The sequence below is a fragment of the Streptomyces sp. NPDC042336 genome (assembly GCF_055581985.1).
Map to the genome: position 1 here is coordinate 177,846 of NZ_JBVJEA010000009.1, position 55,385 is coordinate 233,230.

Annotated in this window: 54 protein-coding genes and 1 tRNA gene (2 of these 55 cut by a window edge); 22 read left to right on the top strand and 33 right to left on the bottom strand. The window is 72.9% G+C overall.

Going from position 1 to position 55,385, the window contains the following annotated elements; translation table 11 throughout:
• Positions 1–594: the 5' portion of a PadR family transcriptional regulator gene (locus tag ACZ6IM_RS21040; RefSeq protein ID WP_469558129.1), read on the bottom strand. The gene continues 474 nt to the left of window position 1, outside the view; 594 of the gene's 1,068 nt are visible here — the first part of the coding sequence; the start codon lies at positions 592–594; its stop codon lies beyond the left edge, outside the window.
• Between the two features lies 1 nt (position 595).
• The gene (locus ACZ6IM_RS21045) at positions 596–1,546 is read right to left on the bottom strand and encodes a DUF4097 family beta strand repeat-containing protein (RefSeq protein WP_469558132.1); all 951 of its coding nucleotides are present in this window, start codon (positions 1,544–1,546) and stop codon (positions 596–598) included.
• 137 nt (positions 1,547–1,683) lie between these two features.
• Between ACZ6IM_RS21045 and ACZ6IM_RS21050 the strand changes: the two genes are divergently transcribed.
• The gene (locus ACZ6IM_RS21050; RefSeq protein ID WP_469558135.1) at positions 1,684–2,496 is read left to right on the top strand and encodes a hypothetical protein; all 813 of its coding nucleotides are present in this window, start codon (positions 1,684–1,686) and stop codon (positions 2,494–2,496) included.
• Positions 2,497–2,542: 46 nt separating this feature from the next.
• A complete protein-coding gene (locus ACZ6IM_RS21055; protein ID WP_030190019.1) occupies positions 2,543–2,728 on the top strand; it encodes a DUF6104 family protein in 186 nt (61 codons plus the stop codon).
• A gap of 119 nt (positions 2,729–2,847) precedes the next feature.
• Here the strand turns inward: ACZ6IM_RS21055 and ACZ6IM_RS21060 are convergent, their stop codons facing one another.
• From ACZ6IM_RS21060 to ACZ6IM_RS21075, 4 genes are all read right to left on the bottom strand, one after another.
• A complete protein-coding gene (locus ACZ6IM_RS21060; RefSeq protein ID WP_052840734.1) occupies positions 2,848–6,660 on the bottom strand; it encodes a multifunctional oxoglutarate decarboxylase/oxoglutarate dehydrogenase thiamine pyrophosphate-binding subunit/dihydrolipoyllysine-residue succinyltransferase subunit in 3,813 nt (1,270 codons plus the stop codon).
• A gap of 280 nt (positions 6,661–6,940) precedes the next feature.
• Entirely contained in the window at positions 6,941–8,065 is a 1,125-nt protein-coding gene (locus ACZ6IM_RS21065) for a sensor histidine kinase (RefSeq protein ID WP_052840733.1), read from the bottom strand.
• Positions 8,062–8,796, bottom strand: a complete 735-nt coding sequence (locus tag ACZ6IM_RS21070) for a response regulator transcription factor (RefSeq protein WP_003973686.1) — start codon at positions 8,794–8,796, stop codon at positions 8,062–8,064. The genes ACZ6IM_RS21065 and ACZ6IM_RS21070 overlap by 4 nt, the downstream gene beginning before the upstream one ends.
• A 113-nt stretch (positions 8,797–8,909) precedes the next feature.
• Positions 8,910–9,617 carry a spermidine synthase family protein gene (locus ACZ6IM_RS21075; RefSeq protein WP_052840732.1) on the bottom strand — a complete coding sequence of 236 codons (708 nt, stop codon included), beginning with the start codon at positions 9,615–9,617 and terminating at the stop codon, positions 8,910–8,912.
• A gap of 178 nt (positions 9,618–9,795) precedes the next feature.
• Here ACZ6IM_RS21075 and lon point away from each other — a divergent pair, with 178 nt between their 5' ends.
• Entirely contained in the window at positions 9,796–12,219 is a 2,424-nt protein-coding gene (lon, locus tag ACZ6IM_RS21080) for an endopeptidase La (protein WP_052840731.1), read from the top strand.
• Positions 12,220–12,299: 80 nt separating this feature from the next.
• Here the strand turns inward: lon and ACZ6IM_RS21085 are convergent, their stop codons facing one another.
• Positions 12,300–13,127, bottom strand: coding sequence for a lysozyme (locus ACZ6IM_RS21085; protein ID WP_052840730.1), 828 nt, complete (start codon positions 13,125–13,127; stop codon positions 12,300–12,302).
• Positions 13,128–13,374: 247 nt separating this feature from the next.
• On the opposite strand from ACZ6IM_RS21085, the gene ACZ6IM_RS21090 reads away from it, so the two are divergent.
• Positions 13,375–13,869, top strand: a complete 495-nt coding sequence (locus ACZ6IM_RS21090) for a MarR family winged helix-turn-helix transcriptional regulator (RefSeq protein ID WP_469558140.1) — start codon at positions 13,375–13,377, stop codon at positions 13,867–13,869.
• A gap of 21 nt (positions 13,870–13,890) precedes the next feature.
• Here ACZ6IM_RS21090 and ACZ6IM_RS21095 read toward each other — a convergent pair whose 3' ends face one another.
• Positions 13,891–14,682, bottom strand: a complete 792-nt coding sequence (locus ACZ6IM_RS21095) for a protein phosphatase 2C domain-containing protein (RefSeq protein ID WP_052840930.1) — start codon at positions 14,680–14,682, stop codon at positions 13,891–13,893.
• A 453-nt stretch (positions 14,683–15,135) separates the two neighbouring features.
• On the opposite strand from ACZ6IM_RS21095, the gene ACZ6IM_RS21100 reads away from it, so the two are divergent.
• From ACZ6IM_RS21100 to ACZ6IM_RS21120, 5 genes are read left to right on the top strand one after another with little or no spacing between them, the layout of a single operon-like run.
• Positions 15,136–18,768, top strand: a complete 3,633-nt coding sequence (locus ACZ6IM_RS21100) for a sensor histidine kinase (protein ID WP_469558143.1) — start codon at positions 15,136–15,138, stop codon at positions 18,766–18,768.
• Positions 18,765–19,268 carry a roadblock/LC7 domain-containing protein gene (locus ACZ6IM_RS21105; protein WP_052840727.1) on the top strand — a complete coding sequence of 168 codons (504 nt, stop codon included), beginning with the start codon at positions 18,765–18,767 and terminating at the stop codon, positions 19,266–19,268. Before ACZ6IM_RS21100 ends, ACZ6IM_RS21105 begins: the two co-directional genes overlap by 4 nt.
• Positions 19,265–19,717: a DUF742 domain-containing protein gene (locus tag ACZ6IM_RS21110; protein WP_052840726.1), complete on the top strand. Its 453-nt coding sequence runs from the start codon at positions 19,265–19,267 to the stop codon at positions 19,715–19,717. Before ACZ6IM_RS21105 ends, ACZ6IM_RS21110 begins: the two co-directional genes overlap by 4 nt.
• Entirely contained in the window at positions 19,698–20,339 is a 642-nt protein-coding gene (locus ACZ6IM_RS21115; RefSeq protein WP_003973677.1) for a GTP-binding protein, read from the top strand. The genes ACZ6IM_RS21110 and ACZ6IM_RS21115 overlap by 20 nt, the downstream gene beginning before the upstream one ends.
• Positions 20,340–20,354: 15 nt before the next feature.
• Positions 20,355–21,617: a styrene monooxygenase/indole monooxygenase family protein gene (locus ACZ6IM_RS21120; protein WP_052840725.1), complete on the top strand. Its 1,263-nt coding sequence runs from the start codon at positions 20,355–20,357 to the stop codon at positions 21,615–21,617.
• A gap of 127 nt (positions 21,618–21,744) precedes the next feature.
• Here the strand turns inward: ACZ6IM_RS21120 and ACZ6IM_RS21125 are convergent, their stop codons facing one another.
• The 4 genes from ACZ6IM_RS21125 to ACZ6IM_RS21140 form a co-directional block, all read right to left on the bottom strand.
• Complete coding sequence (locus ACZ6IM_RS21125; RefSeq protein ID WP_052840724.1) at positions 21,745–22,893, bottom strand: C40 family peptidase; 1,149 nt, start codon at positions 22,891–22,893, stop codon at positions 21,745–21,747.
• A gap of 103 nt (positions 22,894–22,996) precedes the next feature.
• On the bottom strand, positions 22,997–23,320 hold the full coding sequence (locus ACZ6IM_RS21130) for a hypothetical protein (protein WP_052840723.1): 324 nt from the start codon (positions 23,318–23,320) through the stop codon (positions 22,997–22,999).
• A 55-nt stretch (positions 23,321–23,375) separates the two neighbouring features.
• The gene (locus ACZ6IM_RS21135) at positions 23,376–24,029 is read right to left on the bottom strand and encodes a TetR/AcrR family transcriptional regulator (protein WP_052840722.1); all 654 of its coding nucleotides are present in this window, start codon (positions 24,027–24,029) and stop codon (positions 23,376–23,378) included.
• Between the two features lie 62 nt (positions 24,030–24,091).
• On the bottom strand, positions 24,092–25,030 hold the full coding sequence (locus tag ACZ6IM_RS21140) for an AurF N-oxygenase family protein (protein WP_052840721.1): 939 nt from the start codon (positions 25,028–25,030) through the stop codon (positions 24,092–24,094).
• Between the two features lie 235 nt (positions 25,031–25,265).
• Here ACZ6IM_RS21140 and ACZ6IM_RS21145 point away from each other — a divergent pair, with 235 nt between their 5' ends.
• Positions 25,266–25,865 carry a Uma2 family endonuclease gene (locus tag ACZ6IM_RS21145; protein ID WP_052840720.1) on the top strand — a complete coding sequence of 200 codons (600 nt, stop codon included), beginning with the start codon at positions 25,266–25,268 and terminating at the stop codon, positions 25,863–25,865.
• 9 nt (positions 25,866–25,874) lie between these two features.
• On the opposite strand, the gene ACZ6IM_RS21150 is transcribed toward ACZ6IM_RS21145, so the two are convergent.
• The 6 genes from ACZ6IM_RS21150 to ACZ6IM_RS21175 all read right to left on the bottom strand — a co-directional run bounded on the left by ACZ6IM_RS21150 (position 25,875) and on the right by ACZ6IM_RS21175 (position 32,006).
• Positions 25,875–27,332 carry a penicillin-binding transpeptidase domain-containing protein gene (locus ACZ6IM_RS21150; protein WP_052840719.1) on the bottom strand — a complete coding sequence of 486 codons (1,458 nt, stop codon included), beginning with the start codon at positions 27,330–27,332 and terminating at the stop codon, positions 25,875–25,877.
• On the bottom strand, positions 27,329–28,720 hold the full coding sequence (locus ACZ6IM_RS21155) for an FtsW/RodA/SpoVE family cell cycle protein (protein ID WP_469558152.1): 1,392 nt from the start codon (positions 28,718–28,720) through the stop codon (positions 27,329–27,331). The genes ACZ6IM_RS21150 and ACZ6IM_RS21155 overlap by 4 nt, the downstream gene beginning before the upstream one ends.
• Positions 28,721–28,763: 43 nt before the next feature.
• A complete protein-coding gene (locus tag ACZ6IM_RS21160) occupies positions 28,764–29,219 on the bottom strand; it encodes an SH3 domain-containing protein (RefSeq protein WP_052840717.1) in 456 nt (151 codons plus the stop codon).
• A gap of 107 nt (positions 29,220–29,326) precedes the next feature.
• A complete protein-coding gene (locus ACZ6IM_RS21165; RefSeq protein ID WP_469558155.1) occupies positions 29,327–30,571 on the bottom strand; it encodes an ATP-binding protein in 1,245 nt (414 codons plus the stop codon).
• Positions 30,568–31,374, bottom strand: coding sequence for a hypothetical protein (locus ACZ6IM_RS21170; RefSeq protein ID WP_052840715.1), 807 nt, complete (start codon positions 31,372–31,374; stop codon positions 30,568–30,570). The genes ACZ6IM_RS21165 and ACZ6IM_RS21170 overlap by 4 nt, the downstream gene beginning before the upstream one ends.
• Before the next feature lie 125 nt (positions 31,375–31,499).
• Positions 31,500–32,006 carry a protein-tyrosine phosphatase family protein gene (locus ACZ6IM_RS21175; protein ID WP_469558159.1) on the bottom strand — a complete coding sequence of 169 codons (507 nt, stop codon included), beginning with the start codon at positions 32,004–32,006 and terminating at the stop codon, positions 31,500–31,502.
• 108 nt (positions 32,007–32,114) lie between these two features.
• Between ACZ6IM_RS21175 and ACZ6IM_RS21180 the strand changes: the two genes are divergently transcribed.
• Positions 32,115–32,918 carry a nuclease-related domain-containing protein gene (locus ACZ6IM_RS21180; RefSeq protein ID WP_052840713.1) on the top strand — a complete coding sequence of 268 codons (804 nt, stop codon included), beginning with the start codon at positions 32,115–32,117 and terminating at the stop codon, positions 32,916–32,918.
• Between the two features lie 70 nt (positions 32,919–32,988).
• Here the strand turns inward: ACZ6IM_RS21180 and ligD are convergent, their stop codons facing one another.
• Positions 32,989–33,870: a non-homologous end-joining DNA ligase gene (gene ligD / locus ACZ6IM_RS21185; protein ID WP_052840712.1), complete on the bottom strand. Its 882-nt coding sequence runs from the start codon at positions 33,868–33,870 to the stop codon at positions 32,989–32,991.
• 77 nt (positions 33,871–33,947) lie between these two features.
• On the opposite strand from ligD, the gene ku reads away from it, so the two are divergent.
• Positions 33,948–35,033: a non-homologous end joining protein Ku gene (gene ku / locus ACZ6IM_RS21190; RefSeq protein ID WP_052840929.1), complete on the top strand. Its 1,086-nt coding sequence runs from the start codon at positions 33,948–33,950 to the stop codon at positions 35,031–35,033.
• Between the two features lie 56 nt (positions 35,034–35,089).
• Here ku and ACZ6IM_RS21195 read toward each other — a convergent pair whose 3' ends face one another.
• From ACZ6IM_RS21195 to ACZ6IM_RS21245, 11 genes are all read right to left on the bottom strand, one after another.
• Positions 35,090–35,668 (bottom strand): hypothetical protein, encoded by a 579-nt coding sequence (locus ACZ6IM_RS21195; RefSeq protein ID WP_469558163.1) that lies wholly within the window; start codon positions 35,666–35,668, stop codon positions 35,090–35,092.
• Between the two features lie 206 nt (positions 35,669–35,874).
• Positions 35,875–36,621, bottom strand: coding sequence for a DUF4142 domain-containing protein (locus ACZ6IM_RS21200; protein ID WP_052840710.1), 747 nt, complete (start codon positions 36,619–36,621; stop codon positions 35,875–35,877).
• 147 nt (positions 36,622–36,768) lie between these two features.
• Complete coding sequence (locus ACZ6IM_RS21205) at positions 36,769–37,203, bottom strand: PPOX class F420-dependent oxidoreductase (protein ID WP_052840709.1); 435 nt, start codon at positions 37,201–37,203, stop codon at positions 36,769–36,771.
• Positions 37,204–37,275: 72 nt separating this feature from the next.
• Entirely contained in the window at positions 37,276–38,181 is a 906-nt protein-coding gene (locus tag ACZ6IM_RS21210; protein ID WP_469558167.1) for a DUF3152 domain-containing protein, read from the bottom strand.
• A 247-nt stretch (positions 38,182–38,428) separates the two neighbouring features.
• Positions 38,429–38,764 (bottom strand): TcmI family type II polyketide cyclase, encoded by a 336-nt coding sequence (locus tag ACZ6IM_RS21215; RefSeq protein WP_011030169.1) that lies wholly within the window; start codon positions 38,762–38,764, stop codon positions 38,429–38,431.
• 38 nt (positions 38,765–38,802) lie between these two features.
• Complete coding sequence (locus ACZ6IM_RS21220) at positions 38,803–39,282, bottom strand: SRPBCC family protein (RefSeq protein ID WP_052840707.1); 480 nt, start codon at positions 39,280–39,282, stop codon at positions 38,803–38,805.
• Position 39,283: 1 nt separating this feature from the next.
• The gene (locus ACZ6IM_RS21225; RefSeq protein ID WP_052840706.1) at positions 39,284–39,553 is read right to left on the bottom strand and encodes an acyl carrier protein; all 270 of its coding nucleotides are present in this window, start codon (positions 39,551–39,553) and stop codon (positions 39,284–39,286) included.
• An 83-nt stretch (positions 39,554–39,636) separates the two neighbouring features.
• Positions 39,637–40,911 carry a ketosynthase chain-length factor gene (locus tag ACZ6IM_RS21230; protein WP_469558171.1) on the bottom strand — a complete coding sequence of 425 codons (1,275 nt, stop codon included), beginning with the start codon at positions 40,909–40,911 and terminating at the stop codon, positions 39,637–39,639.
• Positions 40,908–42,179 carry a beta-ketoacyl-[acyl-carrier-protein] synthase family protein gene (locus tag ACZ6IM_RS21235; protein WP_469558174.1) on the bottom strand — a complete coding sequence of 424 codons (1,272 nt, stop codon included), beginning with the start codon at positions 42,177–42,179 and terminating at the stop codon, positions 40,908–40,910. Before ACZ6IM_RS21235 ends, ACZ6IM_RS21230 begins: the two co-directional genes overlap by 4 nt.
• Entirely contained in the window at positions 42,176–42,652 is a 477-nt protein-coding gene (locus ACZ6IM_RS21240) for a cupin domain-containing protein (RefSeq protein WP_052840703.1), read from the bottom strand. Before ACZ6IM_RS21240 ends, ACZ6IM_RS21235 begins: the two co-directional genes overlap by 4 nt.
• A 169-nt stretch (positions 42,653–42,821) precedes the next feature.
• The gene (locus tag ACZ6IM_RS21245) at positions 42,822–44,024 is read right to left on the bottom strand and encodes a SchA/CurD-like domain-containing protein (RefSeq protein WP_469558177.1); all 1,203 of its coding nucleotides are present in this window, start codon (positions 44,022–44,024) and stop codon (positions 42,822–42,824) included.
• A gap of 277 nt (positions 44,025–44,301) precedes the next feature.
• Here ACZ6IM_RS21245 and ACZ6IM_RS21250 point away from each other — a divergent pair, with 277 nt between their 5' ends.
• Positions 44,302–46,263 carry an FAD-dependent oxidoreductase gene (locus ACZ6IM_RS21250; RefSeq protein ID WP_469558180.1) on the top strand — a complete coding sequence of 654 codons (1,962 nt, stop codon included), beginning with the start codon at positions 44,302–44,304 and terminating at the stop codon, positions 46,261–46,263.
• Between the two features lie 100 nt (positions 46,264–46,363).
• Positions 46,364–47,203: a patatin-like phospholipase family protein gene (locus ACZ6IM_RS21255; RefSeq protein WP_469558183.1), complete on the top strand. Its 840-nt coding sequence runs from the start codon at positions 46,364–46,366 to the stop codon at positions 47,201–47,203.
• An 8-nt stretch (positions 47,204–47,211) separates the two neighbouring features.
• Here the strand turns inward: ACZ6IM_RS21255 and ACZ6IM_RS21260 are convergent, their stop codons facing one another.
• On the bottom strand, positions 47,212–47,703 hold the full coding sequence (locus ACZ6IM_RS21260; protein ID WP_052840700.1) for an Lrp/AsnC family transcriptional regulator: 492 nt from the start codon (positions 47,701–47,703) through the stop codon (positions 47,212–47,214).
• Positions 47,704–47,855: 152 nt separating this feature from the next.
• Between ACZ6IM_RS21260 and ACZ6IM_RS21265 the strand changes: the two genes are divergently transcribed.
• Positions 47,856–48,536, top strand: a complete 681-nt coding sequence (locus ACZ6IM_RS21265; RefSeq protein WP_469558186.1) for a nitroreductase family protein — start codon at positions 47,856–47,858, stop codon at positions 48,534–48,536.
• Between the two features lie 347 nt (positions 48,537–48,883).
• Positions 48,884–49,036 (top strand): hypothetical protein, encoded by a 153-nt coding sequence (locus ACZ6IM_RS21270; protein WP_469558188.1) that lies wholly within the window; start codon positions 48,884–48,886, stop codon positions 49,034–49,036.
• A 16-nt stretch (positions 49,037–49,052) separates the two neighbouring features.
• Here ACZ6IM_RS21270 and ACZ6IM_RS21275 read toward each other — a convergent pair whose 3' ends face one another.
• Entirely contained in the window at positions 49,053–49,559 is a 507-nt protein-coding gene (locus ACZ6IM_RS21275) for a 2-thiouracil desulfurase family protein (RefSeq protein WP_469558190.1), read from the bottom strand.
• A gap of 112 nt (positions 49,560–49,671) precedes the next feature.
• Here ACZ6IM_RS21275 and ACZ6IM_RS21280 point away from each other — a divergent pair, with 112 nt between their 5' ends.
• Complete coding sequence (locus tag ACZ6IM_RS21280) at positions 49,672–49,989, top strand: DUF6083 domain-containing protein (protein ID WP_469558193.1); 318 nt, start codon at positions 49,672–49,674, stop codon at positions 49,987–49,989.
• Between the two features lie 92 nt (positions 49,990–50,081).
• On the opposite strand, the gene ACZ6IM_RS21285 is transcribed toward ACZ6IM_RS21280, so the two are convergent.
• Positions 50,082–50,153: transfer RNA gene (locus ACZ6IM_RS21285), tRNA-Arg, on the bottom strand.
• 179 nt (positions 50,154–50,332) lie between these two features.
• Here ACZ6IM_RS21285 and ACZ6IM_RS21290 point away from each other — a divergent pair.
• The 5 genes from ACZ6IM_RS21290 to thrC form a co-directional block, all read left to right on the top strand.
• On the top strand, positions 50,333–50,818 hold the full coding sequence (locus ACZ6IM_RS21290) for a response regulator (protein WP_469558195.1): 486 nt from the start codon (positions 50,333–50,335) through the stop codon (positions 50,816–50,818).
• Between the two features lie 103 nt (positions 50,819–50,921).
• The gene (nrtL, locus tag ACZ6IM_RS21295; protein ID WP_469558199.1) at positions 50,922–51,968 is read left to right on the top strand and encodes an ArgS-related anticodon-binding protein NrtL; all 1,047 of its coding nucleotides are present in this window, start codon (positions 50,922–50,924) and stop codon (positions 51,966–51,968) included.
• An 18-nt stretch (positions 51,969–51,986) separates the two neighbouring features.
• Positions 51,987–53,378 carry a diaminopimelate decarboxylase gene (lysA, locus tag ACZ6IM_RS21300; protein ID WP_469558201.1) on the top strand — a complete coding sequence of 464 codons (1,392 nt, stop codon included), beginning with the start codon at positions 51,987–51,989 and terminating at the stop codon, positions 53,376–53,378.
• 180 nt (positions 53,379–53,558) lie between these two features.
• Positions 53,559–54,851, top strand: coding sequence for a homoserine dehydrogenase (locus ACZ6IM_RS21305; protein ID WP_052840680.1), 1,293 nt, complete (start codon positions 53,559–53,561; stop codon positions 54,849–54,851).
• A 6-nt stretch (positions 54,852–54,857) separates the two neighbouring features.
• Positions 54,858–55,385, top strand: the 5' portion of a protein-coding gene (thrC, locus tag ACZ6IM_RS21310; protein WP_052840679.1) for a threonine synthase. It continues 531 nt past the right edge of the window; 528 of the gene's 1,059 nt are visible here — the first part of the coding sequence; the start codon lies at positions 54,858–54,860; its stop codon lies off the right edge, out of view.

The window sequence follows — 55,385 nt, forward strand, 5'->3', positions numbered from 1 at the left end:
GGCCTCCTTGGCCTGGCGCCGGGCCCGCTGGGCCTCGTCACGGGCGCGGCGGCTCTCGTCCTTGGCGCGGCGGGCCTGCTCCTTCCACTCCTGCTTGACCCGCCGCATCTCCTCCTTGGCGGCCTGCCAGGCCTCCTTCTCGTCGGTGTCGTCCCCGGCACCGGCGGCGGAGCCGCTCCCCTCGTCCTGAGCCCCGGAGGTGCCCCGACGGGCCGCGGTGGCCGCGGCCCGCATCTCACGCCGCAGATCACCGGCCGCGCCCCGCACGTCGGCCCGGATCTCGGCGGCCAGCTCGGCGACCGACTCGCGGATCTCCAGCTCCAGGTCGGCCAGCTCACCGCTGCGGTCGGCCAGCTCGGCGCGCCCGGCGTCCGTGATGGCGTACACCTTGCGGCCGCCCTCGGTGGTGTGGGTGACCAGACCCTCCGCCTCCAGCTTGGCCAGACGCGGGTACACCGTGCCCGCGGACGGGGCGTACAGGCCCTGGAAGCGTTCTTCGAGGAGCCGGATCACCTCGTAACCGTGGCGCGGGGCCTCGTCCAGGAGCTTGAGGAGGTAGAGGCGGAGGCGGCCGTGGGCGAAGACGGGGGGCATGTCAGAGCACCTTCTTGTCGGTCGTGCCGTCGGAAGGGGCGTCGGTGGCGCCCTGGTCCCGGACGGAAGCGGAATTGTCCCCCGGGGCGCCCTGCGCCCGGCCCGCCGGGTCGGAGTCCTCCGGCTCCCGCTCCCACACCGTGTCCTCCGCCGTCGGACGGCGGAGCAGGGCGATGGAGCCGGAGACCGTGGTGGCCTTCAGCCGGCCGTTGCCCGCGCCGAGGCGGCCGGTGATGCGCTTGGCCCCCCACTGGCCGCCCACCCGGAGGTCCTCGAAGGCGCTGCTGACCACGCCGCTGGCCGTGTTCGCCTCGACGCGGGCGTCGGCCGGCTGGGGCAGCCGGATGGCGATCTCGCCCGAGACGCTGTTCAGGCCGATGTCGGTGGGGCCACCGGCCGGGTCCAGGTCGACGATCATCGACCCGCTCACCGAGTCGGCCCGCACGGAGGAGCCCGCCTCCACCACCGTCAGGTCGCCGGAGACGGAGTTGAAACGCAGGTCGCCGGTGAGGGCCTGGGCCTCCACGTTCCCCGAGACGGTGTCCGCGCGGACGGGGCCCGCGAGGCTCACCAGGGTGGTGTCCCCGGAGACGCCCTTGACCTCGGCGGGTCCGTCGAGGCCGGAGACCACGGCCGTGGCGCTGACCGCGCCCACCTCCACCCGGGTGCCGGTCGGCACCGCGAGGGAGACCACCGCACTGCGGCGCCATCCCTTGCGGTCCAGCCACTTGAGGAAGCCCTTCCAGGGCAGGTCCTCATAGGCCACCGTGAGCACGCCGTCCCGGTGGGTCACGATCAGAGGTGGCCCCTCGATCTCGGAGACCTCCAGGCGGGCGGAACCTTCGTCCGTGCCCACCACGTTCACCGTTCCACCGACAATGCGTACGTGGAGCCGGCTCACGGACTCGTCGAAGGTGAGCTTCCTGGGCTCCGCGACGGACCACTCGGACATGGTGCAGACCTCCTCGACCGAACGCGCCATATCGCGTCCCTCTCGATTCACGATATATCGCGGACACGGAAAGTCAAGGCACCCGTTCTGGTGATCAAGGATCGGCCGCTCGGGTCGATATGCCCTAACTTGTCACTATGTCAACGGAAGAGTCCGTGCCCGCGCCAGGTCCCGGTGCTCTGCTGCTCTGCCGCGCCGAGCCGGACTCCGTCGCCGTCGTGGCTCCCCTGCTGGGCGAACGGATGCCGCTGGTCCGGGCCGGTGCCCAGTGGAGCGTGCTCGTGCCGGAGGGCGGGCCCTGGCGGGACGGGGGCGAGCCGGTCGACCGTGTCGTCACCGGCTGGGCCGCGGCGCTCGCCGTCGGAGCCCCCTGGCCCGTACTCGCCCTGTGGTGGGACGCCGACCGGGCCGGATACACCCTCGCGTCCGGATTCCGCCGCCCGGTGGGATACGTGTGGCTCGCGAACGGCACGCCGGCCGGCGAGGACGAGGCGATGCGCACCTTCGCCGCCCGCCTGGGCCTGGACCCGGTCCTGGACGTGCAGTCGCTGGACCGGCTGACGAGGCCCGACCCGGAGGCCGACGCCCGTGCGAGGATGCGGGGCCTGCTCGCGGTCCTCACGCGCGCGGGAGTGGTGCTTGCGGAGGGACTCGACCCGGGCACACCCGCCGACCGCCTCCGCGAGCGCGCCCGCTCCCTGCCCGACGTCCGATGGACCGCCGGGGCGGCGCGAGGACGCGACGCCGCCCGCCTCGCGGTCCGGCAGCCCGGCGCGTACGGACCGGCCGGACGGGCCTTCGGACTGGCCGAGGCGGTGGCCGGGGCGGCACTCCTGGTCCGGGGCGCGCGGCACCGCAGCGCCGGCCGGATCACGGTGGGCGCCCTGCTGGCCGCCCACGGCACGTCACTCCTCGCCCGCCCCGGCACCCGCGCGGCGCCGTTTGCATAGTCTTGGGGGCGGATTCGGAACACGGACGCACGCAGGAGAACATCACATGTACTTCACCGACCGCGGCATCGAGGAACTGGAGAAGCGGCGCGGCGAGGAAGAGGTCACCTTCGAGTGGCTCGCCGAACAGCTGCGTACGTTCGTCGACCTCAACCCGGACTTCGAGGTGCCCGTCGAGCGCCTCGCCACCTGGCTCGCCCGGCTGGACGACGAGGACGAGGACGAGGAGTAGGACCACGCGCGGCTTCCAGCCCTGCCTCGGCCGGGCGGCGCCGGGCGAACGCCAAGAGGCCGGCCCCGGGGAACGGGGCCGGCCTCTTCGGTCGCGCGGCGGGGCCGAAGCCCCGGGTATCAGGCCTCGAAGACCTCACGCACCAGCTGCTCCTGCTCCGCCTGGTGCCGCTTGGCCGAGCCGACGGCCGGGGACGAGCTGTGCGGCCGCGAGATGCGGCGCAGGCGCTCGCCGTGCGGGACGTCGGCGCCGACCGCCAGGTCCAGGTGGTCGATCAGGTTGAGCGCGATGAACGGCCAGGCACCCTGGTTCGCCGGCTCCTCCTGGGCCCACAGGTACTTCTCGGCGTTCGGGTACTTGGCGATCTCCGCCTGGAGCTCGGCACCCGGCAGCGGGTACAGGCGCTCGATGCGGATGATCGCCGTGTCCGTCAGGCCGCGCTTCTTCCGCTCGGCGTCGAGGTCGTAGTAGACCTTGCCGGCGGTGAAGACGACCTTCCTGACGGCGGCCGGGTCGACCGAGTCGTCGCCGATGACGGGGCGGAACTGGCCCGTCGTGAACTCCTCCGCCTTCGAGGCCGCGGCCTTCAGGCGCAGCATCGACTTCGGGGTGAAGACCACCAGCGGCTTGTGGTGCGGGTTGTGCACCTGCCACCGCAGAAGGTGGAAGTAGTTCGACGGCAGGGTCGGCATGGCGACCGTCATGTTGTTCTGCGCGCACAGCTGCAGGAAGCGCTCCGGGCGGGCCGAGGAGTGGTCCGGGCCCTGGCCCTCGTAGCCGTGGGGGAGCAGGAGGGTGACGCCGGAGGTCTGGTTCCACTTCTGCTCGGCCGAGGAGATGAACTCGTCCACGACCGTCTGCGCGCCGTTGACGAAGTCGCCGAACTGCGCCTCCCACATCACCAGCGCGTCCGGGCGGGCCAGCGAGTAGCCGTACTCGAAGCCCATCACCGCGTACTCGGAGAGCAGGGAGTTGTAGACGTTGTACCGGGCCTGGTCCTCGGACAGGTACAGCAGCGGGGTGAACTCGTCGCCCGTCTCCCGGTCGATGACGACCGCGTGGCGCTGGCCGAAGGTGCCGCGCTGCGAGTCCTGGCCCGTCAGCCGGACCGGAACGCCCTCCAGGAGGAGGGAGCCGACGGCGAGGGTCTCGCCCATGCCCCAGTCGATCGTGCCGTCCTCGACCATCGCCGCGCGGCGCTGCAGCTGCGGCAGCAGCCGCGGGTGGATGGTGACGTGGTCGGGGATGTTGACCTGGGACTCGGCGATCCGCTTGACGGTCTCGGCGCTGACCGCGGTGTTCACGGCGACCGGGAACTCGGCCTGCGGGTCCGAGGGCTCCGCGGCGGTCGGCTGCGAGACGGCCTCGCGGACCTCGGTGAAGACCTTCTCCAGCTGCCCCTGGTAGTCCTGCAGCGCCTGCTCGGCCTCTTCCAGGGTGATGTCGCCGCGACCGATGAGGGACTCGGTGTAGAGCTTGCGCACCGAGCGCTTCTTGTCGATCAGGTCGTACATCAGCGGCTGGGTGAAGGCCGGGTTGTCCGACTCGTTGTGACCCCGGCGGCGGTAGCAGATGAGGTCGATCACCACGTCCTTGTTGAACGCCTGGCGGAACTCGAAGGCGAGCCGCGCGACGCGGACCACGGCCTCCGGGTCGTCGCCGTTCACGTGGAAGATCGGGGCCTCGATCATGCGGGCCACGTCCGTCGCGTACATGGACGAACGCGAGGACTCGGGGGCCGCGGTGAAGCCGACCTGGTTGTTGATGACGACGTGGACCGTGCCGCCGGTGCGGTAGCCGCGCAGCTGCGACATGTTCAGGGTCTCGGCCACGACGCCCTGGCCCGCGAAGGCGGCGTCGCCGTGGATCGCCACCGGCAGGACGGTGAAGTCCGTGCCGCCCTTGTTGATGATGTCCTGCTTGGCGCGCGAGACGCCCTCCAGGACCGGGTCCACCGCCTCCAGGTGCGAGGGGTTGGCGACCAGCGAGACCTTGATCTGCTCGCCGTCCAGGCCGGTGAAGGTGCCCTCGGCGCCCAGGTGGTACTTCACGTCGCCGGAGCCGTGCATCGACTTCGGGTCGAGGTTGCCCTCGAACTCGCGGAAGATCTGCGCGTAGGACTTGCCGACCACGTTGGCCAGCACGTTCAGCCGGCCGCGGTGGGCCATGCCGATGACGACCTCGTCCAGGCGGGACTCGGCCGCCGAGTCGATGACCGCGTCCAGCAGCGGGATGACGGACTCGCCGCCCTCCAGGGAGAACCGCTTCTGGCCGACGTACTTGGTCTGCAGGAAGGTCTCGAAGGCCTCCGCCGCGTTCAGCCGGCGCAGGATGCGCAGCTGCTCCTCGCGCTCCGGCTTGGTGTGCGAGCGCTCGATGCGGTCCTGGATCCACTTGCGCTGCTTCGGGTCCTGGATGTGCATGAACTCGACGCCCGTGGTGCGGCAGTACGAGTCGCGCAGCACGCCGAGGATGTCGCGCAGCTTCATCAGGGACTTGCCGGCGAAGCCGCCGACCGCGAACTCGCGCTCCAGGTCCCACAGGGTGAGCCCGTGCTCGGTGATGTCCAGGTCGGGGTGCTTGCGCTGCTGGTACTCCAGCGGGTCGGTGTCGGCCATGACGTGGCCGCGGACCCGGTAGGAGTGGATCAGCTCGAAGACGCGGGCGGCCTTGGTGACGTCGTCGTCGTGCGAGGCGTCGATGTCCTTGAGCCAGCGGACCGGCTCGTAGGGGATGCGCAGCGCCTTGAAGATCTCGTCGTAGAAGCCGTTCTCGCCGAGCAGCAGGTTGGCGACCTGGCGCAGGAACTCGCCGGAGGCGGCGCCCTGGATGACCCGGTGGTCGTAGGTCGACGTGAGCGTCATGACCTTCGAGATGCCGAGCTTGTTCAGGGTGTCCTGGCTGGTGCCCTGGAACTCCGCCGGGTAGTCCATCGAGCCGACGCCCAGGATGACCGACTGGCCGGGCATCAGACGCGGCACGGAGTGCACGGTGCCGAGGCCGCCGGGGTTGGTCAGGGAGACGGTGACGCCGGTGAAGTCGTCCATCGTCAGCTTGTTGTCGCGGGCGCGACGGACGATGTCCTCGTAGGCCTGCCAGAACTCGAAGAAGTTCAGCGTCTCGGCCTTCTTGATCGCCGCGACGACCAGCTGGCGGTCGCCGTTGGGCTTGACCAGGTCGATGGCGAGGCCCAGGTTGATGTGGGCCGGCTTGACCAGGGTCGGCTTGCCGTCCTTCTCACCGAAGGAGTGGTTCATCGACGGCATGGCCTTGATGGCCTGCACCATCGCGTAGCCGATCAGGTGCGTGAAGGAGATCTTCCCGCCCCGGGCGCGCTTGAGGTGGTTGTTGATGACGATGCGGTTGTCGAACAGCAGCTTCACCGGGACCGCGCGCACGGACGTGGCCGTGGGCAGCTCCAGCGAGGCGTTCATGTTCTTCGCGACCGCGGCGGCCGGGCCGCGCAGGGTCACCAGCTCGGGCCCCTCCGGGGCGGCGCCGGCGTCCTTGGCGGGCGCGGCGGCCTTCGCCTGCGGCTTGGCGGCGGGCTTGGCCGGCGCGGGCGCGGCGGCGGGCTTCGCGGCCGGAGCGGCGGGGGCGGGCGCGGCGGGCTGCGCGGGAGCGGGCGCCGCCGCCTTCGGCTGGGCCGGGGCGGGAGCCTGCGCCTGCGGGGCGGGGGCGGCCGGTGGCGTGCTGCCGGTGTCCGTGGTCACCGCGGCGGACGCCGGCTGCGCCGCCGCTCCGGGCTTGTAGTCGGCGAAGAAGTCCCACCAGGCTCGGTCCACGGAGTTCGGGTCCTGGAGGTACTGCTGATAGATCTCGTCGACGAGCCACTCATTGGCACCGAACGCGGCCGCGGGGTTCTTTCCCGCGTTGTTCGCTTGGTCGGTGTCGGTCGAGATGCTCGAGTTACTGGGGGACTGTGGCGACACGGCGAGAACCGCCCTCTTCCGCTTCACAAGATGGTGGACAGCGGGAATCAAGGCTACGCCTACCGGCCCCCGAAGGTCAGACTGGGCCGGTCCATCGTCGCGTAAGTCACATCGCGGACCGCGTTTCGGCGCTGGAAATGGCGGGAAACAAGCGAGGTTCTGTTGCGTGAGGGATCGGGAGAGCGGGACCCGGCGCCTGGAGAACGCGGGTCCGTGCCTGATCACACGTGTCCGCCAGCGCGGACACAGTGGATCTTGATGTTCCGCTTCGAACCCTACGTCAACCGGACGTCGACGGCAGGCCCGGAAGAGTGATGAGAATCCGGCAGCCCCGCTCGGATTCGGCCACCCCGATCCGGCCGCCGTGCAGATCCACCGCCCAGCGCGCGATCGCGAGGCCCAGACCGGTGCCGCCGTCGCTGCCCGGACCGTGCGGCCGCGACACCGAACCCCGGTTGAACCGCTCGAACACCCGGCGCCACTCCGAGCGCGGAATGCCGGGTCCCTCGTCGAGAACCTCCAGTTCCAGGGACTCGGGCAGCTCCCCGCGCCGCGCCCTGACCGTCACCCGGCCGTGCGGCGGGCTGTGCTTGACGGCGTTGTCGATGAGGTTGGCGACGACCTGGTGGATGCGCTCGGGGTCGGCGTGGGCGGTCAGCTCCGGCGGGAAGACGTCCAGCGCCAGGTGCACGTCGGTGCGGGTGTGGCTGCCGGAACCGGAGGCGATGCCCGCGCGCGCGGAGGCGACCATGTTGGCCTCCTTCAGCACGCCCGACAGGTAGGGCCACACCTCGAAGCGCCGCTTGCGCAGCGGTATGACGCCGTTGTCCAGGCGGGAGAGGTCCAGCAGCGTCTCCACCAGCCGGCCGAGCCGCTCGGTCTGGCCGAGCGCCGTACGCATCGTCTCCGGGTCGGCCTCGGTGACGCCGTCGACGATGTTCTCCAGCACCGCGCGCAGGCCCGCGATCGGGGTGCGCAGCTCGTGCGAGACGTTCGCCACCAGCTCCTTGCGCTGGAGGTCCTGGGCCTCCAGGTCGTCGGCCATGCGATTGATGGTGACGGCCAGGTCGCCCAGCTCGTCGCGGCGGTTCTCGCGCACCCGGCGGGTGTAGTCGCCGTGCGAGATGGACCGGGCCACCGCGTTCATCTCGTCCAGCGGCGCGGTCAGCGAGTGCGCCACGAACTGCGTGATCAGCAGCGTGGCGATCATCGAGAACACCGTGATGAAGCGCAGCTCCGTCTTGGTGTGCACCGCGATCACCGACAGGCCGGTGGTGATCAGTACCGATGTGACGACGAGCGCGCCCAGCTTGGTCTTGATCGAGAACGGGCGTACGCCGCCCCAGGGCTCCCCGGAGATTCGAGGGCCGGGGCTCCTCCGTGCGGCTTCCCGTCCTCGGCTCATGGCGTCGGCGTCTCCAGGGCGTAGCCCACGCCGTGGACGGTGCGGATGCGCTCGGCGCCGATCTTCCGGCGGAGCGCCTTGATGTGGCTGTCCACGGTGCGGGTGCCGGAGGCGTCCGCCCAGTCCCACACCTCGGCGAGCAGCTGCTCGCGGGAGAGCACCGCGCGCGGGGTGTTCGCCAGGCAGACCAGCAGGTCGAACTCGGTGGGCGTGAGGTGGACGTCCTCGCTGCGCACCCGCACCCGGCGCTGCGCGTGGTCGATCTCCAGCTCGCCCAGGCGCAGGATGCCGCTGCGCGGCGTCGAGGCGGCCACCACGGCCCGCTCGACCCGCCGCAGCAGCACGTGCACGCGGGCGGCCAGCTCGCGCATCGAGAACGGCTTGGTCATGTAGTCGTCGGCGCCCACGCCGAGGCCGACCAGCATGTCCGTCTCGTCGTCGCGCGCGGTGAGCATCAGCACCGGCACCGGCCGCTGGGCCTGCACGCGCCGGCAGACCTCCAGGCCGTCGAAGCCGGGCAGCATGATGTCGAGGATCAGCAGGTCGGGCTGCCATGCCTCGGCCGTGTCGACGGCGGACGGTCCGTCGCCCGCCGTTTGCACCAGGAACCCCTCGGCGCGCAGCCGGGTCGCGATGGCGTCCACGATCGTCTGATCGTCCTCGACCACCAGCACCCGACGCTGTGCGCCCTGGGTGGCCGTGCCGTTGTGGGAGGTCTGTGTCTGCTCCATCGCCCGCCCCTGAGGTGTGCTTTCCGGAATCCGTGGGGTGATCCCATGACTGCGCTTGACGCTTGAATGATCCGCGTCAGGGCAGCAGCGTACGGGGAGTCACCACGCCTTTGCTATCCAGGCCCGACGCCGATGTGCACGACGTCCGGAACGCCCCGGGCAACGGGGATCTCTTCGGTACGCACCTGTTGGAAACCGGCATTACGCAAGGTTTCTTCGAATTCCGGAGAGGGCTGCGCGGACCATACGGCGAGCACCCCGCCGGGCCTCAACAGCCGTGCGCAGCCCGCCAGTCCGGACGGCGTGTACAGCCCGTCGTTGCCCTCCGTGACGGTCCAGCCGGGGCCGTTGTCGATGTCCAGGCACAGGGCGTCGTACGTGTCGGATGTCTCATTGACGTACTCGACCAGGTCCGCCTCGACGATCCGTGCGCGGGGGTCGGCCAGCGCCCCGGCGGAGAGCGCGGCCAGCGGTCCGGCGCGGTGCCAGTCGATGATGGCGCCCTCGCGCTCGACGACCGCGATCCGGCCCCAGCGGGGGTCGGCGGCCGCGTGTGCGAGGGAGAAGCCGACGCCGAGTCCGCCGATCAGCAGGTGCGGCGCGGTCCGCCCGCCGGAGGCGGCCAGCGCGTCGGCCGCCGCGTCGACCAGGCGCCGCTCCGAGCGCCCGTCCGAGGTGTCCATCAGGAAGCAGCCGTTCGCGATGATCTGGAGCAACGTCCCGTGCCGGCGCAGGACCACTTCGCCGTACGGGCCCTCGCGACGGTCCAGCACCTCGGGGGTCTCGAAGGCCTCGGGGGAGTCGTGGGTAGTGAGGGGCATCGGCCCATCCTGGCACCCGTCCCGGCGGAGGAATGCCGACCGGTGCGGCGGTGCTGTCCCAGAGGCGGGAAATGCCCCGTGGGGCTTGATCGCTCACAGCGAACAAGCCTTGGGGAACAATCGGGGACTCCCTTTCATTGAGTCGATGTAACTCAACTTGACTGCCGAAGGGGAGATCATGGCTGCTGAGTCCGCCGCCTTCACACCGCTCACCCTGCCCGTGCTGCCGCTCGACGACGAAGTGGTCCTGCCCGGCATGGTCGTCCCCCTGGACCTGAGCGACGCCGAGGTACGGGCCGCGGTGGAGGCCGCCCAGGCCGCCGCCAGGTCCGAGCCCGGCAAGCCCCGCGTCCTCCTCGTCCCACGTATCGACGGCACCCACGCCGCCACCGGCGTGCTCGGCACGGTCGAGCAGGTCGGCCGCCTGGCCGACGGCGACCCCGGCGCCCTGATCCGCGGCCGGGGCCGGGTGCGCATCGGCGCCGGCACCACCGGTCCCGGCGCCGCGCTCTGGGTCGAGGGCACCCGGGTCGACGAGACCGTGCCCGATCCGCTGCCCGGCCAGGTGGCCGAGCTGGTGAAGGAGTACAAGGCCCTCGCCACCGCGTGGCTGCGCAAGCGCGGCGCCTGGCAGGTGGTCGACCGGGTGCAGGCCATCGACGACGTGTCCGCGCTCGCCGACAACTCCGGATACTCGCCCTTCCTCTCCACCGAGCAGAAGGTCGAGCTGCTGGAGACCACCGACCCGGTCGCCCGTCTGAAGCTCGCCACGCAGCAGCTGCGCGACCACCTCGCCGAGCAGGACGTCGCCGAGACCATCGCCAAGGACGTCCAGGAGGGCGTCGACAAGCAGCAGCGCGAGTTCCTGCTGCGGCGCCAGCTCGAAGCGGTCCGCAAGGAGCTGCGCGAGATCAACGGCGAGCAGGAGGGCGAGGAGTCCGACGACTACCGCGCCCGGGTGGAGGCCGCCGACCTGCCCGAGAAGGTCCGCGAGGCCGCGCTCAAGGAGGTCGACAAGCTGGAGCGGTCCTCCGACCAGTCGCCCGAGGGTTCCTGGATCCGCACCTGGCTCGACACGGTCCTGGAGATGCCGTGGAACGAGCGCACCGAGGACGCCTACGACATCCGGGGCGCCCAGGCCGTGCTCGACGCCGAGCACGCGGGCCTGGAGGACGTGAAGGAGCGCATCACCGAGTACCTGGCCGTGCGCAAACGGCGCGGCGACCGTGGTCTCGGCGTGGTCGGCGGCCGGCGCGGCGGTGCCGTACTGGCCCTGGTGGGTCCGCCCGGCGTCGGCAAGACCAGCCTCGGCGAGTCCGTCGCCCACGCGATGGGCCGCAAGTTCGTCCGCGTCGCCCTCGGCGGCGTGCGCGACGAGGCCGAGATCCGCGGCCACCGGCGTACGTACGTCGGCGCGCTGCCCGGCCGGATCGTGCGGGCGATCAAGGAGGCGGGGTCGATGAACCCGGTCGTCCTGCTCGACGAGATCGACAAGGTGGGCTCCGACTTCCGGGGCGACCCGGCCGCCGCCCTCCTCGAAGTCCTGGACCCGGCCCAGAACCACACCTTCCGGGACCACTACCTGGAGGTCGAGCTGGACCTGTCCGACGTGGTCTTCCTCGCCACCGCCAACGTCCTGGAGGCCATCCCCGAGGCCCTGCTGGACCGCATGGAGCTGGTCCGGCTCGACGGCTACACCGAGGACGAGAAGGTCGTCATCGCCCGTGACCACCTGCTCCCGCGCCAGCTGGAGCGGGCCGGACTGGACGCGGACGAGGTCACCGTCGACGAGGGCGCGCTGCGCAAGCTGGCCGGCGAGTACACCCGCGAGGCGGGCGTGCGCACCCTGGAGCGGTCCATCGCACGGCTGCTGCGCAAGGTGGCGGCCCAGCACGAACTGGGCGAGCGGGAGCTGCCGTTCACCGTCACCGACGCCGACCTGCGCGACCTGATCGGACGGCCGCACCACGTGCCCGAGTCCGCCCAGGACCCGGCCGAGCGGCGCACCGCGGTGCCCGGCGTGGCCACCGGCCTCGCGGTCACCGGAGCGGGCGGCGACGTCCTGTACGTCGAGGCGTCGCTGGCCGACCCGGAGACGGGCGCGGCGGGGCTGACCCTGACCGGCCAGCTGGGCGACGTGATGAAGGAGTCGGCGCAGATCGCGCTGAGCTTCCTGCGCAGCCACGGCGCGGAGCTGGAGCTGCCGGTGGGTGACCTGAAGGACCGGGGAGCGCACATCCACTTCCCGGCGGGCGCGGTCCCCAAGGACGGCCCGAGCGCCGGCGTCACCATGACCACGGCCCTCGCCTCGCTGCTCTCGGGCCGGCTGGTCCGTACCGACGTGGCGATGACCGGCGAGGTCTCGCTGACCGGGCGGGTGCTGCCGATCGGCGGGGTCAAGCAGAAGCTGCTCGCCGCGCACCGGGCGGGGATCACCACGGTGATCATCCCCAAGCGCAACGAGCCCGACCTGGACGACGTCCCGGCCCAGGTGCTGGACAAGCTCGACGTCCACGCCGTCACCGACGTCCGTCAGGTCCTGGAACTGGCGCTCGCACCGGCGACCAACGGTGCGCAGCGCGAGGTTCCGGTCGCGGCGTGAGCGACGCGTACCGCAAGAGGCGGAGGCCCGGGTCCCGTGAGGGGGTCCGGGCCTCCGCTCCGTACGCGGGGGAGGGGCCGTCAGCCGTTGGCCAGCGCGACCACGCGGTCCAGCGCGCCGTTGAACTTGTTGTGGTCGCCGACCGTCGGACCGGACGACGTGTACTGCCACATCGTGTAGTAGCCCCAGCCGGCCGGGAGCGTGCCCACCGTCGAGGCGTACCGGGCGATCCACAGCGGGTTGTACGCGGCGAAGCCGCCGTAGTTGCCGGTGCACTGGGTCCACCAGCTGGTGGCGGTGTAGATCACGGCGTCCCGGCCGGTGCGGGCCTTGTACGTGTTCAGGAAGTCGCTGATCCAGGAGACCATCGCGCTCTGCGACTTGCCGTAGCAGGCGGCGCCGTACGGGTTCCACTCGATGTCGAGCGCGCCCGGCAGCGTCTTGCCGTCCCTGGACCAGCCGCCGCCGTGGTCGACGAAGTAGTTGGCCTGGGCGGCGCCGCTCGTCGTGTCCGGGGTGGCGAAGTGGTACGCGCCCCGGACCATGCCGACGTTGTAGGAGCCGTTGTACTGCTGGGCGAAGTAGGGGTTGGTGTAGTACGTCCCCTCGGTGGCCTTGGCGTAGGCCCACCTGACGCCGCTGTTCCACAGGGTCGACCAGGCGACGTTGCCCTGGTGGCTGGAGACGTCGACGCCCTCCGTCTGAGCCGCGCGGCCGGGGACGGGGGTGCCGTGTTCGCCGTCGTGGGCCGCGACGCCCATGCCCATGTGGGCGGAGCCGCGCGGCGGGACGTCCGCGGACGAGGCGGCGTCCGCGGGAAGGGTGAACACGAGGGAGAACGCGGCGAGCAGGATCCCGGTGACGGCGAACCGCCGCCCGCGGGCCGATCCGGATCTGTGCACGAGCATGACGTGCCTCCGCTGGCTCGGTGGTGCTCGGTGGGGGATGCGCTGGTGGGGAGGACCCCTGTATGGCGTGCGCATGCCATCGGAAGGTCCGGTGAAGACTCTACGCACGTAGAAACGGCGGGTGGAAGAGGACTGGGAGCCGCCGTTGGTCTACGCCTGCGAAATACTTGGCGAGCTGCGGCGATGGCAGCCCGTGGCGGAAACTTTCAGGACCGTGAAAACCGGAAAAAGCGAGGCAGGGGCTGACGTGCACGAAGACGGGAACGGCGGCGGTCGGGCAGGCGAATCCCGCCTGTCCGGCGGTGGCGTGAACCAACCCGAGTTCCTCGCCCTGGAACGGGAGTTGACCTTCCTGCTGCGACGGGCCCGGGCCAACCAGGGGGAGATGGCCCGGGAGGTCCACCCCGACCTGGAGTCGTCCGCGTACGGCCTTCTCGTCCGGCTCGGCGAGTGCGGCGGCCAGCGCGCCACCGACCTCGCCGCCTACATCGGCGTCGGCAAGGCGACGATGTCACGCCAGCTGCGCGCCCTGGAGGAACTGGGACTCGTCGCCCGCGAGCCGGACCCCGCGGACGGCCGGGCCTGGCTGGTCACCCTGACCCCGGAGGGCCAGGAGCGCGTCGGCCGGGTCCGGGAGGCCCGCCGTGCCCGGTACGCCCGCCGGCTCGCCGACTGGGACCCGCGCGAGGTGACGGAACTGGCCCGGCTGCTGCACGAACTCAACCGCGGGATGGAGAAGTAGGACCGGCCCCGCCCGTCCGGCTCACAACTCGGCGTAGACCACCGTCGCGTCGTCGTGCGTCTTGCTGCGGCCGAGGAACGCCCGGTCACCGGCCGCGTCCGCGCTCTCCAGCTCCCGCACCCGGTCCACCAGTGCCCGCGCGCCCTGCTTGCGCACCAGCGCCAGGCAGTCCGCCCAGTCGCCCTCCCGGAACTTCTCCACCCACCGCGCGGCCCCGTCGGTCAGCGCCGCCAGCGTCCGCACCCCGGCGCGCGGCAGCACCCCCGTGACGGCACGCGCCGCCACCCCGGGGTCGGCGGCGGCTGTGAAGAAGCCGCCCTCCTTGTTGCGCAGCTCGGCGTCGATCACCGCGTCGCTCACGAGGGCCGAGCGGGGCAGCCGGGACAGCCGGTCGTCCAGGACGGGGGTCAGGGCACCGTCGGGGGCCTCCAGCAGCAGGGCCGAGTCGGACAGGACCAGGTACTCGAACGCGGCCGGGGACCAGCGGGCGAGAACCACGGTTGCCTGCGGCGTGCGCGGGTGAGAAAGGTCACAGGTTTCCGCGTGTGCCGCCGCGGTACGAGCGATTGCGCGGGACAGGGCCTCGGCGAGGGGAAGATCCGGGAGTGAAACGGTCAGTTCGGTCAGCGCCCCACCGAGGCGCGCCGTGAACCAGGGCACGGAATGCAGACAGCCCGTCGCCGTCCGTGGCGGTGTCACGCCGTCCAGGAGGACGAGTGAGCCCCCCTGTCCCGAGGCCGGTAGTCCGACGCTCGCGAAGTCCTCGTTGGGCCGGTCGGCGAGGCCTGGTTCCGAGACGAGTTCCGTACGCATCCAGCCAGTCTGCACGAGGCCTTCACAGCGTTCGCAAAAGGCTGGCACCTTCCTCCGGTTCTCCCGGAACCGGGGCAGTCGCGCAGGTCAGACGCCGGATTTGGGGTGGAATTCCGTCCTCCGGCGGCGCGTGGCGGCACATAGTGCCACCGCCCGTCGCAGACGTCCAACCGGCTCGCCGGGCAACCGTGCGGCACGAGCCAGGGGAACTTGCTCCTCAACTCCCCTCCGGGGTTCACTCCTTCGGGTGGCGGGTCGGATGATGCGCGCTCACCGCCCACCGGCACTGGGAGGGTCGGGGACCAGTGGGGGGACTGCCCCGCTCACGCGGTGTCCCCGCCCGACGTGCTGTCGGCGGCCGGGGAACAGCCCAGCGCCCGGCGGAGGGTGCACGCGCCCCCGGCCGGCCAGTTGACGGAGCGCCACCCGGGCCCACGGGTACACGAGTCAGGAATGCGAGCACCGGTGCAGAAGACGCGGCCTCGTCGCACAGGCAAGCAGACGGCCCCCGCGGGGAGCGCGGAGCGCACCCCCGGCACCTCCACCCCTCCGCAGCCGCCGGAGGCCCCCGTCGGCAAGGGCCGTCCCACCCATGTACGCAACCGCCTCATCGTCGCGGTGGCGGTCGTGGCAGCCGCCGTCGCCGGGGCCGGCGCCCCGTCGGTCGTGGCCGCCTCCGGGCAACTGCACGACTCCCAGGAACTGGTGACGCTCGCCGAGCAGACCCAGGGCGCGCTGACCCTCGCCCACTCCCTCGCCGACGAGCGCGACGAGGTCACCCCGTACATCGCGGCCGGACGCCCGAAGTCCAAGGCGCCCTCCGAGCAGCGCAGCGCCCGCGTCGACCGGCAGGTGGAGGAGCTGCGCGCCGATCCCGACACGCCCGCCTCCCTGCGCGAGGACCTCGACGCCGTCGCGGCGCTGCGCCGCGCCGCCCTCACCGGCAAGAGCGCCGCGCTGGAAGCGCACGAGGCGTACTCGCAGGCCATCACCGAACTCCACGCCCTGGCCGAGAAGCTGGGCGAGGAGATGCCGCCCCGCGCGGGCTCCGGCGCGTACGCCCTCGCGGAGCTGGACACCGCCGTCCAGCAGGCCGCCGCCACCCGCGGTCTGCTGCTCGCCGCCCTGAACGTGCCGAGCAGCACCGAGACCGTCATCGACCCGGTCACCGGCCTGCCGACCGAGACGTCCACCACCTCGGACGCCGACGCGGAGCAGCGCGACGCCCTCGCCGCCGCCGCCCAGCAGGCCCGGGTGCGCTCCGACGCGGCCCTCGCCGACTTCCGCGAGGGCGCCCCCAAGGAGGCGCGGAGCAGCTTCGACGCCACCGTCGCCGGGCCCGAGGTCAACTCGGCCGAGAAGTACCTCGCCGGCCTCACCGACGAGCCGACCCTCTCCGACGGCGACCTGCGCACCAGCACCAAGCGGCTGGACGCCGCGCTCTCCGCCCGCGTCGACGCGATGCGCGGTGCCGAGTCCGCCCTGTACGAGAAGCGTGTCCAGGCCCTGGAGCAGCTGCGCGACGACGACGTCACCGCGCTGGAGATCCGGATCGCCGTCCTCGGCGCCCTGATCCTGCTCGCCGTCGGCATCGCCACCGCCCTGGCCCGCACCCTCACCCGCCCGCTGTCGGTGCTGCGCCGCGGCTCGGCCCGGCTGGCCGGGGCGGAGGACCCGACGGCGGAGGAGCCGGTCGCCTTCACCGGGCGCAACGACGAGTTCGCGCAGGTCGTCCGCTCCGTCAACGCCCTGCACACGCACGCCGCGACCCTCGCCGGGCGGGTCGCCACGCTGGAGTCCGACCGCAAGCACCTGGTCGGCCAGCGGCAGAAGATGGCCGACGCCCGCGAGGAACTGCGCGCCGAACTCGCCGAGTCCGCCGCGCAGCTGGAGGTGGTGCGCAAGAGCATCGGCTCCACCTTCGTCAACCTGGCGCTGCGCACCCTCGGCCTGGTCGAGCGGCAACTCGCAGTCATCGAGAGCCTGGAGGAGCGCGAGCAGGACCCGGACCGGCTCGCCACCCTGTTCAAGCTCGACCACTTCGCCACGGTCATGCGCCGGCACAGCGAGAACCTCCTCGTCCTCGCCGGCACCGACCACGTCCAGCACAGCGCCTCACCGGTGCCGCTGGTCGACGTGGTCCGGGCCGCGGTCAGCGAGATCGAGCGGTACGAGCGGGTGCGCATCGCCGCGCTGCCGCCGCACGCGCACGTGGCCGGGTTCGCCGCCGACGACCTCTCCCATCTGCTGGCCGAACTGATGGAGAACGCCACCTCCTTCTCGCCGCCGGACCTGCCCGTCGAGGTCTCCGGCTGGCTCCTGGAGAACGGCGAGGTGATGCTCTCCGTCCAGGACGAGGGCATCGGCATGGCCACCGAACGCCTCCAGCGGCTCAACGCCCGCCTCACCGACTTCGACCCGGACGCTCCGTACGACCAGGAGGGCGAGGACGGTCTCGGGCTCGGCCTCTACGTCGTCGCCCGGCTCGCCCACCGGCACGGTGCGCGGGTACGGCTGCGGGAGCAGAAGCAGGGCGGTGTCGCGGCCGTCGTCGTCCTCCCGAGCCCGCTGCTGGCCGCCGCACCGCCCGCCGCGCTGGCCCCGACCGTGCCGGTGTCCGACGGCACGGGTTCCTTCTCCCTGCCCGGCGCCGACGCGGAGGCCAACTCCAACGTCCTGCACGGCCGCGCGGAGAAGGGCACCCAGGAGCACGGGGACCCGCTGGTCGCCTCGGCGGAACGGGCGGTACGCCGGGCCGAGTCCGAGGCGGTCGCCGAGCCCCGGGCCGGCTCCGGGACCGAGCCGGCCACCGAACCCGAGAAGGGCTCCGAAGCCGGCCCGGGCCTCACGGCCGAGCCCGGCTCCGGGCTCGGAGAGGGCTCCCGGTCTGATTCGGGTCGTGGGTCCGAGGGGCTTGCCGGTCCTGGGGTCTTGGGCTCTGGGTCTGATTCGGGTCGTGGGTCCGAGGTGGGTTCCGGGTCCGAGGGGCTTGCCGGTCCTGGGGTCTTGGGTTCCGGGTCTGATTCGGGTCGTGGGTCCGAGGTGGGCCCCGGGCCCGAGGGGCTTGCCGGTCCTGGGGCCGTGGGCTCCGGATCCGAGGCGGCCTCCGGGTCCGATGGGCTCGTCGGATCCGAGGCGGCCTCCGGGTCCGATGGGCTCGTCGAGTCCGACCCGGGCTCCGGACCCGGGGTGGGCTCCGGGGCCGACGCGAGCGCCGGGCTTGACGCGGGCTCCGGGGCAGAGACGGTCGCCGAGCCGGACGCGGGCCCAGCGGCCGAGGCGGGCTCCGCTTCCGCCCCGAGCGGCGGGGTGGAGCGCCCGGAGCAGGCCGCTGTCCCGACCTCCACGACGCCCCTGGCACCGGAGCCCGTCGCGGACCCGGCACCCGGGGCCCCGCAGGGCACCTCCCGGGACGCTGACTCGGACTCCGTCCCGGAGCGGTGGTCGCGACCGGACGCCGACCAGGCACCGGAAACCGGCACGCACCCGGACACCCGCACGGACCCGCGCCCCGGCACGAGCACGGCGGCGGATCAGGAGCCCGCGGAGGAGACGCCGGCCCCCGAGGCCGCGAAGGCCCCCGGCCACGACCTCCCCGACGACGCCACGATGGCGCTCCTGCTGCCCCCGCGCCCCCCGGACCCGTCCGAGGCCCCGGCGCCCCCACCGGCACCGGAACAGTCCTCGCCGGAGACCGGCGCCGCCCGGATCCCCGGTCCCCGCGCCGCCGGGCCCTACGACATCGGTCCCGACGCCCACGACCGAACTCCGGACGAGGGTGCCGGACGGGCCGGGGACACCGACACCGAGGGCTCCGAGCCCGCCGAGCCCGTCACCGAGAAGGGGCTGCCCAAGCGGACCCCGAAGCTCACCACGCCCGCGGCGGCCCCACGGCCGCGCCCGGCGGGTTCCGTCGACGCCGACGCGCTCCGCCGCCGCCTGGGCGGATTCCGCCGGGGGGCGGAGGCGGGCCGCCGCGACGTCGAGGCGGAGATCGCGGACCGCACCGGACCGCACCACGCGCCGGTCGACGCGGACACAACCGAAGAAGCCACGGGGGGCACTGTCGAGGAGGCAAGCAGTTGACCGCGCCCAGTACCTTCGGACTGAGCAGTGAAGCCCGCAATCTCCACTGGCTGCTGACCAACCTCGTCGAGGAGGTTCCCGGCATCCAGTCGGTCGCCGTGGTCTCCTCCGACGGGCTCCTGCTCCTGTCCTCCGATCCCGGCCGCAACGAGGAGGCCCGGCAGGTCCGCGAGTCGCCCCGGGCGGGCCCGCGCGGCTCCGCCGCCGACCTCGCCACCGTCGTCTCCGGCGTCGGCAGCCTCACCATCGGCGCCGCCCGGCTGATGGACTTCGGCACCGTGAAGCACACGATGGTCGCCATGGACGAGGGCAGCCTGTTCGTGATGTCGATCAGCGACGGCTCGCTGCTCGGCGTGCACGGCTCCGCGGACTGCGACATGAGCGTCGTGGCGTACCACATGGCGCTCTTCGTCGGCCGCGCCGGCCACGTCCTGACCCCCGAACTCCGCAGCGAGCTGCGGAAGTCCCTGGAGTCCGAGCCGACGGGGAGCGCCCGATGAGCAGCAGTCCCAGAAAACCCGGAAAGAACGGCCAGGGGCACCTCCCCGTGCGCGGCGCCGACCGCAAACCCGCCCGCGTACGCCCGTACTCGCTCACCGGCGGCCGCACCCGCTTCGGTCACGTGCTGCTCGTCGAGACGTTCGTCGGCGCCACGGCCGGCACCGCTGCGCTCGAAGCCGCCGAGGAGCGCAAGGAACTGACGAACGGCGGCCTCACCTCCCGCGTGATGCCGGAGATGCGGGCCATCGTCGAACTGTGCCGCCGCATGCGTACGGTGGCCGAGATCGCCGCGCTGCTGAAGATGCCGCTCGGCGTGGTCCGCGTGCTCCTCAGCGACCTGGCGGACCAGGGAAAGATCCGTGTGTACGGCACCGGGACCGGCCACGGCACGGGCCGCCCGGACCGCGCTCTGCTCGAAAGGGTGCTCAGTGGACTCCGTCGTCTCTGACGCCGCCGCGTTCGGCGTCCCCCCGCTCGTCGACACCGACGGGCCCGTGCAGCCCTGGCAGACGGATCCCACCCGGGCGCCGGTCGCCACGAAGATCGTCGTCGCCGGAGGGTTCGGCGTCGGCAAGACCACACTGGTCACCGCCGTCTCGGAGATCACGCCGCTGCAGACCGAGGCGCTGATGACCGAGGCGAGCGAGGAGACCGACGACCTCACCGCCACCCCGGGCAAGCTCACCACCACCGTGGCCATGGACTTCGGCCGCATCACGCTCGACGACGACCTGGTGCTCTACCTGTTCGGCACCCCGGGCCAGCAGCGGTTCTGGTTCATGTGGGACGACCTGGTGCGCGGCGCGATCGGTGCCGTCGTGCTGGCCGACACCCGGCGCCTGAAGGACTGCTGGCCGGCGCTGGACTACTTCGAGAGCTGCGGACTGCCGTACGTCGTGGCGGTCAACCACTTCGACGGCAGTGAGCTGTTCGAGGCGGAGGACGTGCGGGAGGCGTTGACGATCCCGGCGCACATACCTGTAATGATCATGGATGCGCGCCGTCGGATCTCGGCCATCGAGACCCTCTTGTCCCTCGTGGGCCACGCGCTCGACGAAACACCCGAGTAGGAGACAGAAAACCGCATGCGGAAGATACTCGTCGTCGGAGCCGGCCAGTCCGGTCTCCAGCTCGCCCTCGGCCTCCAGTCGCACGGCTACGAGGTCACCCTGATGTCCAACCGGACCGCGGACGAGATCCGCACCGGCCGGGTCATGTCGACGCAGTGCATGTTCCACACGGCACTCCAGCACGAGCGCGATCTCCAGCTGAACTTCTGGGAGTCCCAGGCCCCGAAGATCGAGGGACTCGGCGTCTCGGTGGCGGCCCCCGGCTCCTTCGACCCGGGCCCCTCGCAGCGCGCGATCGACTGGCTGGGGCACCTGGACGGCTACGCGCAGTCGGTCGACCAGCGGGTGAAGATGGCGGGCTGGATGGAGACCTTCGCCCAGCGCGGCGGCCAGCTGGTCATCCACGGCGCGGCCGTCGGCGACCTGGACTACTTCTCCCGCGCCTACGACCTCGTCCTGGTCTCGGCGGGCAAGGGCGAGCTGGTCCAGATGTTCGGCCGCGACGCCTCCCGCTCCCCGTACGGCGAGCCGCAGCGCGCCCTCGCCGTCGCCTACGTCCACGGGATGGGCCCGCGCCCCGAGCACCCGGACACGGAGGCCGTGCGCTGCAACCTGGTGCCGGGCGTCGGCGAGATGTTCATCATGCCGACGTTCACCACCTCGGGCCGCGCCGACATCCTCTTCTGGGAGGGCATACCCGGCGGCCCGCTCGACGCCTTCAAGGACGTCAAGGACCCCTCGGAGCACCTCTCCCTGACCCTGGAACTCATGGAGAAGTTCCTCCCCTGGGAGTACGCGCGGGCCACCAAGGTCGAACTGACCGACGCCGGCGGCACCCTGGCCGGCCGCTACGCCCCGACCGTCCGCAACCCGATCGGCCGCCTTCCCGGCGGCGGTCTCGTCCTCGGCGTGGCCGACGTGGTCGTCGCCAACGACCCGATCACCGGACAGGGCTCCAACTCCGCGTCCAAGTGCGCCGCCTCCTACCTCGCCTCCATCCTGGAGCAGGGGGAGAAGGAGTTCGACGAGGCCTGGATGCAGCAGACCTTCGACCGCTACTGGCAGACGGCCCAGCACGTCACCAAGTGGACCAACGCCATGCTGGCCCCGCCGCCGGAGCACGTCCTGAACCTGATCGGCGCCGCCGGTCAGCTCCAGCCGGTCGCCGACCGCTTCGCCAACGGCTTCAACGACCCGGCCGACTTCGAGAACTTCTTCTACGACCCGGCGAAGACCGAGGGCTACCTGGCCGAGGTCTCCGGCGCCGCGGGCGCGTAGGGCCTCCGGCGGTCAGGGCGGAAAATCCACCCGGCGGACACGCACCTCGGCCGTCGGGGCCCCCGCTCTCCCGGCGGTCGGGGCGGACGCCGCGTGGCACGGCCGTCCGGTACGTGGCGTCCGGAACTCAGCGGGCGGGCCCCGCGGCCGCGTACCCCTCGTCCGACCCGTCCGTCGACCCCGCGGGGAGCCGTGGCGGCGTGTAGTGCGGTACGGGCTCCCCGCCGGGGTCGGGGCGTACGGCGCCCAGGACCGGGTTGGCGGCGATCGGCGAGACCTTGACGTCGGCGCCGGGGCGGGGCGCCTGGATGACCACGCCGTCACCGAGGTACATCGCCACATGGGTGGCCTCGGGGAAGTAGACGACCAGGTCACCGGGGCGCAGTTCGTCCAGCGGCACGTGGTCCAGGCGCGCCCACTGCTCCTGGCTGGTCCGCGGGATCGGCGTCCCGGCCCGCTCCCAGGCCACGGAGGTCAGCCCCGAGCAGTCGTACGACGCCGGGCCCTCGGCACCCCACTCGTACGGCTTGCCCAGCTGCTCCACCGCGAAGCGCACAGCGCTCTCGCCCCCGGCGGACGGCTTGGCGTCGTCGCCGAGCGCGCCGGACGCCAGCAACCGCTCCTGCTCCTCGTCGACCCCGCTCTTCTCCAGCTCCGCCAGCGCGGCCAGCTGCTCCGGGGTGAGCGAGGCGAGCAGTTCCTCGACGGCGCGCAGGCGTTGGCGCACCCCGTCCCGTTCCTTCTCCTGGCGCTCGGCGAGGGCGGCCTGCCGGGCCAGCGCCGCCCGGGCCCGCCCGGCCAGCTCGTCGGCCCTCTTCGTGTCGCCGGTCAGCCGCCCCACCGTCTCGGCCCGCTCCTTGGACAGCCGGCCGATCACATGCCCCTGGTCGAGGGCGTGCTGCGGATCGCGGGCCAGCAGCAGCCGTAGGTAGGGGGAGAGGTTGCTGCTGCTCTGGTACTGCTGCCGGGCCAGCCGCCCGGCCGCGCCCCGGCTGTCCCGCAGCGACAGCCGGGTCCGGGTCAGCTCGGCGTTCAGCCGCAGCACCCGGGCACGCTGCTCCTTCAGCCGCTCCTCGGTGCCGTTGTAGGTCTCGGTGGCCCGCTCCGCCTCCCGGTACAGCCGCTGAAGGTCCGTCAGCAGTTCGGCCACGGTGCGCCCTTCGGCCGGCCCCTCGGCCGGGCCGGGGCCGGGTTCGGCCGCGGCGGGCACGGGCGCGAGGACGATCCCGGCCGCGAGCGCCGCCGTACACACCAGACGCAGAAGCCTTTCTGACACGCCATCACCTCCGGTGCGGGGCGGCGGGTCCGCTCCGCACGGTGAGCATGTGGCGCCCGGTGGGACTTCGCGCGCCGAGTGTGCGCGGTTCGGCGCAACGGGGTCACCCGTCCGCGTCGTCCGGCTTGCCGCGCGGCGTGGCGTCTGGATCGGCGGCGGCCGGGCGGCCCGGTCTCGACCAGGGCCACTTCCGGCCGGAGCCCTGCTCCCCCTCGGGGGCGTACGCGTACTTCCACCGGGCGAACCGCAGCCCGCCCCGGGCGTCCCGGGGCACGCGCCGGTACACGAGCACGGTGGGCGGGCCGCCGTCCGGGTCCGGGACAGGGATGCGGTACGTCTTCGGCGGGTGCCCGGTCATGCCGACCAGGACGGGCAGCACGCGTCCGTCCATGGGGCCGCCCTCGAAGGGGGTGTCTTCGCTCTTCACGGCACCAGTGTCGGTGATCGGCGCACCGCTGCCCGAGCCCGGCGCACGGGCCCGGTCAGAGGTCCGCCGCCAGCGCCTCGACCAGCGTGGCGGTCTGCGGGTCGCGGCGGGCGGTGACCGTCAGCACCGCGAGGAACTGCTCCACCAGCCAGTCCCGCAGCTCATCGAGGGGCGGCTGCTTGTCCTCGTCCAGCCAGATCAGCGAGGCCGCCTCCACCGCCGTGATCCACATCCGGACGGTCATCCGCAGCCGGGGGCCGGGCTCGGCGACGTCCAGGTGGCGCATGATGTGGTCGGCGGCGGCCCGGCGCACCCCGTCCACGATGCCCGAGGTCCGCGAGGTCTCGACCACGCTGCCGCCGCGCAGCAGGGCGCTGAAGCCGGTGTCGTGCTGGTCGACGAAGGCGAGGTAGCGGTCCAGGGCGCGGGAGAGCCGGGCCAGCAGCGGACCCTCTCGGGGCTCGTCGAAGCAGAGCCGCAGCTCGTCGGCGGCGGACCTGAGCGCGGCCTCGTACAGCTGCTGCTTGCCGCCGGGGAAGTACCGGTACACCAGCGGCCGCGAGACCCCGGCCTGCTCGGCCACGTCGTCCAGGGAGACCTCCTCCGGGGGCCGGTGCGCGAAGAGGGCGAGCGCCGCCTCCAGCAGCTGGACGCGGCGCTCCTCGACGCTGAGGCGGCGGTAGGCGGGGGTGGAGGCCTGCGGGGTCATGAACCGCAGCGTAACCCGCACGGCCGGGCGCCCACCCACGTCAGCGGCGCTGACCGGCCGGACTACGCCAGCAGTCCCGACGACCGCCACAGCTTCCGGCCGACACCGCGCAGTACGCCGATGTCGTCCAGGAAGTCCGTGAGGCGCTTCGCGCCGGTCTGCATGATCTCCTTGCGGTGGCCGCTGGCCTTGACCTGGGCCAGGGCCTCGCGCTTGTCGAGGCCGACGTTCGTGTACACCTCCGGGTTGATGAAGGCGATGGAGAAGACGCGGGCGAACTCTCCGGAGGTGACCCGGGTGAACTCCTGCGACCACTTCGGGGCCGTCACCATCTGCCGGCGCAGCTCCTCACGGGCGTACCGCACGTGCCGGGCCTCTTCCACGACGTGGATGCGCGTGACGCCCCGGATCAGCGGCTGGACCCGCTCGTCCGGGAAGGTCAGCCGCTGCATCCAGTCCAGGACCTCCTCGCCGAGGAGCGTGGCGGTGAAGGAGCCGGGCGTGGTGGAGATCGTCTTGAACAGGCGCCCCAGGTGCTGGTGGACCGGGCTCACCGGGTACCACGGCGTCTCGCCGCGGGATATCAGCCGGGCGAACATCTTCGAGTGCCGGCACTCGTCCTCGATCTCGGTCAGCGCGTAGCGCACGTGGGCGCTCGTCGCCGCCTTGTCGTAGATGTGCCGGACCAGCAGCTGCATCAGGATCAGCTCGAACCAGATGCCGAGCGAGGCGAGCGCGGCGGCCTCGTGCTGGGAGAGCAGGATGCGCTGCTCCTCGCTCATCCGCTTCCACATCGGGGTGTCGTACAGCGACACCAGCTCCGGCGGCCAGAACCACTTGCCGTCCTCGAACGGCGCGTCCCAGTCCAGCTCCTTGTCCGGGTCGAAGGAGTGCTTGGCGGACGAGTCGAGCAGCCGTTCGGCCACCTGCTCCCGGTCCTTGAGCAGGCCGAGCGCGTCGCGCAGGCCCTCGAGCGCGTCGGCTTCCGTCAGCGTCGTCATGGCTGTGTCCCACCTCGTCGAACGATCGTGTTACCCGCGGTCACTCCAGCGTGCTGCGTCTTATGAGACTGCGTGTCAGCAAGCTCGTCAATCCCCTGCGCGGAACTTGTTGACCGCGAGTAAAGGTGGGGCGGCGCCAACGCCTCGGCGCGGGACCACTCGATGGAGCGCCCCGTCGGCGTTCGTCCTGGGTACGCTGGCCGTGTCCGTCTGACTCCGGTACATGGGAGCGATCATGAGCGCCGCGCGTGACTACGGGCTGGACGACGACTACGAGTGGCCCCGTCCGCCGAAGGGCGGCTGGACGGCGGACGACCTCGACGAGCTTCCCAACCTGCCTCCGCACACGGAGCTGATCGACGGGAGCCTTGTCTTCGTGAGTCCGCAGACCAATTTCCACTCACGTGTCATCCGACTGCTGGACAACGCCCTGTTGGCGCAGGCGCCGGAAGAGCTGGACGTCATCCGCGAGATGACCATCAAGCTCAACAAACGCAACCGGCCGGAACCCGACGTTCTCGTGTTCCACGCGGATGCCGACACCGGACCGAAGCAGACTTGGTACCGGCCGGAGGACGTGGTGATTGCCGTCGAGGTCGTGTCCGAGGAATCGGAAGACCGGGACCGGGAGGTGAAGCCGCCGAAGTACGCGCGGGCGGGCATTCCTTACTACTGGCGTGTGGAAGAGAATCACGGGCTGCCGGTCGTCTACGTCTACGAGATCGACCCTGCCACGCAGGCGTACGGTCTGACCGGCATCTTCCACAACCGCCTCAAACTGACCGTACCTTTCCTCATCGACATTGACCTCACCGCCGTGAACCGTCGCCGGTGATCCCCTCCCTCACCCCCCAAGAACCGCCTCCATCACCCCCCGCGCGATCGGCGCCGCCAGACCGCCCCCGCTGACGCCCCCGCGGTCCGCCGCCGAGCCCTCGACCACCACCGCGACCGCGACCTTCGGCTCCACGTCCCCGTCGCCCCGCGCCCAGGCGATGAACCAGGCATACGGCTTACCCGAGTTGCCGACGCCGTGCTGGGCGGTGCCGGTCTTGCCGCCCACGGTGGCACCCGGGATCGCGGCCCTCGCGCCGGTGCCCTTGTCCACCACGCCGGTCATCAGCTCCTTGAGCAGCGCCGCCGTCGAAGGGCGCATCACCTCCCGGGAGGGGCGCGACCCGGCCGCCGCCACCAGACTGCCGCCCGCCCGCAGCGTCCGTTCCACCAGGTACGGCGAGCGCACCTGCCCGCCGCCCGCCACCGCCGCCGCCACCATCGCCATCTGCAGGGGCGTCGCCCGCGTGTTGTACTGGCCGATCGACGACAGCCCGAGCTGCGCCCGGTCCACCGAGGTGTCGAAGGTGCTCCGGGCGACGGGGAAGGGGATCCGCAGCCCGTCGTCGTTGAAGCCGAAGGCGTCCGCCATGGCGGTCATGCCGCGCACGCCCACGTCCACGCCGAGCTTGGCGAACACCGTGTTGCAGGACCACTCGAACGCCTCCCGCAGCGAGGCGTTCCGGCACCCGTCGGCCTCGTTCGTGAGCTTCGTCCGCGTCCCGGGCAGGGTGTACGGGTCGGGGGATCGGGTCGGCGCGTCCAGGTCGCGGACCACGCCCGCGTCCAGTGCCGCCGCCGCGGTGACCACCTTGAACGTCGAACCCGGCGGATAGGTCCGGCTCACCGCCCGGTTGAGCATCGGCTTGTCCGGGTCGTCGTTCAGCCGGTGCCAGGTCCGGGTGGCGTCCGCGCTGTTCCCGGACAGCAGCTGCGGGTCGTAGGAGGGGGTGGAGACCAGGGCCAGGACGCGGCCCGTGGCCGGCTCGACCGCGGCCACCGCCCCCTTGCGCCCGCCGAGCCCCTCGAACGCCGCCCGCTGCGCGGCACCGTCGATCGTCGTCACGACGTCGCCGCCCGGGTTGTGGGCCCCCGTGACGTCGTTCCACAGCGGCAGCGGCGCGAGCATCGGGTCGGCCCCGGACAACAGGCCGTCCTCGGCGTGTTCGAGGAGCGTCGTCCCGTACGCCTGGGAGGCGAAGCCGGTGATCGGCGCGTACATCGGCCCGTCGGCGTACGTCCTCTCGAAGCGCAGGTGCTCGCCGGTGTCCCGGGAGCCGGTGACCGCCTCGCCGCCGACCAGGATGTCGCCGCGCGGCTGCTGGTAGCGGGCGATGTCGGGGCGGCGGTTGGCCGGGTTGTCGTCGTACTCCGGCTTCTGGACGATCTGCACCCGGGCCGCGTTGACCACCAGGGCGACCAGCAGCAGGGCGCAGAAGAGGGCCGCGTGCCGGATGTTGCGGGTCACCTCGGCCGCTCCCCGCCCGCGGTCCCGTCCGCGCCCGACTGGCTGCGGGCCGCGTGGCTGACCCGGATCAGCAGCGCCACGATCGCCCAGTTGGTGACGACCGAGGACCCGCCCTGCGCCAGGAACGGCATCGCCATGCCGGTCAGCGGGATCAGCCCGGTCACCCCGCCCGCGATGACGAACACCTGGAGCGCCACGATCGAGGAGAGGCCGACCGCGAGCAGCCGGCCGAAGGGGTCGCGGGCGGCCAGGCCCGCCCGGTAGCCCCGCTCCACCAGCAGCCCGTACAGCAGGAAGACGGCGGTCAGGCCGAGGAAGCCCAGCTCCTCCCCGGCGGTCGCCAGGATGAAGTCCGACTTGACGGCGAAGCCGATCAGGACCGAGTGGCCGAGGCCGAGACCGGTGCCGGTCACGCCGCCCGCCGCGAACGCGAAGAGGGACTGGGCCAGCTGGTTGGGGCCGTCGCCCGCCTCGATGGACGCGAAGGGGTGCAGCCAGTCCTCCACCCTGCCGTGCACGTGCGGCTCCAGCCAGCCCACGGCGACCGCGCCCAGGGAGGCCAGCAGCAGCCCGACGGCGATCCAGCCGGTGCGGCCGGTGGCGACGTAGAGCAGGACCACGAACAGGCCGAAGAACAGCAGCGAGGTGCCGAGGTCCCGCTCCAGGACCAGGACGCCGACGCTGACCAGCCACACCGCGAGGATCGGGCCGAGTACCCGGCCGGTGGGCAGTTGGAGCCGCCACACCCGGCGGCCCGCGTACGCCAGCGCGCTGCGGTTGGCGGCCAGGTAGGCGGCGAAGAACACCGCGAGCAGCACCTTCGCGAACTCGCCGGGCTGGATGGAGAAGTCCTCGATCCGGATCCAGATACGGGCGCCGTTCACCGCCGGGAAGAAGATCGGCACGGTGAGCAGGGCGAGCGCCGCGGCGACGCACACGTAGGCGTAGCGCTGCAGCACCCGGTGGTCGCGCAGCAGCAGGACGACCACGATGAACAGCGCGACACCCAGCGTCGACCACACCAGCTGGGCCGGGGCCGCCCGGTCGCCCGGCGTCTCCAGGTCGAGCCGGTAGATCAGCACCAGGCCGAGGCCGTTGAGCAGCACCCCGATGGGCAGCAGCAGCGGGTCGGCGTACGGGGCGCGCAGCCGCACCGCCAGGTGGGCGAGGAGCGCGAGCACACCGAGCCCGGCGCCGTAACCGGCGGCGCCGGGCGGCAGGGCGCCCTGCTGGGCGAGGCCGACGTTGCAGTAGCCGAAGACCGACAGCAGGACGGCCATGACGATCAGCGCGAGTTCGATGCCCCGGCGCCGGGGGAGACGGGCGACGGGAGCGAGGGTGTCCGCCTGTGCCACGGTGATCCCGGTTCCGGTTCCGGCCTTGGTCATGTCCGGAACTTACCCAAATGGTGTGGTGTGCGCGGCGTCCGGCTCAGCACCAGCGCGGCGCGGGGCCGATGTTGTCGATGTAGCGGGCCGCACCCCAGGCCCACGTGCCGTCCGTGAGGAGGTACCAGAGGGGGTTGCCCTTCACCCGGTCGCCGGGCGTCTTGCAGTAGATGGAGACGACCTCGCCCCGGCGGGCGTAGCGGATGACGTCCGAACCGCGGGTCGGCGAGGTGCGCAGGGCGAGCCGGTCGGCCGTCACGACGCCCCGGTAGCGGCCCTGCTCCTGGCGGCCGTCGCCCCCGCCCCACTCCCCGCCGCCGTTCCCGCCGCGGTTCTCCCCGCCGGTGACGGCGGACGTGGAGCCGGCGTCGCCGCCTCGTCCGTCGTCCGCCACGGCGGGCGTGACGGCGACGGCGGTGGCGAGCGCGCCGGCCGCGAGGGCGGTGGCGAGGCCGCGGACCAGGGGTGAACGCGAGACCGGTGCGGACAGTGGCGACATGGGAGTACCTCCCGGGAGCGAACGGGTCTTCAGGTGACTAACCGCCACATTAGGAGCGCCCCGTGCGCACCGCCCGCCGCACTGAGCCATCGGGGAAGGTGCCGTGGTCAGGGCTGCTGAGGCAGCGTCAGCCGGGCCAGCGCCCCGCCGTCCGGCGGGTTGGTGAACTCCAGCCGCGCCCCGAGCACCTCGGCCTGCCCCAGCGCGATCGTCAGCCCCAGGCCGTGCCCCTTCGTCCCGCCCTCGGTACGGAACCGCTGCGGCCCGTGCGCCAGTAGGTACTCCGGATAGCCGTCCCCGTGGTCCCGTACGGTGATCACCGCACCGTCCACGGTCAGCACCACCGGCGCCCGCCCGTGCCGGTGCGCGTTCGCGACCAGGTTGCCCAGCACCCGCTCCAGGCGCCGCCGGTCGGTCTCCACCCACGCGTCCCGCACGACGTCCACCCGCGTGCCGGTGCCCGATCCCCGCACCACCCGCCGGGCCAGCGCGCCCAGCTCCTCCGGATCCGTCGCGGGCAGCTCCCGCCCGCTCTCCAGCCGGGAGATCTCCAGCAGGTCCTCGGTGAGGGTGCGCAGCGCCGCCACCCGGTCCCGCACCAGCTCGGTGGGGCGGCTCGGCGGCAGCAGCTCGGCCGCCGCGTGCAGGCCGGTGAGCGGGGTGCGCAGCTCGTGCGCCACGTCCGCGGTGAACCGCTGCTCGGCGAGCAGCTTGCCCTGCAGCGACGACGCCATGGAGTCCAGCGCGGCGGCGACCGACGCCACCTCGTCCTGCGGGCGCGTCGGGTCCTGGGCGCGCGGATCACCCACCCGCGCGTCGAGGTCGCCCGCGCTGATCCGCCGGGCCACCCGCGCCGTGGCGTGCAGCCGCCGCGTCACCCGGGTCACCGCGAACGCGCCGACCAGCAGCGTCGCCCCGATCGCCAGTGCCGAGGACCACACGATCGCCCCGTCCAGGCCGTCGATGGTGGCCTGGCCCTGGGAGTGGTCGACCCGCACCGTCAGCGCCCGGCCGCCGTCGGCGGGGCCCGCCGCCCACATCGTCGGGCGCCCCGCGAACTCGGCGAGCATGGTGCCGCGCCGCCCCGACACGGCCAGCTCACGCAGCCGCCGCGGCAGCCCCGGCGGATCGACGCCGGCCCCGCGCCGCATCGGGTCCCCCGCCTCGTAGGACTCCGTCGCCTCCCGCAGCCGGGCCAGGGCGGCGTCACGCGCCTGGCCGACGGTCTGGTCGGTCACCGAGACGTGCACCAGGACGCCGAGCAGCGCGGCGAGCCCGCAGCACATCACGGTGATGAAGACGGCCGCCTTCACCGCGAGCGGCCCGGCCCACCGGGGGAGGGCGAGCCTCACCGGGCGCTCGCCGAGGACGACGCGGAGGGGGACGGCGAGGACGTCGCCGAGGGCGGCGGCGAGGCGGACGGCGAGGTGGACGGACGTTTCGTGTGCTGTCCGCCGTCGTCCGTGCGCAGCATCTCGTCGCTGGTCAGCAGCATGGCCCGCTGGTCCGCGTCCCAGGTCCACTGCAGGCGGTACTCGTACCCGGCGACCTCCGAGGGCGAGCGGACGATCACCGTCCGCCCGGCCAGCTCGACCGCGCTCACGGCGTCCTCGTAGGACATGACCCGCACGAGCCGGTCCTTCTCGACCGTGTACACGCGCACGGCGGTCAGCTTCTCCGGCAGCAGCCGGAAACCCAGCGTCATCTCGGGACGCCCGTCACCGGTCAGGTCGCGGTAGTACGGCCGCAGCACCGGACAGCGGCCGGCCTCGTCACCGGCGCCGCCCGTGCCGCAGTCCGCCATCCGCACGGACGTCTCGTGGTACGGCGCCTTCGCGCCCGCGTAGTCGTCCGGGTGCGCGGCGATCTCGGCCCGCACCGCGGCCACCGGGTTCACCCCGCGGATGTCGCCACCGGGCACGGAGACGCCCCGCACCGGCGCGTGCTCCACCTCGCCGATGTCGTACGCCGGACTGGACGCCGGGGCCAGGCCGGGCCAGAGCCGGGCCGGGTCGCGCGCGGCGGGCGTCGCCCCGGCGTCCTCCAGGCCGCCGGTGTCCCCGCAGGCCGCCAGCGCGCCGGTCGCCGCGGTCGCCAGGAGCAGCGCGAGGGCGGCGGGGACACGGGCGGGGTGCCCGCGGCGGCTCGGGAGCACTGCACTCCTGGGGTCGGTGATCGGCGTCGGCGGTCCCGCACGGGAGTGGGCGGCACCGCGGGCAGCGCGGCACCGCACGCGTCGTCGTACGGAAGGCCATTTTGCGTGCGCACCGGCCCGCCGGGCTACTCGGCCAGTTCCTCCAGCTGCCGCACGGTGGCCAGACCGGCCCGGAGATAGGCCACGAACAGGTCGTTGTGCAGCGCCCACGGCGAGCGCCTGGCCCGGATCAGCCGGATCGCCTCCTCGGCGCCGCTGCCCCGGCGCATCAGCGTGTGCGCGACGACGAGACCGGAGCGGTTGTACCCGTGATAGCAGCGGACGAGCACCTTGCGGCCCGCGTCGAGCGCCTCCTCCGCGGCCCGGGCCAGCCGGATCACGCCGGCCAGCTGCGTGCCGTCCAGGGGGCCGTCCGGGATCGGCCAGACATGGTGCTCGACACCGGCGTCCGGCCCGTGTCCGGGCAGCCGCAGCAGCGTCTGCACGAGGTCGAACTCGTCCCGCGCCACGGCGAACTCCAGTCGCCCGCCCGGCCGCCGGAACTCGTGCCCGCCCATCCACAGCCCCGGCACGATCTCGTCCCACGGCCGGTCCGGGGCCGGCACGTCGGGGCCTCTCCCACGGGTACGCACCGGCGCCTCCCCAGTCCAGCCCAGGGCCTGCCCAACTCCTCCCAAAGGTAACCGGGTTCTTGCCCCGGCAGTACCCCGCCTGGTCCCATGGACGGGGGTGGTGATGGCATGGACGGACTGCGTGTTGTGCCGACCCGGCGCCACGGCCGGGAACGGCTCTACGTCTGCCTCCCGGACGGCGGGAACGTCGCCTGGTACGACCGTGAGGCGGCCCGCGTCAACCTGCTGAGCGAGGACCGCAGGGACGAGGTCCTCAAGGCCCTCGGCCCCTTCGTCACCGGCCCCGTCACGGTCGGCCCGCCCCCGGTGCCGACCCCCGCCGAGCTGGCCCGGCTCACCCTCCACCCGGACGACGACCTCGCCCCCAACCGGCCCGGCGAGGCACTCCTGATCGCCCTGGAGCGCGAGCCGCCACCGGCGCACCGGCTGCGCCCCGACCCGCGCCGCCGGGCGCTGGCCGCCGAGCAGGCGACCGGGGCCGCCCTCGACCGTCTCGACGGCGCCGGCTGGCACACCCTGCACTCCCTCCCGCTGCCCGGCGGCGACCGCGTCCACCACCTGCTGATCGGGCCCGGCGGCCTCTTCGCCCTCCACGTGCTGCCCGCCCGCAGACAGCGGGTGCGGGTCGCCGACCCGCTGGTGGCGCTGGGCCGCCGCGCGCCGCGTCCCCTGCTGCGCCGGGTCCGCGCCGACGCCGACCGGGCCTCCCACGCCCTGACGGCGGAGGTCCGCCCGGTCCTCGTCCTCGTCGGGCCGGCCCACGTGTCCGTCACCGCCCCGCCCCGCTCGGTACGCGTCCTCACGGACCGGGAGCTGCCGGACCTGGCCCACACGGGCGGCGTGCTGAAACCGGCGGACGTGGAGGCCCTGCACGCCATGGCCCGGGACCGGGCCACCTGGCAGCGCCTCTGAGGGCCGCGGCGGGGCACCGCGGCCGAGGGCCGTGGTGTCGCGGCTCAGGGCCCGCCGGGGGTGTCGCGGCTCAGGGCAGCGTCGCCGCCCGGCGCCGGTCGAACAGCGGGGCCAGCAGGTCGCCGTGATCCTGCACCCGGGGGCCGACGTCCGGGGCCAGGAACACGAACTGTTCCGCCCGCCCGCACCCGGCGACCTCCTCCCAGGTCACCGGCGTGGAGACCGCGGGCACATCGCGGGCGCGCACGGTGTACGGGGCGGCCGTGGTCTTGCGCGCGGCGTTCTGGCTCCAGTCCACGAACACCTTCCCCGGCCGCAGGCTGCGCGTCATCCGGTGCACCACCAGCTTCGGCAGCGCCCGCTCCGCCTCCACCGCGAGCGCCTTCGCGTAGTCCGACACCCGTTCCGAGGGCGAGCCCCGCACCCCCGCCAGCAGGTGCAGCCCCTTGGCCCCGGAGGTCTTGGCGTACGCCTCGATCCCGTCCGCCGCCAGCCGCTCGCGCAGCCACAGCGCGACCTCGCAGCACTGCACCACGGTCGCGGGCGGCCCCGGGTCCAGGTCGAACACCAGCCGGTCGGCCTCGCCGGGGTCGTCCGCGGTCCACTGGTGGGTGTGGAACTCGGTCACCAGGTTCGCCGCCCACATCAGGCTCGCCAGGTCCTGCACCAGCACCATCCGGGCCGGGCCCTCCGAGCGGGGCACCTCGGCCGTGGTGACCCAGTCGGGGGTACCCGGCGGCACGTTCTTGGTGAAGAACACCTGGCCGTCCGGGCCGTCCGGATACCGCAGGAAGGAGACCGCGCGCTCCCGCAGGTGCGGCAGCAGCACCCGGGCGGTCGTCGCGTAGTAGTGCAGCAGCTCGCCCTTGGTGAAGCCGGCCGCGGGATACAGCACCTTGTCCAGGTTGCTGAGGGCCACCCGCCGCCCCTCCACTTCCGTGATAGGCGCCATACCATGAGAGTCTCACGAAATCCGGACAAATCGCCCGGGGCTCGTCCGGTAGTCGCCCGACAGGAAAGGTGCTGCACGTGCGATCCATCTGGAACGGCGCCATCTCCTTCGGCCTGGTCAGCATCCCGATCAAGCTGGTGAACGCGACCGAGAGCCACTCGGTCTCCTTCCGCCAGATCCACACGGAGGACGGCGGCCGTATCCGCTACCGCAAGGTGTGCGAACTGGAGGACCGCGAGGTCACCCAGGCCGAGATCGGCAAGGCCTACGAGGACGCCGACGGCTCGATGATCCCGATCACCGACGAGGACCTGTCCCAGCTGCCGATCCCGACGGCCCGCACGATCGAGATCGTGGCCTTCGTGCCCGAGGACCGCATCGACCCGCTCCAGATGGGCTCGGCCTACTACCTCGCGGCGAGCGGCGCCCCGGCCGCCAAGCCGTACACGCTGCTGCGCGAGGCCCTCAAGCGCAGCAACCGGGTCGCGATCGCCAAGTTCGCGCTGCGCGGCCGGGAGCGCCTCGGCATGCTCCGGGTCGTCGGCGACGCCATCGCGATGCACGGCCTGCTGTGGCCGGACGAGGTGCGCGCCCCCGAGGGCGTCGCCCCGGAGGCCGACGTCACCGTGCGCGACCAGGAACTGGACCTCGCGGACGCCCTCATGGACACCCTCGGCGAGATCGACCTGGACGACCTGCACGACGAGTACCGGGAGGCCGTCGAGGAGGTCGTCGCCGCCAAGGCGGCCGGTGAGCGGCCCCCGGAGGTCCGTGAGGAGGCGGCACCCGGGAAGGTGCTCGACCTGATGGCCGCGCTGGAGAGCAGCGTGCGGGCGGCGCGGGAGTCCCGGGACGGCGAGGGGGCCGGGCCGGCCGAGGAGGCGGAGGTCAGATCCCTGCCGCAGCGCAAGACGTCCTCGCGGCGGGCCCCCAAGGAGACCGGCGGCAAGAAGTCGACGTCGACGGCGAAGAAGACGGCGGCCAAGAAGGCGCAGCCGAAGAAGTCGACCGCGAAGTCGGCGGGGTCTGCGGGGTCCGCGAAGAAGACGGCGGCCAGGAGTACCGCCAAGAAGGCCACGGCGAAGAGCGGCGCCAGGAGCGGCGACAAGACCACGGCCAAGAGCACCGCCAAGAAGACGGCGTCCCGCAGGCGCAGCGCCTGACGAGCGCGGTGCCGCTCACTCCGGCCGGCGGGCGCGCTCCACGCACGCCCAGGGCTTCAGTTGACCGTCCAGGGCGACGCGGACGACCGGGGTATCGCGGACGGCGCGGGTTCGAAGACGGCGGGGCTCGCCGCAGGGGACTTCGCCGGGGAGACGGAGGCCGGTGCGAGCGAGGCCGGTGTGGGCACGGCGGGGCTCTCCTCCAGGCGCTGCCCGATGGTCGTCTCGGCCGGTCCGCCGCCCGGGGTGGCCGGACCGGTGGACAGCTGCGACCACGCGGTCAGGGCGAGGGCGACGGCGGCGGCCGTGCCGGCCACCCGGCCGATCCGCCGCAGCCGGGCCCGGCCGTCCAGCTCGCGCCAGCGCGGTCCGGCCCACGTCTCCTCCCGGCGCCACGCCTCGCCGACGGTGCCGCGACTGCGGCCCGGGTGACCGGGGTGACCCGGGTGATCCGCGGCGGGCTCCGCCGGTCGCCATCCGGGGACCCGGTCGCGTGCGGCGGGTTCCCTGGGGGCGGAGGCGCGGATGGCGCGCTCGTCGTCCTCCAGGAACAGCCGCCAGACGTCCTCGGGCACGTCCGGCACGCCGTCCGGCCCGCCCGGTGCGTCCGCGCTGCCCGGTCCCGAAGCGGTCATGGTCCCGTCCCGCTCTTCCTGTCGTCGGCCCCGGACGGACGCGGGCGGGTGGCGGGGTCGGCCCGCCCACCACCGGGTCCGGCGCCGGATGGTCATGGCCCGGCGGACTCCGTCGGCCGCCACCTTCTGAGAACGTCCGCGACCGGCGGCCCGTTCCCCGCGCCGCCGGTCGTGACTGGGTCGTGACCGTGCCCGTACCCGGGTGCTCAGGGGGCCGCCGGGGACGGAGTGGGCGTCGGGGAGGCGGTGTTCACGTTCAGGTCGGGGCGCGGCTTGAGCACCAGCACCCGCTCACCCGGCTGCGGCGGGGGCGGGGTGACCCGCTCCCTCGGCAGCTTCGCCGGGCCGGTCTGCTGGAAGGTGACCTGGTCGTACTCGACCAGCCCGGTGTTCTCCAGCACCGTGATGTGGTCGAGCACGGTGTCGTTGGCCAGGTCCGCCAGCTGCCGCACGAGGGTGTTCTTGGTGGAGGCCCGGATCTTGGCGATGGCCGGGAAGATCTGACCGTGGGTCACCCGCATGATGTTGACCGCCGAGGAGTCGAACTCCTTGCCGGTCTTCGCGTCCACGGTGGCCACGAAGCCCTCCTGCTGCGGTGAGGCCCGGTTGGGCAGCGTGATGCCCAGCTCGGGGGAGATCTCGCGGCACATCGCGTCGAGGCCGGCGTGCCCGACGACCAGGTGCTCGCCGGCCGTCTTCATCGCCTTCGTCGTGCCGCGCTTCATCACCATCTCGCCCAGCGGATACTCCCACAGTCCGGCGGCGCGGACCTTGACCACGAAGTCGCGGTCGGCCTCGGTGAGCGGACCGAACTTCGTACTGGCCACCACCCGGTTCTGGTTGCCGTCGGCCTTGTCCAGACCGAGCACGGCCGGGAAGGCCAGCGCGGTGAGGGTCAGGGTCATCGCACCGAACAGGACGACGACTCCGATCCTGCTGCGGGACAGGCGCATGGTGCCTCCAGGGCTGACGCGAGGGACGCGCACGCGTGCACGCGCGTGCTCGTACGGGTACGCCAGGAGGTACGGGAACGGCGGGCGGATCCTTCACCGCTCCGGCACAAAACTTGCGGAGCGGGCCGGCCCCGCTCCCGCACCTTTTCAGCCGAGGTCGGCGCCGTACACGCGCTCGACCGTGATGGTGAGCAGCACCCGGCGGTCGGACACCATCGTCGACCGGTACTCGTCCCAGTCCGGGTGTTCCCCGGCCGCGGCGCGGTAGTACTCGACCAGCGCCTCGACCTCCGGTCCGTGCGGGTCGGTGCCCGGCCCGGTGAGGGTGGCGACGCCCTCGGCGGTGGCCCAGGACCTGCCGTCCGCGGCGGTCACCTCCAGCGTGGCCCGCGGGTCCCGGCGCAGGTTCGCCGTCTTGGCGAGGCCGTCGCGGGTGGACACGCGGATGACGCCCGCGTCGGGGTCGTAGGCGGGCATGACGGGCGAGAGCTGCGGGCGGCCGTCCGACTTGATCGTCGCCAGGACGCCGAGCCGGCTCCCGGCCAGCAGGGCACGGGGATCGAAGCGCGCTGTGGTGGTCATGGTCCGATCCTCACCCCCCGCCCCGCGTCCTGTCCCGCGAACCGTCCGCCGAACGCGCCGCGCCGGGCGTGCTCAGGGCACCGAGGGGCCGCCCAGATAGGCGCCGTCCTCGTCGTAGGGCCAGGCGTTGGCGACGCATCCCTTGAGGCCCTTGATCTGCTGCATCATCGCCGGAGCGGGCCGGCCGGCGCCGGGGCAGGTCTCGTGGCCGTGGCCGATGCGGTGCCCGACCTCGTGGTTGACGATCAGCGCCCGGTACTCGTGGAGCGGGCCGTCGAACTCCGGGGAGCCCAGCACCCAGCGCTTGAGGTTCACCACGACGTCCGTGCCGACGCTGCAGTTGACCTCGCCCCGGGTGAGCAGGCCCGCGGCGCCGCAGATCCGGTCGACGGTGCCCGGCGTGGCGATCTTCACCACGAAGTCGTACGAGCCGCTGCTGACCAGCCGGAAGGAGTTGGCCCCGTCCTGGGTCCAGCCGCGGCGGTCGGCGAGCACGTCGGATATCTCGGCGGCGGCGGCGCTCGGCCGGATGTCGATGCCCTCCTCGACCAGGACCTTGTAGCGGCGTACGCGGCTGCCGGTGCCCACGGTCGTGCCGTCGGCCTTGGCGGTGACGAAGGTGCCGGGTCCGGTCGCCGGAACGGCGATGGTGCTGGAGGAGGGCGAGGCCGACGGGGAGGTCTTCGGGGACGGTGACGCCGAAGGCGAGGAAGAAGGCGAGGAGGAAGGGGACGGCGTACGGGTGGAGGCGCCCAGGGCGTCCGTGACGTCGGCCACCTGGTCGTCCGTCACCGGGGGCCGGGTCTCCCGCCAGTACGCGACGGCGGCGCCCGCGGTGAGCACGACGGCCCCGAGGGCGAGGCAGGCCAGGAGCGCGCGGGCGGGTCCGCGGCGTCTGCGTCTGCGGGAGGGGGATCTGCCCCCGGCACCGTCCGGCCCGGTTCTCCGGCCGGCCCGGCGGGCGGTGGTTCGGCCCACGGCGTGCGTCCTCTCTGCTGGTCGGTGGGGCGCGCACAGCGGACTCCGGTGTGCTGTTGTACCCCCAAGATCCAAGCGGACGGACGTGCGAAAACATCACGGTTTCCGAAGTGTCCCTTCTCACGCGGACATTCGGTTCGTGCGGGCAACCGTTCGACGCCCCGGGACGTCTTCACCCGGAACGTGTGCGTCGGGGCCGCCCGGTGGAGACCGGGCGGCCCCGACAACACACGGGGACGGAGTGCCGTCAGCCGGCGGGCGTCCGTTCCCAGCGGTAGAAGCAGCGCGCCATCGCGTCCTTCGGCCCGCGCCAGGTCGCCGGGTCGTACGCCGAGACGTACGGCTCCAGCCGCTCGCTGACCTGGCGGAACTCCGGGTGCCCGGTCAGCCTGCCGATGGTGGGGGCCGGGTCCTCGTCGCTCTCGATGAGGTGCAGGTACACGCCGTCACCGAACTCGAAGAGGCTGCGCCGGTTGACGCCCACCAGGTGCGGCAGTTCTCCGCTGTCGGACTCCGCGAACACCTTCGCGATGTCCGGTGCCGCGCCGGGTGCCATCCGGGCGACGATCAGTGTGTGGTGCATGGGGTGCTGCCCTTCGCCGGTCTCGGTCGGTGTCGCTGTCAGTCGGCGAGCACCGACGCGGTCCGCCGCTCGCTCGCCGCCTGCTCGATCCGGTCCCGGATCAGCGCCATCTGCGTACGGGAGTTGCGGTTGATGTTGTCCGTCATCCACGTGTCGTCCACGGGCGCGTCCGGCTTCATCGCGAAGTCCTGCGTCCAGCGCATGACGACGCCCTCGGCGGTCTCCGCGTACTCCCAGACGATGTTCATGTACTGGAAGGGGCCGGTCTCCACCCGCTGGGCGCGGACGGTGCGGGTGACGGGGTCCGCGACGCGCTCGGAGACCCAGCTCCACACCTTGCCGTCGGCGTCCGGGTGCATGGTGAGCCGGAACGTGACGCGGTCCTCGTCGCGGTCGAGCACCTCGACGGAGGCGTACTCGCTGAACAGCCGGGGCCAGTTCTCGATGTCGTTGGTCATGTCCCAGACCAGCTCCATCGGGGCGGCGATGGTGATCTCGTTGTCGGTGTGCCCTGCCATGTCATACTCCCGTCTTGAGGGCGCCGTTGACCAGCGCGAGGAAATCCGCGGGCGTCTTGCAGCGCTCGGCCTGCTCGGGCAGGCCGAGTCCGTACCGCTTCTCCAGCTCGGCCACGATGCCCAGCAGGCCGAGGGAGTCCAGGCCGAAGGTGTCGAAACCGTCGTCGGCCTGCTGCTGGAGGGTGATCGGGTCGACGTGCACGCCGGCGGTGCGCTTCATCAGCGCCGACAGCTCCTCGATGGTCACCTGGTAGTCCAGCTGGTCGGTCATGGGTGTCCTCCTTGACTGGGGATTGGCCGGCCACGGATGTCCTCCGTGGCCGTGGTCGTAGGTCGTCCGCCGGTGGCCCTGGGTCAGCGGCCCTCGGCCGGCACGGCGCCCCGTCGAAGGACGAGCGCCGAGTTCGATCCCATGAGCCCGCGCGCGAGGACCAGTGCGGTGCGCGGCTCGGCGGGGCGGGCCCGCCCGGTCACCAGGTCCAGGTCGTGGCACACCTCGAAGACGTGCGGGGTCGGCGGGACCAGCCCGTGCTCCATCGCGAGCACCGCCGTCGCCACGTCCAGCACCGGCGCCGCGCAGTACGCCCGCCCGGTCCCGGTCTTGGGCGCGGTGACCGGCACCCGCGCGGCGTGCGGGCCCAGCGCGTCGGCCAGGGCCAGTGCCTCGGCCCGGTCGGCCTCCGGGACCCCGAGGGCGTCCGCGAAGACCACGTCGACGTCCTCGGGCCGGCAGCCCGCCTCGGCCAGGGCGCCCCGGATGGCGCGGGCCAGCCCTTCCCGGGACTCGGCCCAGCGGCCGGGCCCGGTGAAGGTCGCCGCGTGCCCGGCCACCGTCGCCCGCACGTCCGCCCCGCGCTCCCGGGCCGCCGCCTCGTCCTCCACGACGAGTACGGCACCGCCCTCGGCCGGCGCGAACCCGCAGGCCGCTTCGGTGAACGGGCGGTAGGCACGGTCGGGTTCGGCGGACCGGCTCAGCTCGGGGTAGCCCAGCTGGCAGACGATCGAGTACGGGGCCAGCGGCGCCTCCGTCGCGCCGCAGACCACCGTGTCGGTGCCGTTGCGCACGGCCAGCGCCGCGTGCGCCAGGGCGTCCAGGCCGCCCGCCTCGTCGGCCGCGACGACCCCGCAGGGACCCTTGAAGCCGTTGCGTATGGAGACCTGGCCGGTGCTGGCCGCGTAGAACCAGGCGATCGACTGGTAGGGGCCGACATGGCGCGAGCCCTGGCCCCACAGGTTCTGCAGCTCCCGCTGTCCGAACTCGCCGCCGCCCGAACCCGCCGCGGTGACCACGCCGACCGAGTACGGCGAGGCGACGTCGGCCCGGCCGAACCGGGCGTCGGCCAGCGCGTGCTGAGTGGCGGACAGCGCGAAGTGCGTGAACCGGTCGGTCTGGACGAGGAAGCGGTCCTCGACCGTCTCGGCGGCGTCGAAGCCGCGCACCTCGCCCGCGACCCGCAGCGGCAGGTCCGCGCAGCCCTCCCGGGTGACGGGCCCGAGGCTGCTGGTGCCGTCGGCGACCGCCTTCCAGTGCGCCTCGGCACCGGTGCCGTGCGGCGACACCACACCGAGTCCGGTGACGACCGCCCGCCGGCTTCCGGCGCCGGTGCCGGTCCGTCGTGGTCCGCTCATCGCAACCCTCCTTCACTGCCGCTGAGTACGACCGCGGACTGGAAACCGCCGAAGCCGCTGCCCACCGACAGCACGTGCCGCAGCGTCCGCTCGCGTGCCTCGCGCGGCACGTAGTCCAGGTCGCACTCGGGGTCGGGGGTGGTGTAGTTGGCCGTGGGCGGTACCACCTGGTGGGCCATCGCCAGCACGCACGCGGCCAGTTCGATCGAGCCGATCGCGCCGAGCGAGTGGCCCACCATGGACTTGATGGAACTCATCGGCGTCGCGTAGGCGTGCTCGCCCAGTGAGCGCTTGACGGCCGCGGTCTCGTGCCGGTCGTTCTGCTGGGTGCCGGAGCCGTGCGCGTTGACGTAGTCGATCGCGGAGCCGTCGAGGCGGGCCATGTCCAGCGCCGTGTCGATGGCCCGCGCCATCTCCAGGCCCTCCTTGGTGAGCCCGGTCATGTGGTAGGCGTTGCCGAAGGTGGCGTAGCCGGAGATCTCGCAGTACACGTCCGCGCCCCGGGCCCGGGCGTGCTCCAGGTCCTCCAGGACCAGCACCGCCGCGCCCTCGCCCATCACGAAGCCGTTGCGGTCGGCGTCGAAGGGGCGGGAGGCGTGCGCGGGGTCGTCGTTGTTCGGCGAGGTCGCCTTGATGGCGTCGAAGCAGGCCATGGTGATCGGCGATATCGGCGAGTCCGCCGCACCTGCCAGGCACACGTCGACGCGTCCCTCGGCGACCGCGTGGTAGGCGTACCCGACGGCGTCGAGGCCGGAGGTGCACCCGGTGGAGACCGTCTGCACCGGCCCGCGCACCCCGAACTCCTCGGCGACCGCGGAGGAGAGGGTGGCGGGGGTGAACGCGCGCTCCAGGTGCGGCTCGGCCCGCCGGTTGTCGACGTCCCAGCGGGTGCCGCGCTCGCTGACCAGGACGTAGTCGTGTTCGAGCCGGGTGGTGCCGCCGACGGCCGTGCCGAGGGTGGCACCGGCCCGCCAGGGGTCCTCGCGGTTCATGTCGAGGTTCGCGTCCCGGACCGCCTCCGAGGCGGCCACCAGCGCGAACTGCACGTACCGGTCGCAGCGCTGGGCGGTGGCGAGGCCGAGCCCGTGGTCGGACGGCTCGAAGTCGCACTCGGCGGCGATCTGCGAACGCAGCCCGGCCGGGTCGAACAGGGAGATGCGGCGCGTCGCCGTACGGCCTTCGGACAGCAGGCCCCAGAACTGGGGCACGCCGATCCCGCCCGGGGCGACGACGCCTATGCCCGTGACGGCGACCGGGCGCCGGGTCATGACACCACCTCGGCCGCCGTGGCGGGACGCTCGTGCCCGGCGCCGCCCGCGTGCGCGTGCGCTCCGTCGCAGGGGAGCGCGTTGCCCTCGGCGTCCTCGGTGTCGACGTGGCCCAGCTCCGGGCGCGGGGCCAGCGGCCCCAGGTGGAACACCAGCCGCGCCTCGACGTCCCCCGCGTTGCGGAAGCGGTGGCGCATGTCCTGCGGGATCAGCAGCCCCTGGCCGGTGGCGAGCGAGTGCGGCACCCCGTCCAGGTCCACCTCCAGGGTGCCCTCCGTGACGTACACGAACTCCTCGGAGTACGGGTGGTAGTGCTCGGCGATGCGGTCGCCGGGCTGCACGATGGCCACGCCCATGAAACCGCTGGTCGACCCGGCGGTGGTGGGCGTGAGAAGGGCGCGGAGGTCTCCGCCGCGGCGGCGGTTCGGCGCGATGTCGCCGAGCGAGACGATGCGTACCTGCTGGTCTGTCATGTCGTTCACTCCGGGGTGACGGGAGGAAGGGGGGAAGGAGCGGGGGGAAGCAGGAGGAGCCAGGAGAGGCAGGGCGGAACGGGGTGAAGCGGTGGCGGTTCGCGCGGACCGGCGGGCGGGCACGCCGTCGGGCCCGGCCGGGGTGTCGCGCGGCCGCGGGGAGCGTGGCTCAGGAACCGGCCGAACGCCGGTCGGTCAGGGGCGTCATCCGGATTCGGGTCAGCAGCCGGGCCGACGTGGCGGCCTCCTCCGGCGGCCCGTCGACGCCGACCGCGGCGGTGTCCAGCAGCCGCCCGGCGGCCTCGGCACCCTCGGCCCCGTGCAGGCCCAGGACGGCGGCGGGCGCCGCCTCGGGGTCGCCGTCCACGTCGACGAGCCGTACGACGAGGTCGTCGCGGTGGAAGACGGTGGCCGCGAGCACCGGGCCGTTCCGGTCGTGCGCGGCGGCGGCGTCCCGCCGGGCCAGCAGCCGGGCCAGTTCCCTGCCTGCGCCGGCGCGCACCGGGTAGAGCAGCGCGAGCCGCTCGGTGCGCGTGCCGGGCCGGCCGGGGGAGGCCGCGTGGTGGACGGCCGGCATGGCGGCCCGGGTGAAGAAGCGCCGGGCCGACTGCGGGTCGGCGAGGTCCCGGTCCTGCTCCAGATACGGGTTGAGGGCCTCCTCCACGGCCCGCACCCCGGGCTGCCGGGCCACGTGGCGCAGCGCGGTCTGCAGGTCGCCGCGCACCTCCACGGCCCGCACGATCCGGTTGCCGGACATGAACAGCGAGGTCCGCAGCAGCCGCGTGGAGCCGTCCACGTGGGCGTCGGGCGACACGTACTCGGACAGCAGCCGGGCCGTCTCGGCCTCGGTGCCGGGCCGTACGGTGAAGGTCAGGGCGTGGCGTACGACGTTGCCCCCGATCCGGGGCGCGGAGCGCGGCTCACCGGCTGCGGGCCGGGCGCCGTCGGTCTCCCGCAGGACGCTGTAGCGCAGCGAGTGGGTGTCCCGGACGCAGGTCTGCAGCGGCTCCACGGTGTCCAGGTGCTCGTCGCTGTTGACCCAGGCCAGGAAGGGCGCGGCGCTCTCCCACTCGCTGGTCAGCAGCCACTGGGTCGGGTTCTCCAGGGACTGGCACAGCTGGTCGCTGACGTGTCCCGGAACGGCGGCGACCCGGTCGCGGATGCGCTCGTAGGCGTCCAGGAACTCCTGCTGCATTCCGTCGTGGACGTCCAGCATCAGGACGACCCGCACGCGGGATCCGTCGAACGCGGATATCGACACGCCACCCGCTTCCGCCGCCACGGCGGGCGACGACGCCGTGCCCGACGTCGCAGTGGCATCGGTCGCGTCCGTGCTCGGGGCATCCGTCGCTACGACGGGAGAGACCGTCATCCGGCCCACCTCTTCTCCGGGAACTTCCTCGTGGACTGGGGCGATCGCCGCTGGCGCACGCCAGGCAGGCGGGGTGCGACGGTCGCGTAAGCACGATCGTGGGCCGTGCCCGCGGGGTCCGCGAACCAGGAGGGTTAAGCGGGTGAAGCCTGCGCCGCCGCGGGCCTCGACGGGCCGTACGGGGCATGCATGAAGGCCCCGGCGCACACCTGTCGGACCCACTCGCACGTCTGTCGGACGTGTGTCGCACGTCTGTCGCACAACGGAGGACGAACCCATGAACGAAAGAGCCGACCGGTCCGGCGGCGCCGCCCCCGGGGGCGACCGGACCCACCGTGTCCCGGTCCTGGTCGTCGGCGGGTCCCTGGTGGGCCTGTCGACCTCGGTGTTCCTGGGACGTTTGGGAGTCCGGCACACCCTGGTGGAGCGCCACGCCGGCACCTCCATCCACCCCAGGGGCCGCGGCAACAACGTCCGCACGATGGAGATCTTCCGGGTGGCCGGCACCGAGCCCGACATCCGCCGGGCCGCCGCCACCCTGGCCGACAACCACGGCATCCTCCAGGCACCCACGCTCGCCGGTGACGCGGGGGAGTGGCTGTTCAAGCAGATCGACCCGGGTGGCGGACTGGCCCGCTTCAGCCCCAGCTCCTGGTGCCTGTGCAGCCAGAACGACCTGGAGCCCGAACTCCTCACCCACGCCGTCAACCTCGGCGGCGACCTGCGCTTCGGCACCGAACTGCTCTCCTTCGAGGCCGACGCCGACGGCGTCACGGCGATCGTGAAGAGCCGGGAGACCGGCGAGCACACCACCATCCGCGCGGACTACCTGGTCGCCGCCGACGGACCCCGCAGCCCCGTCCGCGAGCAGCTCGGCATCGGCCAGAGCGGACCCGGCGACCTCTTCCACAACGTCAGCATCACCTTCCGCTCCCGTCGCCTCGCCGACGTCGTGGGCGACCGCCGCTTCATCGTCTGCTACCTGACGGACGAGGACGCCGACGGTGCCCTCCTGCCCGTCGACAACCGCGAGAACTGGGTCTTCCACGCCCCCTGGCACCCCGAACAGGGCGAAACCGTCGAGGACTTCACCGACGAGCGCTGCGCCGCCCACATCCGCCGCGCCGTCGGCGACCCGGACCTGGACGTCGAGATCACCGGCAAGGCCCCCTGGCACGCCGCCCAGCGCGTCGCCCGCAGCTACCGCTCCGGCCGCGTCCTGCTGGCCGGCGACTCGGCCCACGAGATGTCCCCCACCGGCGCCTTCGGCTCCAACACCGGCATCCAGGACGCCCACAACCTCGCCTGGAAGCTGGCCGCGGTCATCGAGGGCTGGGCGGGCGAGGGTCTGCTGGACACCTACGACGCGGAACGGCGCCCGGTCGCGGAGGCCACCAGCGCGCGGGCGGCCCACCGCTCGGTCGAGCACAGTCACCCGGGGTTCGCGCCGCCGCCGGTCATGGGAGGCGGGGTGCCGGGCGGGGTGCCCGGTGGGTCTGGTGGTTCCGGTGGTTCGGGTGGTTCCGGCGTACCGGGGGGTGCGCCCGGTGGTGCGCCGGGTGGTGCCACGGGTCCGGGCGGGCCCGGTGGTGCCGGCGGACCGGGGGGTGCGCCCGGTGGTGTCGGGGGTCCGGGCGTGCCCGGTGGTTCCGGCGGACCGGGGGGTGCGCCGGGTGGTGCGCCGGGTGGTGCCACGGGTCCGGGCGGGCCCGGTGGTCCCGGCGGCGCGCCCGGTGGTGGCCGCCCCGGTGGCGGTCCGCAGCGCGGGATCCTCAACGTCGCCCTCGGCTACCGCTACCCCCGGGGCGCGGTGGTCGGCGCCGACCCGGCGACCCCGGTGGTCCCGGAGGGCCTCGACCTCACCGGAGCGCCCGGCAGCCGGGCTCCCCACCTCTGGCTCCGCCGGGGCGAGGACCGCCTGTCCACCCTGGACCTCTACGAGGACTCCCTCGTCCTGCTCAGCGACGCGGCCCAGCCCACCGGCTGGCACGAGGCGGCCGCCGAGGTGGCCGCCTCGATGCGGGTCCCGCTGAAGTCGTACCGCGTGGGCGGGACGCCCGGGGCCGACCTGATCCCGGACGACGAGGAGACCGACTGGGCGCGCGCCCACGGGGTGACCCGCGGCGGCGCGGTCCTGGTCCGCCCCGACGGCTTCGTGGCCTGGCGCTCCCCGGGGCCCGCTCCCGACCCGGCGGCGATGCTGCGCCAGGTGGTGGGGTCGGTACTGGCCCGCACCTGAGGCGACCGGCCACCCCAAACGTGGACCACTCCCCGCTTACCTGCTAGCGTCTCGTCCGGCAGTAAGTGGGGAGTGGTCCCCAGTATGGGAAGGGGCGGACGTGGCGGATACGGCACTGGTGCTGGGCGGGGGCGGCCTGACCGCGTACGGATGGCAGATCGGCGTCCTGGCGGGCCTGGCCGACGCCGGGGTGGACCTCACCGACGCCGAGGTCCTGGCGGGCACGTCGGCGGGTTCGCTGCTGGCCCTCGACCTGGCCAGGGGATCGGCCCCGGCGGACCTCTACAAGGAACAGCTCAACCGCGAACGCGCCATGCTGGAGGTGGACTTCACGTTCGGCATGACGATCAGGTACCTGTGGGCCGCGCTCGGTTCCCGGGACCCGGAGACGGTCGTGAAGCGCCTCGGGCGGCTCGCGCTCTCCGTGCGCGACGTGCCGCAGACCGCGGTCTTCGACGCCATCGGCGCCCAACTCCCGGTCCGTGACTGGCCCGACAGGACCGTCCGGATGTTCGCCGTCGACGCGCTCACCGGTGAGCCGACCGCCTTCGACGCCGACAGCGGCACCGACCTGCTGCACGCCATGTCGGCCACCTGCGCCCTGCCGCCCCTCTTCCCGCCGATCACCATCGGCTCGGGCCGCTGGATGGACGGCGGCGTCCGCTCCACGACCAACGCCGACCTGGTCGACGACTGCGCCCGCGTCGTCGTGCTGGCTCCGATCCCCAAGGGGGCGGGAGCAAGCCCGAGCGCACGCACCCAGGCCGAGACCCTCTCCTCGCGCGGGGCCAGGGTCGCCCTGCTGACCCCCGACCGGCAGGCCCGCCGCGCCTTCGGCCGCAACGCCCTGGACGCCTCCCGCATCCCCGGCGCGGCGCGCGAGGGCCGACGCCAGGGCGCTGCCCACGCGGAACGCATCGGGGAGATCTGGCGGGGCTGAACGCGGAGTCAGCCCCGGGGCTCCGACAGCCCCGACACCTCGTCGACCAAGGGCTGGACGCGGTAGGGAACGACCGCGCTCAGGGCGATGACCGTCGTACTGCGCCGCACCCCCGGCACCTCCAGCACCCGGTCGATCACCTGCTGCACGTGCTGGTTGCTCGTGCCCGCGATACGGCACCAGATGTCGCCGGGGCCCGTCACGACGTGCGCCTCCAGGATCTGCGGCACGGCCCGCAACCGCGCGGCGATGGCCTCGCGGGCCGGCTGGTCCACCTCGAACGTCGTGAACGCCTGGACCACGTGCCCGAGGGCGGCGACGTCCACGTCCGGCCCGTAACCGGTCACCACCCCGGAGCCGGTCAGCCGGTCGAGCCGGGCCTGCAAGGTGCCGCGGGCGACCCCGAGTTGTCGGGCGATCTCCAGCAGGCCCTCACGCGGACGTTGCCGGAGCAGCCGCAGCATCCGGCCGTCGAGCCGGTCGAGCCCCTGTCGTGCCACCGCACCTGCCGATCTGCCATGCGAAGGGCACCTTGAAGCTCCTTCTCCTGCCACATAGGCAACCAGAAGACGCCTCTGTTGCCCAATGGACACTCAGCGCCCCACTCTATGAGCTCCCGTCCACGAGGAGACCGGTGAGGTCCGTGAAACCCGTGAGGCAGCACACGCATCCGTTCATCCCCTACCGGACCGACCGGTACGACGAGGCCGAGATGATCCGGCGGGGAAGGGACGTCGTGTCGTTCGTCGACCGCAGGCGCAGCGTGCGGTTCTTCAGCGACGAGCCGGTCCCGCGCGAGTGCGTCGACCTCGCCGTCGCCGCCGCGAACACCGCACCCTCCGGAGCCCACTTCCAGCCGTGGAAGTTCGCCGTGATCGGCGACGCCGAGACCAAGCACCGCATCCGGGTCGCCGCCGAGGAGGAGGAACGGGTCAACTACGAGGGCGGACGCATCCCGCCCGAATGGCGCGCCGCGCTCGCCCGCCTGGAAACGGACGCCGACAAGAGCTTCCTCGACGTGGTGCCGTGGATCGTGGTCTGCTTCGCCGAGAAGAGCACCGCGATGCCGGACGGTTCGCTGCGCAAGAACTACTACGTGAACGAGAGCGTGGGCATCGCCTGCGGCCTCTTCATCACCGCCCTGCACACGATGGGCCTGAGCACGCTCACCCACACGCCCAACCCGATGGCCTTCCTCACCCACATCTGCGAACGCCCCGGCAACGAACGCCCCTACATTCTCTTCCCCGTCGGCTACGCGGCCCCCGACTGCGAGGTCCCGGACCTGACCCGGAAGCCCCTGACGGACGCGATCACCGAGCCTTCGCACTGACGATCCGCCGAGGGCCCCGACCCGCCGCACGCGCGTCGAGGGCCCATGGCTCAGGACGACCCGGTCACCCCCTGGCGACCGCCGTCGGCGGACCAGCAGCCCACCAGCCACCTCGGCCACCGCGAGGGCACCCACCCCGGCGGCGACCGGAACGGAGTCCGGCGACCCGGCGTCGGCACGGGCGTCCGCGGCGAGCCGTGTCCGGTCGGACCCGCTGCCGTACCCACCGGCATAGCTAGCCGCCCTCGTCGTACCGGGACCCCGGCATCTTGTCGGCGTACCGCTGGTGCACCAGCCGCTGGTAGCGCGCCAGGCCGGTGCCGTCGGCGCCGACGGAGGCACGGGCAGTGCCGCCCGGGCCGCGTACGCAGCGATCAGGCGGCCTCCTCCTCGCCGTGGAGCTGGTCTTCGACCGCCCCCTGGCCCTCGGCGAGACCCAGCCCTTCCGGTACCGCATTACCGACGGCACCGGCGGCGAGAACACCTGGGAGTGGGACTGACCGCACCGTCCGTCGCTCAGCGCGACGCGCGGGAGCGCTCCAGCTCACGCAGGCAGGCGTCCGCCTCGGCAACCCGATCCTCGCCGAACACCCGCACACCCGCTCGCCTCAACAGAGCCGTCGTAACTCCCTGACCCGGCACACGCGTCCCCCCGAACCGCCCGTCATGGACGCGGAGCGAGCCGCATGAGGGACTGGACTCCTTCAACAACGCCACCCGGACCCCGGCCGCCCGGGCCGCGTCCAGCGCGAGACGGGCCCCGCGAAGGAAGTGCCGGGTGACGTCCTCCCCGGACCCGGTGAGCACCCGGGCGTTGCCGTCCAGGACATCAGCCCCGTCCCCGCCCACGATCTCCGCCGCCGGCCGCGGCACGGGCAGCCCGCCGGACACCTCCGGGCAGAAGACAACCACCCGCCCCTCGTCCCACCACCGCCCGACGACTTCGCCACCGACCGGCTTGGCACTCCCGTCATAACGCACCCGCCTGCCCATCAGACAGGCACTCACCAGAACCCTCTCCACCACGCCAGGCTACGAGCTTTGAGAGAGACCCGGCCCACCGGCTCGGCCGGCCACCGGGGCCGCGACTCGTCTCGTACCGCCGGCGGACAGCTGTCCCAGGGACCCTCACAGTATGGGGCGATCGGAGAAGAAACCGCGGCGGCTGAGTGGTGGGCGGACCCGGTGCCCTGACTGTGGGCTCTCACAGGACCGGGTGGCGGAGCACCGGTGGACCGAGCTGTCCGACGGGCGCGTGACGGTCCACGGGGCGGGCCCGCCGGACCAATCCCAACGGTGCCGCGTCGAGCACCGCCTCGCCTGCCCCGCACCACCTCTGCCGGACCCGTGGCAGTGGTTGACGTCCCTCCGCGGGCAGAACGCGCGCCGACCGGAACGACAGAACGCGCCGGCACAACTTCCACGTCCCGAGGACTGGCCGGACACCGGTTGAGGACGCCCAGAACGACACAGACCCGCACATACGCGAAGACCCCGTTCTCAGCGAACTCGCTGATGGCGGGGTCTTGGGCACTCCCTGCGAAGTGCCCCCGGCAGGATTCGAACCTGCGCACACGGCTCCGGAGGCCGTTGCTCTATCCCCTGAGCTACGGGGGCGTGTCCGTCGCGGTCGGTGTTGCTCGCGGCGACGGGTAGAACACTACCAGCTCGCCCGGGGTGGTCATGAACGGGTTTTGGCGGGTCGTGAGGGGGTCCGGGCAGGGCGTTGTCCCCCGCAGGGGGTGGAAGTGGGGAAAACCCGGACGCGGTGGCCGGTCCGGACCTACTCTCGAGTTGTGCCTAGGGCGTCCGGCCGGATTCTTGTTGTGGACGACAACAAGGTCATCCGGCAGCTGATCAGGGTCAACCTCGAGCTGGAGGGCTTCGAGGTCGTGACCGCGGGCGATGGTGTCGAGTGTCTGGAAGTCGTCCATCAGGTGCGACCCGACGCCGTGACACTGGACGTGGTCATGCCTCGGCTGGACGGACTGAGAACCGCTGCCCGGCTGCGTGCCGATCCGCGTACGCGGGATCTGCCGATCGCGATCGTCAGTGCCTGTACGCAGTACGAGGTCGACGCCGGGTTCGCCGCGGGGGCCGACGCGTTTCTGTCCAAGCCCTTCGAGCCCGCCGAGCTCATCCGTGTCGTACGGCAGTTGGTCGAGCGGAAGATCAGCGGTTCCGTCGTCAACGGGGCGTCCGGACCGGGCTCCGGGGCCGGGGCCTCGCTGCCGCGGGTGCGCGGGCTCGCGGGCGAGAACGGGGCGTCCGCTCAGGCGTGAACGGAAGGGCGGGGACCTCCGGATTCCCCAGCCCGCGTCCATATCCCGGGACTGCCGCAAATCGGTTCGCCCACCCACCCCCCTCCTCCCATACGCTTGTCCCGTGACACCCGTAGAGCTCTCCCGCACCGTGCTGCACGCGGTGCGCCTCGCCGTCGACGCGGGGGAGCTGAGCGTGTCCGTCCCGACGCGTGCCGTGGTCGCGCCGCCGGGGCCCGGAGGGTGCGGGGAGTACGCCACCAACATCGCCCTCCAGCTGGCCCGGTCGGCCGGACAGACGCCGCTCCGGGTCGCCGAGGTGCTGCGGCCCCACCTCCTCGGAGTCGACGGCATCACCGACGTCGTCCTCACCGGGCCGGGGTTCCTCAACATCAGTCTCGACCGCGCCGCCTCCGCCGTAGAGGTCGTCGGCGACATCCTGCGCCGCGGGGAGCGGTACGGGTACGCCGACGGGGCCGACGGGCGCCTCGTGCGGCTGCACTGCCCGCACGAGCTGCGTGCCGTCGTCGTCGGCGAGGCCGCGGCGCGGCTCCTGCGATCCCAGGGGGCGCTGGTGCGGGTGAGCGCCGAGGGGTTCGAGGCCGCGTGGACCTCCGTCCTCGGAGTGACGGTCGACGCCGTCGGGCCCGCTCCCGCCGAGCTGCCCGTCAACGTCCGGCCCGTGCCCGCCACCGCCGGCATCCTCGCCCTCGGGCGCGACGCCGGACGCTGGGCCCTGCTCCACCCCGCCGCCCGCGACCGGCCCCGGACCGGCGACGAACACCTCGTCCAGCGGGAGGGCAACCCCCTCTTCCGGGTGCGGTACGCGCACGCCCGTGCCCGGGCCGCCGCTCGCAACGCCGCCGACCTCGGATTCGCCGCCGTACCGGGCCCCCTCACCGAGAGCGCCGAGCAGGATCTGATCGCCGCGCTCGCCGACCACCCCCGTGTCCTCGCCGCCGCCGCGGACCACCGCGCCCCCGACCGGCTCGCCCGGCACCTCGTCACCGTCGCCGACGCCGCGCTGCCGTTCCTGCCCACCGTGCTGCCGCGCGGCGGGGAGAAACCCTCGGCCGCCCACCGTGCCCGGCTCGCGCTCGCCGAAGCCGTCGGGGCGGTGCTGGCCGGCGGCCTGGCCCTCCTCGGCATCGACGCACCCGACCACCTCTGAGAGAGCACCGAAGACGCCATGAGCCGTTCCGCACACCCCGCCGGGCCCCGGCACGCCGATGTACTGCCCGAGGGGCACTACACCGCCCCGGCAGACGATCTGAACGCCCTCGATCCCAAGGTCTGGGCCCACACGGTCGGGCGGGACGCGGACGGTGTCGTCACCGTCGGAGGGCTGCCCGTCACCCAGCTCGCCGAGGAGTACGGCACCCCCGCCTACATCCTCGACGAGGCCGACTTCCGGGACCGGGCGCGGGCCTGGCGCACCGCCTTCGGCAGCGACGCCGACGTCTTCTACGCGGGCAAGGCATTCCTGTCGCGCGCCGTCGTGCGGTGGCTGCACGAAGAGGGACTCAACCTCGACGTCTGTTCCGGTGGGGAGCTCGCCACCGCCCTCTCCGCCGGGATGCCCGCCGAGCGGATCGCCTTCCACGGCAACAACAAGTCGACGCAGGAGATCGAGCGCGCCGTCCGGGCCGGGGTCGGACGGATCGTGCTCGACTCCTTCCAGGAGATCGTGCGCGTCGCCCACATCGCACAGGAACTCGGCAGGCGCCAGCGCGTGCAGATCCGCATCACCGTCGGGGTCGAGGCGCACACGCACGAGTTCATCGCCACCGCCCACGAGGACCAGAAGTTCGGCATCCCGCTCGCCGGCGGGCAGGCCGCCGAGGCCGTGCGGCGGGCCCTGCAACTGGACGGGCTCGAGGTCATCGGGATCCACTCGCACATCGGGTCGCAGATCTTCGACATGTCGGGGTTCGAGGTCGCCGCGCACCGGGTCGTCGGGCTGCTCAAGGACATCCGCGACGAGCACGGCGTCGAGCTGCCCGAGATCGACCTCGGGGGCGGGCTGGGCATCGCGTACACCAGTGACGACGATCCCCGCGAGCCGCACGAGATCGCCAAGGCGCTCACCGAGATCGTGACGCGTGAGTGCGAGGGCGCGCGGCTGCGCACGCCCCGCATCTCCGTCGAGCCCGGCCGGGCCATCGTGGGGCCCACCGCCTTCACGCTGTACGAGGTCGGCACCGTCAAGCCGCTGGACGGGCTGCGGACGTACGTCTCCGTGGACGGCGGGATGTCGGACAACATCCGCACCGCGCTCTACGACGCCGAGTACAGCGTCGCCCTCGTCTCCCGCACCTCGGACGCCGAGCCGATGCTCGTGCGCGTCGTCGGCAAGCACTGCGAGAGCGGGGACATCGTGGTGAAGGACGCGTTCCTGCCGGGGGACCTGGCCCCCGGTGACCTGATCGCCGTACCGGCGACGGGGGCCTACTGCCGCTCCATGGCCAGCAACTACAACCACGTGCTGCGGCCGCCCGTCGTCTCCGTGCGGGACGGCGAGGCGCGGGTCATCGTGCGGCGGGAGACCGAGGAGGATCTGCTGCGTCTCGACGTCGGGTGACGCCCGCGGGCACCTCGGTCGGAGAAGGCCCCGGCCCAAGAAGTGGTCGGGCGAAGATCTTCCGGCTCGCGGCCCCTCCGAAAATGAAATAAACGTCTCACGATCCGGACGAAAGGCAGAAAATCCCGTCCGGTGCGTGAGACTGGTCCAACCGTAGACGGTAAGAGGAAACGAGGTCGGATGATGCGTACGCGTCCGCTGAAGGTGGCGCTGCTGGGCTGTGGAGTGGTCGGCTCAGAGGTGGCGCGCATCATGACGACGCACGCCGCCGACCTCGCCGCCCGGATCGGGGCCCCGGTGGAGCTCGCGGGTGTCGCCGTACGGCGGCCCGACAAGGTGCGGGAGGGGATCGACCCCGCCCTCGTCACCACCGACGCCACCGCCCTCGTCAAACGGGGGGACATCGACGTCGTCGTCGAGGTCATCGGCGGGATCGAGCCCGCGCGGACGCTCATCACCACCGCCTTCGCGCACGGCGCCTCCGTGGTTTCCGCCAACAAGGCGCTCATCGCCCAGGACGGCGCCGCCCTGCACGCCGCCGCCGACGAGCACGGCAAGGACCTCTACTACGAGGCCGCCGTCGCCGGTGCCATCCCGCTGATCCGGCCGCTGCGCGAGTCGCTGGCCGGCGACAAGGTCAACCGGGTGCTCGGCATCGTCAACGGGACGACCAACTTCATCCTCGACGCCATGGACACGACGGGCGCCGGGTACCAGGAGGCCCTCGACGAGGCCACCGCCCTCGGGTACGCCGAGGCCGACCCGACCGCCGACGTCGAGGGCTTCGACGCCGCCGCCAAGGCCGCCATCCTCGCCGGGATCGCCTTCCACACGCGCGTGCGCCTCGACGACGTCTACCGCGAGGGCATGACCGAGGTCACCGCCGCCGACTTCGCCTCCGCCAAGGAGATGGGCTGCACCATCAAGCTGCTCGCCATCTGCGAGCGGGCAGCGGACGGGGGATCGGTCACCGCGCGTGTGCACCCCGCGATGATCCCGCTCAGCCATCCGCTGGCCAATGTGCGCGAGGCGTACAACGCGGTGTTCGTCGAGTCCGACGCCGCCGGACAGCTCATGTTCTACGGGCCCGGCGCCGGCGGTTCGCCGACCGCGTCCGCCGTGCTCGGCGACCTGGTGGCCGTGTGCCGCAACCGACTGGGCGGGGCGACCGGACCCGGTGAGTCCGCGTACGCGGCGCTGCCCGTGTCGCCGATGGGCGACGTCGTCACGCGCTACCACATCAGCCTCGACGTGGCCGACAAACCGGGCGTGCTCGCCCAGGTCGCGACCGTGTTCGCGGAGCACGGTGTCTCCATCGACACCGTGCGGCAGTCCGGCAAGGACGGCGAGGCATCCCTCGTCGTCGTCACCCATCGCGCGTCCGACGCCGCCCTCGGCGGTACGGTCGAGGCGCTGCGCAAGCTCGACACCGTGCGGGGTGTCGCCAGCATCATGCGGGTTGAAGGAGAGTAACGAGCAATGACCCACCAGTGGCGCGGAATCATCGAGGAGTACCGGGACCGGCTGCCCGTCTCCGACAGCACGCCCGTCGTGACGCTCCGTGAGGGCGGCACCCCGCTCGTGCCCGCGCAGGTGCTCTCCGAGCGCACGGGCTGCGAGGTCCACCTCAAGGTCGAAGGGGCGAACCCGACCGGGTCCTTCAAGGACCGCGGCATGACCATGGCCATCAGCAAGGCGAAGGAGGAAGGCGCGCAGGCCGTCATCTGCGCGTCCACCGGCAACACCTCCGCCTCCGCCGCCGCCTACGGCGTGCGCGCCGGCATGGTCTCCGCCGTGCTCGTGCCGCAGGGCAAGATCGCGCTCGGCAAGATGGGCCAGGCCCTCGTCCACGGCGCGAAGATCCTCCAGGTCGACGGCAACTTCGACGACTGCCTCACGCTGGCCCGTGCGCTCAGCGACAACTACCCGGTGGCACTGGTCAATTCGGTCAACCCGGTGCGTATCGAGGGGCAGAAGACGGCCGCCTTCGAGATCGTGGACATGCTC

Bases quoted from the DNA above. Each gene is read 5' to 3' on its own strand.
- ACZ6IM_RS21065 (WP_052840733.1), bottom strand. From the start codon at position 8,065: ATGAGCCGAGGACGGGAAGCCGCACGGAGGAGCCCCGGCCCTCGAATC.
- ACZ6IM_RS21160 (WP_052840717.1), bottom strand. From the start codon at position 29,219: ATGTCGCCACTGTCCGCACCGGTCTCGCGTTCACCCCTGGTCCGCGGC.
- ACZ6IM_RS21070 (WP_003973686.1), bottom strand. From the start codon at position 8,796: ATGGAGCAGACACAGACCTCCCACAACGGCACGGCCACCCAGGGCGCA.
- ACZ6IM_RS21195 (WP_469558163.1), bottom strand. From the start codon at position 35,668: ATGACCGCTTCGGGACCGGGCAGCGCGGACGCACCGGGCGGGCCGGAC.
- ACZ6IM_RS21245 (WP_469558177.1), bottom strand. From the start codon at position 44,024: ATGACGGTCTCTCCCGTCGTAGCGACGGATGCCCCGAGCACGGACGCG.
- ACZ6IM_RS21280 (WP_469558193.1), top strand. From the start codon at position 49,672: ATGGGGCGATCGGAGAAGAAACCGCGGCGGCTGAGTGGTGGGCGGACC.
- ACZ6IM_RS21230 (WP_469558171.1), bottom strand. From the start codon at position 40,911: ATGAGCGGACCACGACGGACCGGCACCGGCGCCGGAAGCCGGCGGGCG.
- ACZ6IM_RS21225 (WP_052840706.1), bottom strand. From the start codon at position 39,553: ATGACCGACCAGCTGGACTACCAGGTGACCATCGAGGAGCTGTCGGCG.
- ACZ6IM_RS21095 (WP_052840930.1), bottom strand. From the start codon at position 14,682: ATGCGTACGGAACTCGTCTCGGAACCAGGCCTCGCCGACCGGCCCAAC.
- ACZ6IM_RS21100 (WP_469558143.1), top strand. From the start codon at position 15,136: ATGCGAGCACCGGTGCAGAAGACGCGGCCTCGTCGCACAGGCAAGCAG.
- ACZ6IM_RS21235 (WP_469558174.1), bottom strand. From the start codon at position 42,179: ATGACCCGGCGCCCGGTCGCCGTCACGGGCATAGGCGTCGTCGCCCCG.
- ACZ6IM_RS21205 (WP_052840709.1), bottom strand. From the start codon at position 37,203: ATGACCACCACAGCGCGCTTCGATCCCCGTGCCCTGCTGGCCGGGAGC.
- ACZ6IM_RS21050 (WP_469558135.1), top strand. From the start codon at position 1,684: ATGTCAACGGAAGAGTCCGTGCCCGCGCCAGGTCCCGGTGCTCTGCTG.
- ACZ6IM_RS21305 (WP_052840680.1), top strand. From the start codon at position 53,559: ATGATGCGTACGCGTCCGCTGAAGGTGGCGCTGCTGGGCTGTGGAGTG.
- ACZ6IM_RS21110 (WP_052840726.1), top strand. From the start codon at position 19,265: ATGAGCAGCAGTCCCAGAAAACCCGGAAAGAACGGCCAGGGGCACCTC.
- ligD (WP_052840712.1), bottom strand. From the start codon at position 33,870: ATGGCGCCTATCACGGAAGTGGAGGGGCGGCGGGTGGCCCTCAGCAAC.
- ACZ6IM_RS21200 (WP_052840710.1), bottom strand. From the start codon at position 36,621: ATGCGCCTGTCCCGCAGCAGGATCGGAGTCGTCGTCCTGTTCGGTGCG.
- ACZ6IM_RS21240 (WP_052840703.1), bottom strand. From the start codon at position 42,652: ATGACAGACCAGCAGGTACGCATCGTCTCGCTCGGCGACATCGCGCCG.
- ACZ6IM_RS21155 (WP_469558152.1), bottom strand. From the start codon at position 28,720: ATGACCAAGGCCGGAACCGGAACCGGGATCACCGTGGCACAGGCGGAC.
- ACZ6IM_RS21135 (WP_052840722.1), bottom strand. From the start codon at position 24,029: ATGACCCCGCAGGCCTCCACCCCCGCCTACCGCCGCCTCAGCGTCGAG.
- ACZ6IM_RS21215 (WP_011030169.1), bottom strand. From the start codon at position 38,764: ATGCACCACACACTGATCGTCGCCCGGATGGCACCCGGCGCGGCACCG.
- lon (WP_052840731.1), top strand. From the start codon at position 9,796: ATGGCTGCTGAGTCCGCCGCCTTCACACCGCTCACCCTGCCCGTGCTG.
- ACZ6IM_RS21140 (WP_052840721.1), bottom strand. From the start codon at position 25,030: ATGACGACGCTGACGGAAGCCGACGCGCTCGAGGGCCTGCGCGACGCG.
- ACZ6IM_RS21075 (WP_052840732.1), bottom strand. From the start codon at position 9,617: ATGCCCCTCACTACCCACGACTCCCCCGAGGCCTTCGAGACCCCCGAG.
- ACZ6IM_RS21045 (WP_469558132.1), bottom strand. From the start codon at position 1,546: ATGTCCGAGTGGTCCGTCGCGGAGCCCAGGAAGCTCACCTTCGACGAG.
- ACZ6IM_RS21250 (WP_469558180.1), top strand. From the start codon at position 44,302: ATGAACGAAAGAGCCGACCGGTCCGGCGGCGCCGCCCCCGGGGGCGAC.
- ACZ6IM_RS21220 (WP_052840707.1), bottom strand. From the start codon at position 39,282: ATGGCAGGGCACACCGACAACGAGATCACCATCGCCGCCCCGATGGAG.
- ACZ6IM_RS21180 (WP_052840713.1), top strand. From the start codon at position 32,115: ATGGACGGACTGCGTGTTGTGCCGACCCGGCGCCACGGCCGGGAACGG.
- lysA (WP_469558201.1), top strand. From the start codon at position 51,987: ATGAGCCGTTCCGCACACCCCGCCGGGCCCCGGCACGCCGATGTACTG.
- ACZ6IM_RS21055 (WP_030190019.1), top strand. From the start codon at position 2,543: ATGTACTTCACCGACCGCGGCATCGAGGAACTGGAGAAGCGGCGCGGC.
- ACZ6IM_RS21145 (WP_052840720.1), top strand. From the start codon at position 25,266: ATGAGCGCCGCGCGTGACTACGGGCTGGACGACGACTACGAGTGGCCC.
- ACZ6IM_RS21120 (WP_052840725.1), top strand. From the start codon at position 20,355: ATGCGGAAGATACTCGTCGTCGGAGCCGGCCAGTCCGGTCTCCAGCTC.
- ACZ6IM_RS21085 (WP_052840730.1), bottom strand. From the start codon at position 13,127: ATGCTCGTGCACAGATCCGGATCGGCCCGCGGGCGGCGGTTCGCCGTC.